Genomic DNA, 57,671 nt, shown 5'->3' on the forward strand with positions numbered 1-57,671 from the left:
AAGTGGTCAAAATAATCCGGGAGGTGCTACTGTTATTCGTCACGTTAATCCTACGGGTGGAACAGGAATGGCTTCTGACAATCGTCGTTTGGTAGGCTTACTGGTTTCTTACGACCAGAATCCAATGGGCGAAGTATACAAAATCTATGAGGGGAGAAATGTGATAGGACGTGCTGCTACTTCAGATATTCCTATTCCAGGAGATAGCAATATGTCATCCCAGCATTTATTGATACTTTACAGAGAGGCTGAAGGTATTTTCTGGGCTGCTGATCAGAATTCATCAAATGGTACATATATTAATGGAACATTTGTAGGTGACCGTGTACAGTTGTATACGAATGATGTTATTGTTTTGGGAGCTACCAAAATGATTTTCTTGGCTATTCCTCAATAAAAAGCAAATTAGGCAATGAAAGAAGAAAATATATATAACTATTGTCACATTGCAGGGCGTACCGACATTGGCTGCAAACGTCAGGCAAATGAAGACAGTATGGGCAACTTCGAAACGATCAATGGCCTTGCTGCTGTTGTATGTGACGGTATGGGAGGGCACGTCGGAGGAGCTACGGCATCCCGCTTAGCTGTAGAAGCGATTCATGGTTTTCTTGACGGACAGTATTATGAAGATCCTCGTGAAGCCATTGGAGAAGCTATTGATGCTGCCAATAAGGCTATACTTCATCAGGCAATGATACAACCTGAGTTGCAGGGAATGGGGTCTACATGTGTATTGTTGTTGGTCCGTGACTCTAAAGTTTATATAGGTCATGTGGGAGATAGTCGTGTTTACCTAATACGTAACAGATGTATAAAACAACTAACCAAGGATCACTCTTATGTACAGATGTTGGTGGATATGGGACAACTGACTAATGAGCAGGCAGAACATCACCCACGGAAAAACGAAATAACAAATGCTTTAGGCATTGCCAATATGAAACCGGCTACAGTACTGCCTGATGCGATTTTACCCGAAGCTGGAGATTGTTTTTTGCTTTGTTCGGATGGATTGAGCGGAATGATATCAGATAGGGAGATAGAACGCATCGTCAGCAGACAATCTGAAATGGGGTCACAGGAACGTGTGGACTATTTAGTACAACGAGCAAGGGACAATGGGGGATTGGACAATATAACGGTAGAGATTGTAGAGTTTTCTATTACTCCTGGTTCGCCTTCTAAACCTCAAAGAAGAAAAATAGGAATGATCATATTAACTGTCATTTTGCTGATATGTATTGGCGCCAGTGGAGGTTATTATTTTTGGAATAAGCATTTTAAGTCGGAATCTATTACTATATATAAATCCTTTATGCGAAGGGATACAATTATTATGTTGCCTGAAATTAAGTTCCAGAAAGGTGAAGATATTTTAGAAATAAATTATAAGCAAGGACATACGGAGATCCTTATGGGCAAAGAAAAAGAAAAGGTGATAGAAATAAACCGTGCTCTGTCAAGTGATTCATTAAAGTATGATGAGGATATTGATGTGGCATATGGTAACCGTCTTTTAGTGTTTCGACAAGAGTTTAAAAAACGAACAATTGCGTTTTTCTTTGGCAGACTCTGTGAAGATATTCAAATTTGTTGTTCCTGTGGTAAAAGATATGACATTGACACAGCCGAAGCAAACTCATCAAGAATCTACTCCCTCTGTTGTAAATGATGCAAGTAATACCGCAAATGGTAGTATTGTTGCTATTGTGGCAGCTACTGGAAAAGTGGATTCTCTTACATATAGAGTTGATGCTCAGTTTGTTCCTAAAAGAAAAGCCTTTTCTTTTATTGAAGGTGAGAATGCGTGTTTTTTAGTTGAAGGACAATCACAGCCTTCAAAACTCAATCGTCATTTTCAGATAACTGACATAGAATATGATGCAACTTATTTCAAGAAAACAAAAAAGGAAACAGGATTTGATATCTCTTTTACAGAGAAAGAACCACCTAAAAAAATAGATATTGTAATAAAAGGAAAAGAGAAAGAAGGAGAGAACTCTACTGATGTATTACTTAATATAATTATTAGTCTTAATATTAATAAGGAAGGAAAATAGTTATGCCTGAATATGAATTGATAAAAGTAATAGGTCAAGGAGGCATGGGCAGCGTCTATGAAGGGAGAAGTGGCGATGGGAAACGTGTAGCAATAAAGATGATGAATAGTAAAGCTACTATGAACCCGGAGTTTAAAGAACTTTTCTATATTGAAGCTGCTGCATTGAAAAAGATGCGGCATCCTTCAGTGGTAGGCATTGTTGACAATCCTTTTTCGGATGAGCATGGAAATATGTACTTGCCTATGGAATATGTAGACGGAGAGACCATCGAACACCATGTGGAAATGGCAGGACCTTATACGGAATTTACTGCAAAGGACTTGATGGGGAAAATTCTGGATGCAATGGCTTATATACATAGGATGGGATGCATTCATCGTGATATTAAGCCTTCTAATATAATGGTACGTCCCGATGGTAGTATCTGCATTATAGATTTCGGGATTGCTAAAGATATGAAAACCAGCACAGGCAAAACAATCGGACGTATTATCGGGACCGACGGATACATGAGTCCGGAACAGGCTAAAGGAGATAGCATAGATTATCGCACAGACATTTATTCCTTAGGTTGTTTGTTACATTATATGCTCACTGGTTCTCATGCCATCAAAAAGCGGTCAAATGATTATGATACTATTTGCTCTATTTTGAATGATGAATTTCCACGTGCAAAGACTTTTAATCCGCATTTATCTGATCAAACTCAAGAAGCGATATTGAAGGCTGTAGATAAAAATATGCTTCGTCGTTTTCAAACGGTGATGGAATTTAAATCAGGACTATTTAGAGAAACGGTGGTAGACCCGAATAGAGTAAAAGTTTCTGTTGGGCGGAGAGAGTGTGACATAACCATTCCTAGTGATTATATCAGCGGTCACCATCTGGAAATAGAATATAGGGAGGAAAGATGTACAGGTTCGATACATCGCTATCTCCTATTTACAGATAGTAGTACAAATGGCACCAGTGTAGATGGCAAATACTTACGTCATGGGAGCATTAAAATACCATTTTCTTTTGAGAATCCGTCCCCATTGCCGAATGTCTGGCTGGCAGGGAGAAGCGAATATCTTTTAGATTGGGACGAAGTCATACAGAAACTTCGGGATAAAGGAGGAAGAACTGTCATAATGGAAGAAGTGGTAGGAGATATCCTGCCTCCTACTCCTCCAACTCCATCTGTCAAGGAAGATAAACTTGGGATAGGATATGGAATTTTGTCTGTGGTATGTCCAATTGTAGGATGGGTACTTTGGGCACAGTGGAAGAAAGAGACGCCTCGACGAGCAAGAGCGGCTGCTATATGTGGTTGGATAGGGTTTGTAGTCGGATTTATAATTAATATCTTAAGTAGTATATGAAAACAATAACAATAGGAAGAAGTAGTCACTGTGATATTGTAATTGCAGATGAGAGAGTGAGCCGCGTCCATGCTGAAATTACTTTGGTTGATAATAAGTATGTATATAAAGATGTCAGTAAAAACGGGAGTAATATTGGTGGGCGTATTATTCTTAATGAAAAAGTCGTGATTGCTCCTGGTGCTACTGTGTTACTGTCCAACCATATACCTCTGCCATGGGCGCAAATTTATGCCTTGTTACCTATTAGAGGCGCTCATCCTTATGAACAAGAAACTAAAGTCGGCTCAAATACCTTAATAGTCGAACATATTCCTGTATCTTCTTCACAGGAATATAGATCGTATAAAAAAGATGAATTGGAAATTGGCTGGGGAATATTAGCTTTTTTTATTCCGTTAGCAGGCTGGATTATGTATTTCTGTTGGAAAGGGGAAACTCCTCACCGAGCATCTCAAGCTGCGACTTGGGCTTGGGTAGGTTTTGGATTGGGAGTTTTTATTAACATTCTTTCGTTAACTTAAAAAAAGAATAAAATGATTGGTAAGGAGGTTCTTAATTATACCATTGTCTCTTTGATAGGAAAAGGAGGGATGGGTAGTGTGTATTTAGCAGAACACAAATACATTAAACAACAAAAGGTAGCCATCAAGGTGATCAATAGTGACATGGTTAATGATTTTACCCGTCAACGTCTGAAAGAAGAAGCGGAACATTTGGCAAGTCTTAATCATCAGAACATTGTTCGTTTCCATGATTACCATATTGACGAATTGGGTAGTATCTACCTGATTATGGAATATGCTGATGGCATTAGTCTGGACAAATATATACAGACCGTTTCTGGTTTGATCGTGGAAGATAAGATTTGTCCGTTATTCGAGCCTATATTAGATGCAGTGGAATATGCTCATGAACATAATATTATCCATCGGGATATAAAGCCTGCGAATATTATTATAACCAAAGAAGGCATTCCCAAAATTTTGGATTTTGGTATTGCTACTATTATCAATCGGGAATCTGTGGAGAAGGATGATATGGTGATGGGAACACCTTCCTATATGAGTCCGGAGCAGGTGAGAGGTGATCATTTAGATTCTAGATCGGATATATATTCGCTTGGCGTAATGTTGCATCAAATGCTGACGGGGAATGCTCCTTATGATACCACCACACTTACTGAATATGATATTAATAAGAAAGTAGTTGAAGAGCCATTACCACGGATGCGGACCTATTATAAATATGTATCGGATAAAGTACAGAAGATTGTAGATAAAGCTACTGCTAAGGAACCGGGAGAACGCTATCAGACATGTGACGATTTTAAAAAGGCATTGCATCGGGTCATTTATCCTCCTAAGATTCCCAAATGGGTATGGACGAGTGTGGCTGCTATTGTCTTGCTGATGATAGGAGGTGGAGTTTATTTTTGGGATTATAATCGTACGAAAGTGTATTATTATAAAGATTATGTCGAACAATGGGGAGTTCCTCAGGGAATCGGAGAATTGAGTAGCAGGGAGATGAGTCATGTGAACAGGCTGTATCGTTTTGAATATAAAAAACATAAACTACAGCGTATGTCTCATGTGAACAGCAAGGAGAATATTATCGAGGATGGTGAATCGGAGCGTAATGAAAGACCGCTTGATATGTTATTGTATTATACGGATAAGGGGAATATAAGCCGTGCGAAAGTGTTGGATAGAAGTGGGAAAGTATTGTATGTGAAGTCATATAATGATAAATTGAATACTGTAATATTTCAATATGATGATGAATATGGAACGGAAAAGACTTTGGGAGCTCAAACTATAGGATATGTGCGTGCATTGGAGGATAATGGAGTTGAAAAAGGAAAAATATCCAGATGGTTGCTTGAGTATGATGAAAATGGATATGTGTCAACAATTCGCTATGCAGGTTTCCAAAATGTATTAGTTGGTGATGCGCATAATATTTATGGGCGTAAATATGTGCGTGATGAGAAAGGTCGTGTTTTGAGCGAACACTATTTGTCATTTGATGGTACTCCGAAAGCTACAAAATGGGGATTAGGGATGAAGAAATTTTATTATGATGAGAACGATAATTGGGTAAAAGCAGAGTATTTGACTGTAGATGGTAAACCTGCTTATGATGACGCTGATGGTATTGGTGTGTATGTGATGGAGTATGATAAATACGGAAATGTGGTATATGCCCTTCATCAAGATGCTGACGGGAAATTGATGTTGCCTAAAAAGAATGGAGTTGCTGGGATTAAATATATATACGATCAGCATGGATTCCCTATCGAAGCTTCTTATCTGGATATAGATAGAAAGGCATGTTTTATACCTAATGACGGATTTTCAAAGGTCGTTCGTAAATTTGATGATAATGGCTATATTATAAATCAAACTTTTTATGATGTTGATGGAAATCAATGTTTGTCTAATGACGGAAACTCATCTGCTAAATATATCAATGATAATAGAGGAAATGTTCAGGAAATGTGGTTTTATGGACTTGATGGAAAACTAAATGAAATAAACGAAGGTTATGCCGGAGTAAAGCTCAACTATGATTCAATTGGTAATATAATAGAGTATGTCACATATGGTATAGACCAAAAGCCTTGTTTGAAATCGGATGGAACGGCTGGGTATAAGGCTGAGTATAATGACATGAATCTGATCACTAAGTTAGTAAACATAGGAGTTGATTTATCGCCATGTAAAGATAATAATGGAATTGTTATTGCAGCAAGAGATTATGATAAAAGAGGAAATCAAATCAAAGTTTCTTTTTATGATGCTGGAGGAAAGACTTTAGTTTTGAGTAATGAAAATATTGCAGGGTGGAATTCTGTATATGATGATAATGGGAATGAAACAGAACGTAGTTTCTTTGATGATAAAAACAATCTTACCGTATGTGCTGGAAGTTGTGCAAAATGGATATCAAAGTTTGACGAACAAGGTAATGAGACCAACTTGCGTTATTATAATTTAAGTGGAAAGTTGATGATGGTAAATGGTTCTGCTGGAGCTAATTATAAACGAGATAAACGAGGTAATATACTGGAGAAAATAGAAATTGGTACTGATGAACAGTTGGCTTCGGGAAAACTAATAGCAAGATATAAATATGATAAATTTGATAATCAAATAGAGTTCTCCGTTTATGACAGAAACAATAAACCAGCGTTAAATTCTTTAGATTATCATAAATATGTCTGTATCTATAATAGTAGAAATCAGCGGATTGAAATTGAGTACTATGGAAAAGATGGGGAGCTGACTTCCTATAATAATGATAAATATGCGATCCAAAAGGATGAATATGATGAACGAGGTTATATTGTTCGTACTTCTTATTATGGAAAAGATAAACAATTAGTGGTTTCAAACGAAGGCTGGGCAAGTTCTACTCGTGAGTATGATGTTTTAGGTAATGTCTTAAAGCAGTCTTTCTTCGGTATAGATGGGAAGCCTACTGATCCGAAAGTGATGGTACCAGAAGGTCTGTGTAGATATGACAGATGGGGAAATAGGATATATTTGGCCGCTGGAGATGGGAAGGGACATTTAATTATTAATCCGAAAACAGGTTGGAGTATCCAGAAAAGCGAATATAATTCTCGTGGAAAATTATTATTGGAAGCTTATTTTGATGAGAATGAGAAGCCTTTGATAAGCCGTATGGATGGATACCACAAAGCTGTTATCAGTTATACTTCTTCAGGTAATGAGAAGGAAAAATGTTATTATGATATAATGAATAAACCTATGCTTTGTCCTGATGGTTACTTCAAAGAAGTGTATGAGTATAATGATAATCAACAGGCTATTAGCCTATCCTATTTGGGAGTAAATGGCAAGTCTATTGATTGTAAGGATGGCTATAGCAAAATCGAATTGACTTATAATAAAGATGGTGAGATGGAATCTCGGAAATACACGAATGCATCTGGACGGATTCTGCTGACACAAAAATGGAACGGAAAAGAGTGGGTAAATTCATCACCCGAACCAATTTCCCGAAATTGGCAGCAAGATGTACGTAAATTTAATGCAGAACTTCCTATTGATTTTGGAGAGAATACTAAACATTTAGTTGCATCGTCATTTTTAGTTACTGGTAGCAATTCGTGCGAGCTCAGTTTTAAAACTCCGAAATCAAAATATGAAATGACGGAAGCGGAAGTAAATGAGTATTTTGCTAGTATAAAATTGGTCGTTACTAAGATAAAATCAGAAAGTTTGCCCTCTAGTGTGGTCATAACGGGAATACTGTTTGATAGTAAGGGAAGGCAATTGCGTTCTATAAGGAAGTAATTTGTTTTTATAATAACTTGTGTAATTTTTAATATGTATGAAAAAGATAATATTGTTGTTCGTTGCTTTATTAAGCTTAAGCATGGATTCTTTAGCACAGGAGTTTACTGAAATTCAAAAGAAGTTGCGCTCAGACATTATGCTATTTTTGAAGGAAGAAGGGTATATGCCGGAATTGAATACTAACGGTAATATTCAATTCAAAAAAGAAGGTGACAAGTATTTCATATCGATTGATAAAAGGGATACTTCTCCCATGTATTTAACTGTGGGGTTATCTTATATTTATAATGACACATATTCTGTCGATAAAGTGTCCAAAGCATTGAAAGAACTAAATGCATATAAAGCTGTAAAGGTGGTTTGTTTTGAAGATAGCTATGCCTACCATGCTGAAATGTATTTGGTTAATGCAGAACATTTCAAATACACTTTTTATAAATTAATGGATCAGCTCAGTACGCTTAAAAAGGAATTGGCGGATTATTGTTCTTCTTCATCAGGAGTAGTGCGAAGTTCGTCCGGCACGTCGGAATCGCTTTTACCTATATATGGGATTGATTTTAATACAACTGAATCGGCTGTGAAAGCAATGAATTATACAGAAAAGAAAAAAGAGGACGATGGCAGTTGTCGGTATGTAATTAATTCATGTTGGGTATATACTAAAGATGGGAAGGTTCGAAAAATAATAATAGGTAGCTATCATCAACTGCCACCTAATTTTCAGCAGTTAGGATTTGATAGAAGTAGATCATACAATCAGTGGGTTGAATTTCTTAAAAGTATAGGATTTCAAATTGTGCAACAATACGATGCTCCTACAATAGAAAAGGGAAAAGGAACCTATAAGAATTATTTTAAAGCGGATTTTCGAGCAAAGAATCCGGATAGTGATTATACTGTTTATTTTAATTTTAGCGGATTTGATGTTCCTAATGCGGACACACCAATGACTAGGCCTTTTATGTCAATTGAACCGATATGATAATAACTTTGATGATCATGATTGTCTTTTTATGTTAGTTAGTGCTGGTAAGTAGTTTGCTTGTTTATAAAATGTAGAGAAATAATTTTATAAAATTTTGGTGTGTTTGAAATGAAATAATTATGAAAATAGGAAATATCGCAGCCCGTCGAACAGTAATAATTATAATCTTTTTATTATGTTCGGTTGATCTGACTTTAGGAGGAGAATTGACTCCTAAACAGAATGTTTTTCAGAATGAATTGATTAATTTCTTGAAAGAAGAAGGATTCTTTTCCAATCAAAAGGATGGATCAAATGTCATTTATTTTAAAAAAGAAGGAGTGCTGCACTGGATTACTATTTCAGATGAGGAACCGTTTTTTATAACATTTAGTCGACGTGGATTTTCTTTAGTGGGACCAGATGCTTATAAAAAGGAATTAATGTTGGAAATTTGTAATGAAATTAATGCAACTCATAAATGTGTAAAAATGTATTGTGAAGAAAATACTGCTGTTCTTCAAATAGAACAATATGTGTCTAGCATGAAGGAATATATGCAAGTATTTTATTCAAATCTAAAAGCTTTAGAATCAGCCAATGATGTTTTTGAGAAGCTTTATGATGATAAAAAGCCTGTGGTCATGTCAGTATCTCAGCCGGTTGTAAGTACGATACGAAAGAATTTTGATAGTGTGTTTTTTCCCGTTTTGGGTGTGTATTTGGGAAAAACAACGACGATTGAGTTGCGGAATAAAGGACAAAATCCAATAGATGAACAAGGGATTACATATAATATTGAAGGAGTAATCTTTAAGGATACTGATGGAGATGCTATTATTGATTATATGTATATTACGAGGTCTACTATTATGCCACAACAATGGATAAAAGCTTTTAAATTTGAATGGGAGTTACCTTATAATTCGTGGTTATTGCGATTAAAAAGAGCTGATTTAAAGCCAAATGTTTTAGAAAAACCTAAAATTATAGGGTTTGAAGGACGTAAAGTGCTGAAAGCAAAGATAAAGGCAATTTCTAATAACAATCTTTTGGAGTTTACATTTGATTTTGATAAGGGGAATCCGAAGGGAAATAAATCGGTTTCAATTTTTAGAGATAATTCTTTATATAGTATTTCTGTAAAGACCAAATAGTTAAGACTGAAAATGTCTTATTTTATTGAGAAACTTTATATTATAATTTGGAAGTAAAATATGTATATGAAAATGAAACTTGAATTCATGCTATTGGCGGGGGTATTATTTTTAATCTCATGCCAAAACTTGCATAATTATGAATGTGATTATTTTAGTATTAGAATTCCTGATTCTTGGAAATTTGAGATAGAACAACTTCCAGTCAGTTCCTCAAGGACAGCTTATATCATTATCACATTCCAATAGGGAGGACATAATAGATGTGATGGCAATGGTTATGTGCATGAATCAACAAATAAATCCTACTTTACTATTGGATCAACAAGTTATTAAAGCAAAAATTCCCCTTTTTAATAAAGCTTTGTTCAAAAATGGAATTGAAGAATCTTCTTTTATAGGCAGAGAAGTCATGAAGGTCTCATTCGAAAACGATCTATATGGCAGATGTTACGAGGGTAATGCGTATGCTTTTTGTGAAAATAATGTTACGTTTTTATTTATTGAACTATGGTTAAAAGGAAATAGTTCTGAGTTTCTTTCAATGTGGAATACATTAGAAATAAAAACATGTGACCATATAGAAAAAGAATATACAAACATTAGAGAAGAGGCTAGTCAATACCTTAGTTCGATTAAGGATCTTGTCAAAGGTGATAAAGTTGATGATAACCTCTATGCGCAAGACATTATTTTAGCTGATAATGAGAATCGTCTGATTTACTCTTATAAGATTTCGAATGTGAGAAGAAGTGATTTTAAAGAAGAAGAACTTAGCAAAATGCGAGAAGTAGGAAAGAATCCACTATTGAAAACATAAAAGCATATAGGAACAATGTAGAATTCATAACTAAGTGTATGGATCCTAATTTTAGCTTCCAATATATTTATTATGATATTGATGGACAATTTCTCTATGATTTTGTATTATTACCTAAGGATTATGATTAATACTTTTTTATGGAAACATTTAGCCCCAAAGACAAAGTAGTTGATATTATTAAAGAATATCCTACAACAAGAATTTTATTTGATGAGGTAAGTCATTTTGATGACACAGCTTCAGTAGAAGATTTTTGCTTTAAAAACTCTATTGATATTTTTTCCTTTTGGAATAAATTGTCAAAAGAAATGAGGATACAAACGGAAGATAAACTACGGCTTGATTCTATTGCTGAGCAACAAATGAGAGAGGAGAAAATATTGGCTGATAGAGATCTGGAAAGATATAAGCGGACACATAGGAATCTTTTCTGTGAAGAAACAAAATATATGCCTAAACGTCGAAATGTTTTTGTTTCTTTTTTATCATCATTTTAAATCTACTTTGTTCTGTTATTAATTTTTTCCCTAAATGGGCATGGGGTACCTATGCCTGCACTGATTCTTCACAGTTATTAGTTTATTATTTCTGTGGCATAGGTAATATAGTTGTCGTAGTAGGAATGCTATTGTTGTTTGCTTGGAAGAGAATTGGTTTTTGGATATTGTTAACCGCTTGTATACTAGCTTCTTTTGCATCTATTGCAATGGAGTCTATTCCTTTCCAACTAATAGGATTGCTAATTTGTTACTTAGTTTTGAAACTGAAACGTGATGGTATTTCTTGTTGGGATAATTTGGAATAATATTCATAAATTTTATCCAAAAGAAGGAAAAAGAATAAAATAAACAAGAACTAAAGTTACATCCTATTCATAAAAATACTATATTTATTGCAGCTAGAGAGCACTTTAAGTAATGCTTAAGACAGAAAACGAAAAGTAGTATATATGCTATATATTTTCTATTATTAATTACTTAAACACATTTTTTATGGAAGCCAAAAAATCAAAAAAGGCTGCAATTGAGAATCAAAGAGGTTCTTGGTTGTTGATGGGTTTGGTTGTTGTGCTTGCTTTCATGTTCGTATCGTTCGAATGGACACAGCATGATGTAAGAGTTGCGGCAGTATCATCTGATGATGAATCCATCTTTGTAACGGAGCTCGTTCCAATCACATTCCCTGAAGAGAAACTGGAACCGCCTCCTCCACCGGAAACTAAAGTAACAGAATTGTTCGAAATAGTAGATGATACCGAAGAGGTGACGGATAACGTTTCAGTAGTACCAGACAATGTGAATGAACCTTACAAGGTTGTTTGGGTACCGCCAGTAGTGGAAACTAAAGAAGTTGAGGAAGATGTTATTCACGTAAGTGTAGAAATCATGCCTGAATTTCCTGGTGGTTCAGCTGAATTGCTGAAGTATTTGAGTAGTCATATCAAATACCCGACAATGTCTCAGGAGATGGGCTCACAAGGACGCGTAATTGTTCAGTTTGTTGTAGACAAAGACGGATCGATTACTAATCCGACAGTTGTACGAGGGGTAGATGCTTACCTGGATAAAGAAGCTATCCGTGTGATAAGTGGAATGCCAAAGTGGAAGCCCGGAGTGCAGAACGGTAAGAAAGTTCGAGTAAAATATACTGTACCTGTAGTATTCAGACTGCAGTAGTTACTTGAAATAAATGATTAAAAGGGTCGGTCCACCGCGGGAGCCGACCCTTTTTTCAATAAAATAATATATCTTTGCGTCACGAACAAAAAAATGAAAGACTGGTTTATGAATCTTCTGTATTACCTAAAAAGACCTTTTATCTGGCTCTCCCGTTTCCGCTACCGTTGTGGATATGGTGTGCACTCTCCTTTTGCTTTCAGTCTGATCACGGACGTGATTTATGAGAAGATGCCTTATTATGCATACGACCTGCTGAAGGTGGAACAGAAAAAGCGAATCACAACACAGGGGTGGGAGAAAGGAATACCAAGAATCAACCGTCTGTTGTTCCGCCTGGTGAATAAAGTGCAACCGGCCACTATCATAGAAGTAGGAAAGCCCTCGGCAGCCTCTTTATATTTACAGTCAGCCAAACCTTCTGCCGGGTATCTTTTTGCTTCTGACTTATCAGAGCTCTTTCTGGATGCCGATACTCCGGTAGACTTTCTGTATCTGAATGACTATCGGAATCCGGCTTTGCTGGAAGAAGTTTTTAACATCTGTTCCCGTCGGACTACTCCGAATAGTTTGTTTGTCGTTCATGGGATCTGCTATTCAAAGGCAATGAAAAATCTTTGGAAACAGTTACAGAATGATGAGCGGGTGGGAATCACTTTTGACTTGTATGATGCAGGCTTGCTTTTTTTTGATACAACAAAGATTAAACAGCATTATATCGTCAACTTCTGATCACCTTTATACGTTAATCTTATATATAGTAATGATGAAAAATAGACGTTTATGAAAAAAAGCCTTGTATATACAAAGACCGGTGACAAAGGAACTACCAGTCTTGTTGGCGGAAGCCGCGTTCCGAAGACCCATATTCGTTTGGAAGCATACGGAACAATTGACGAACTTAATTCCCATCTGGGATGGCTGAATACGTATTTGCTGGATGAGGCAGACCGGGATTTTATCCTGAGTATACAGCATAAGCTATTCTCTATCGGTTCACATCTGGCAACTGACCAGGAAAAAACACAACTGAAAGCCGCCAGTATCCTTACTCCGGAAGATGTGGAACGCATCGAGCGCGAGATTGATAAGCTGGATGAACAACTGCCCGAACTTTGTGCCTTTATCATACCTGGAGGTAGCCGTGGAGCGGCTGTTTGTCATGTGTGCCGTACGATTTGTCGAAGAGCCGAACGTCGCATTCTGACTCTGTCCGAAACTTGTACAATTTCTCCCGAAGTGTTAGCTTTTGTCAACAGATTATCAGATTATTTGTTTGTTTTATCCCGAAAAATTAATTTTGATGAACAAAATAGTGAAATATTCTGGGATAATAGTTGGAAATGATAGATTTTATTATACTTTTGCCGAAAAATAGAAAATAAGTATTCACTTTTTAATACTCAAGATTATGTATTGGACATTGGAATTAGCATCGAAACTGGAAGATGCTCCCTGGCCGGCGACCAAGGACGAATTGATTGATTACGCTATGCGTTCGGGTGCTCCTCTTGAAGTGATAGAGAATCTGCAAGAGATGGAAGATGAAGGCGAAATCTATGAGAGTATCGAAGATATTTGGCCGGATTATCCTAGTAAAGAAGATTTCTTTTTTAACGAGGAAGAGTATTGATTTAGAAAAAGAAACCGAACATATAAAAATACCCGATAGCTTTCACACGGCTATCGGGTATTTTTTATTCTCATACAATATTAAAAGACCGGCATCTGCCAGATGAATCCTACCGAAATCCGGTTGGTACTGTAATTCTCTTGTCCCAGCACTTTGGCACGGGAGGTGAAGTCATAAGAACGTCCTACATAGGTCACGAAGAAATGCAGGTTGGTTTCCATCGGATAAAATTCGATACCTGCCAGATACCCCCAGGAGGTACGGTAGTTACCTTTTTCTATCCCTTCGGAGGCTTTGGTTACGGAAGCCGTTTCATACATTCCTTTCACGAAGGCATTCCATTTCGGGAGGAAACGGTAGTTACACTTGGCTACTACGGATAAATAACCTGTATCAAACGCATTGTGTCCGCCCGGGCGACCGACGATGCCGGTGATAATCCCTTTACGGTCAATCTCTTCTTTTGAGTACATGAAGTCGACAAAGGCGTTCCACTTTCCGAGATTCAGTTCATTTCCTACAGCATAGTAATACATATTATGATCTTTGGCTTCGTTCATCACAGAGGCCGACCAGCGGGTTTTAAATACATTATTAAAAATTGCCAATCCAGTTTAAGGTATAGACCAGCGGCATTTTTCCGGATTTCAGATCGGGGAGATTACCCTCCGCATCCTCTGTGATTCCGTAAGTGTTGTCGAAAGAGCTATTGCGGCTGTTCAATATCTGCAGATTAAGTTGCTGATCGGGAGTAATGTTATAACTTGCATTCAGACCGGTCAGGAAGTTACTCATGTAATCGATCATATCACAATATTGATAGACATCGATCGGGTTGAGGTCAAACTCGAAGCCGCCATAGTTGGCACTTTGTTTACCGGCAAACAGGTTGAACTTATCGTTGAGCTTGATACCGATGCCTGCCCAGTCGATGGAGGTCGGGAGGTTGTCTATCATATTGTTTCCGTCGTTCGAGCGGTTGAGACGCTGGCGGTAACGGTAAGAAAGCCAGTTGTTGATATTTCCTTTCGCTTCGATGCGGAGTTGGTGCATATTGAAGTCACCTTCCTGAAATCCATTCTGGAAATGAGCGTCAAAACTTCCTTGCATATTCAGATATAAGTTGAACTTATCCGTTTTCTTTTTTACGTCTGTCAGTTCCTCGAAAAGAGGAGTGTTTGGGGAGAACTTTTGGGCATACATTGCCTGTATGCTACCCGCAAGGAGTAGCATAAACATTAATTTTTTCATAAGTAGGTCCGGTTTTTAGTATTCGTTAAAGTATTCCTGAATTTGTTTCCAGTCCGTGGTTTTGGTCAGCGCAAGCATCAATAGTACACGTGACTTTTGTGGATTCAATTCTTGAGAGGCTACAAACTGATACTTGGCGTCATCCACTTCCGCATCAAGAGTGGTAGGACCAGTCGGTACGCGGGAAGAACGAACGACTACAATGCCTTTTCTGCGGGCGTCTATCAATGACGGAAATATGTTTTTATGGATATTACCGTTTCCGACTCCTGCATGAATGATTCCTTTATATCCGTTGTTGAGCAACGGAGTCATCATATCGGCTTCAATATTGGAATAGCTGTATACGATGCCGACTTTGGGCAATGAAGTCAGTTTGGTGACATCAAATACGGATTGGGTGGTATGTTTCTTCAGTGTGATCTGATTATAACATACTTTACCGTTCAGTACATATCCCAATGCGCCGGAGTTGGGAGCCTGGAAAGTCTGTACATCGACCGTGTTCATTTTAACTACGCTTTCTGCACCTAGAATCAGACCGTTCATGGCAACCAGTACACCTTTGTCTTTTGATTCTTTAGCTGCAGCGGTAACTACTGCATTATAAAGATTCAGCGGACCGTCGGCACTTAATGCTGTAGAGGGGCGCATGGCACCTACCAATACAACAGGCTTGTCACTTTTGACAGTCAGATTCAGAAAGTAAGCAGTTTCTTCCATCGTATCCGTTCCATGAGTGATCACGATTCCGTCGATATCCGGTCGTTTCAATAACTCGTTGATTTTCTTGGCAAGTGTCAGCCAGACTTCGTCATTCATGTCCTGTGAACCGATTCTCACAATCTGTTCGCCGGTTACATTGGCGATATCTTTGATTTCGGGGACTGCATCCAGCAATGCACCGATAGCAACTTGTCCTGCCGTATAGCTGGTGCCCGTAGCCGAGCTTCCTGTTCCGGCAATGGTTCCTCCGGTAGCAAGGATGTGGATATTCGGTTTTGCGGCAAATGCCATTGTTGCGGATAATAGTAGTGTTACTACTACCAGGCCTAATTTCTTAATTTGTTTCATAACTGAAATGAGTTTAGGTTAATAATATATTAGAATATTTGAATAAAGAGCAGTCCTAAAACAATAGCGACTACGGTAGATACCAGTCCGGGCATCATAAACGAATGATTCAACACATATTTACCGATTTTTGTTGTCCCGGTGCGGTCGAAATTAATGGCGGCTACGACAGTCGGGTAATTCGGGATAAAGAAATATCCGTTCACTGCGGGGAATAAGGCAATCAGCATATACGGAGAAATACCTAACGCGATGCCCAGCGGCATCAATGCCCGCACCGTGGCCGCCTGGCTATACAACAGGATAGACATGACGAACAGCGCAATACCGAACAGCCATGGCATCTGCCGCACGATTCCTTCGATGGAAAGAGTGAGCTGTGCCATATTGCCCTGAAGGAAAGTATCACCCATCCACGCAATACCGAAGATGGCGATAACAGCCTGCATCCCGGCAGGGAATACAGAACCCTGCGTTGCTTTGATTCCATCCGTCTTGGTTACTATAAGGATGATAGCGGCTGCCGACAACATTACGATCTCGATAATGGAGGACATACCGAGCGTGACGATTTCTCCATCGATGAGGAAACTGGGACGCATACCTTCAAAAGATCCGAAAAGGACGATAAAAGCAGTTGCCAATATAAAGATGAGTACGGAAAGCATGGCGGAACGTTTGTTCTTGACATCTTTAATCTCTATCTTCTTGTCATTGAAAAGACCTTCTTTCAAGCGTTTCTGATATTCGGGATCCTCTATCAGTTCCTTGCCGACTTTCATGGAGAATAAAGCGCCGACCAATACTCCGATGATAGTGGCGGGAATCGTAATTTTAAGAATATCGAATAATGTAATGTCGAAACCTGCCAGTAACCCGAGCAAAGCTACCGTTGCAGCAGAGATGGGACTGGCTGTAATAGCCTGTTGCGAAGCAATCACAGCAATACCCAGCGGACGTTCCGGACGAATCTTTGTTTCGGTAGCTACCTCAGCAATCACGGGCAATACGGAATAAGCTACATGCCCGGTTCCGGCAATAAAGGTGAACAGATAAGTCACCAATGGGCTGAGCAACGTGACGTGCGAAGGATTTTTGCGTAGCAAATGTTCTGCCAGTTTCACCATATAGTCCAGTCCGCCGGCTGCTTGCATACAGGAGGCAGCGGAAATAACGGCGGCAATCATCAACATAACGTCGATAGGTGGTGCGGTGGGTTGTAAACCAAAAACAAACGTGAGTATTCCCAATCCTACTCCTCCCATGACACCGAGTCCGATGCCTCCCAAACGTGCGCCAATAATAATGGCTGTCAGAACAAATGCTAATTGTAATATCATTGGTTGTTGTTTTATAAGTTCCTAACAAAGATAAAGGATTTATCTTCGTTTTTTCTCTGTTTCTAAGATAAACAACAAAAAAGTTATTGAATAGTTTTTGCATATTTATTAAAACAATAACATCTCTGACTGGTTATTATATCAACTAACGAATGTGTTATTGTTATAAAACAACCGATATGGAACAGAAATTATCAAAAAAAACTCGTACAGAGAGCGACTTGATAGGTAGTCGTGAAGTGCCGGAAAGTGCATTGTATGGAGTACAGACACTCCGTGGTATTGAAAACTTTCGCATCAGCAAGTTTCATTTGAATGAGTATCCCCTGTTTATTCAGGCATTGGCCATCACTAAAATGGGAGCTGCCGTTGCCAACCGTGAACTGGATTTACTGACTGAGGAACAGACGGATGCCATACTGAAGGCTTGTAAAGAAATACTGGAAGGAAAACATCATGACCAGTTCCCTGTAGATATGATTCAGGGAGGGGCCGGAACCACTACCAACATGAATGCCAATGAAGTGATTGCCAACCGTGCACTGGAACTGATGGGACACGCACGCGGAGAGTACCAATACTGCTCGCCCAACGATCACGTCAATCGTTCGCAATCTACCAATGACGCGTATCCTACAGCCATTCACATTGGTCTGTATTATACCCATCTTAAATTGGTGAAACACTTTGCAACACTGATCGAGGCTTTCCGAAAGAAAGGAGCGGAGTTTGCACACATTATTAAGATGGGACGTACCCAACTGGAAGATGCCGTACCAATGACACTTGGACAAACTTTTAATGGATTCGCCAGCATTCTGGAACACGAACTGAAGAATCTCGATTTTGCCGCACAGGATTTTCTGACGGTCAACATGGGGGCGACAGCCATCGGAACCGGAATTACCGCCGAACCGGAATATGCGGAAAAGTGCATTGCTGCCCTGCGCAAGATTACCGGACTGGATATCAAACTGGCAGATGACCTGATAGGCGCTACTTCGGATACTTCCTGCATGGTAGGATATTCTTCGGCCATGCGGCGTGTAGCTGTCAAGATGAACAAGATCTGTAATGATCTGAGGCTATTGGCTTCCGGTCCTCGTTGCGGACTGGGAGAAATCAATCTGCCTGCCATGCAGCCGGGGTCTTCCATTATGCCGGGAAAGGTGAACCCTGTTATTCCCGAAGTCATGAATCAGGTTTCTTATAAAGTGATAGGAAACGACCTTTGTGTAGCTATGAGTGGAGAGGCTGCACAGATGGAACTGAATGCGATGGAACCTGTCATGGCACAATGCTGTTTTGAATCTGCGGATTTGTTGATGAACGGTTTTGATACATTGCGTACCTTATGTATTGATGGCATCACAGCCAATGAAGAAAAATGCCGTCGGGATGTACACAACAGTATCGGAGTAGTGACCGCACTGAATCCCGTAATTGGCTATAAACATTCTACAAAGATAGCGAAGGAGGCTCTGGAAACGGGTAAAGGAGTGTATGAGCTGGTGCTGGAACATAACATTCTTTCCAAAGAAGACCTGGATACGATCTTGAAACCGGAAAATATGATTAAACCGGTGAAACTGGATATTCATCCGAATCATTGATTCATAGGGGTAAAATGAGAGGCCAGCCTGTTAATATAGGCTGGTCTCTGTGTTTTGTATCATTAGTGTATTTTATATATTTAATCTTGGATTCTTTTTCATCTACTCGTAAAAAAAACGAAATAAATAAAGGAAATAAATTGATAATGTCTGTTTTTTAGTATATTCGTAAAAAGTAGTGTACATACAAAGCAAAACTAAAAGAATACAAATTAAAAACAGCGATTATGAAAAACAGACCTTTTGAGAATTTTGACTTTACAGACTTCTGGGATGATGATGAATATGCTATGAATGAATATATTGGCGCGCCTCCTACAGAAGAGATGATAGAAGAAACAGAACGTGAACTGGGATACAAACTCCCCGAATCTTATATTTGGCTGATGAAGCAGCATAACGGTGGAATACCTTTCAATGTTTGTTTTCCTTGCGACGAGCCTACCAGTTGGGCGGACGATCATGTGGCTATCACCGGCATTATGGGAGTTGATAAGGATAAGATATATTCTCTTTGCGGACAGCTCGGCAGCCGTTTCATGATTGAAGAATGGGGGTATCCGGATATCGGAGTGGCCATCTGCGACTGTCCTTCTGCGGGACATGATATGATTTTTCTTGATTATCGGGAGTGTGGTCCGCAGGGTGAACCGAAAGTCGTTCATGTCGATCAGGAAGATGATTATTATGTTACTTTCCTTGCCGATAACTTTGAAAAATTTATTCGGGGACTTGTTAACGAAGATGTCTTTGATACATCGGAAGAAGATGAAAGAATGGAGCTGGAAAAAGTTCGGAACGCAGCTTTCTCACCGCTCTTGTCCGATTTGTGCGCAAAGTGTGATCATCCCGTGGATACGGAACGGTGGATTCGGAAGATATCGGAAGAAATAGTAATCGATAAGGGATTCTTTGCGCTTCATGCCGACGAACGTTCTTATCTGCTTTACGATATCCAGTTGTGGCTTTACACCAATGCTTATCCCGATACGACGGAAGAAGATTACCTGTCTGCCTATAAAAAGATAATAGCGCTGGACGGTGAGTTCAGTACGGGAGGATATGCTTCGGACTTTGTTACCGATTGGCTGACACGACGCAAGGAGAGCGGTATGGTTACGTGTAATGACGGTATTCTTTCGATGGCAGCGGGAACTAAGGAGGCCTTGCTGGCAAATCGGGATAAGAGGTGATTCGCATATTATTTTTCCGGTAATCCATTATTTTTTGTAACTTCATAAAATATTTCTTCGTCTTGATTGTCTGCTAGAGTAGAGAGCTCTTTCAGATAACAAGAATAATTAATTAAAAATCGGAATATAATGGTTACAAAAGATTGTGATAAAGGATGTAGGGGAAAACATAGTCGTAAGTTTCCTTTTTTCAGGAATCCATTTGTTTTTGTAGTTCTTTGGTTGGTTTTGGCAGTAGCCATAGGAGCCATCATCATGTTATTGTGGAATTGGCTGATGCCGGTTATCTTTGGTTTGCCTGTGCTCAGCTTATGGCAGGCATTGGGATTGTTTGTCCTGACTCGTATTCTTTTTGGGAGCTTCGGCTTTGGTCGTAGAGGAATGCCAGGACGGGGTGGGAATCCGGTTCATGAAAAATGGATGCATATGACTCCTGAACAGCGCAGAGAATTTATAAAGAAAAGGAAACATATGGGCTTCGGTCCGTGGGACAGAGAACGTTTCTTTGACAGGGAGGATTTTGGCAGGAATACGGATGCAGACTTTGGTAAGAGTGCTGATGTAACTCAAGGAAAGGATGTCCATATAGCCCCCTCAGTAAAAAATGAATAGGCAAAAGGGGCACGAAGGCGATGTGGAGCGGCTGATAGTAGAACATCAGCCGCAATTGAAAGCCTTTATCCATCGAAGGGTTTCCAGTAAGGAAGATGCGGAGGATATATTACAAGACGTATTTTATCAGTTGGTGAAGGCTGTCAATAACACAATGAATCCAATTGAGCAGGTGACGGCATGGCTTTATAGAGTGACGAGAAATACGATTATCAACAAAGGAAAAAAGAAAAGTGAGGAAGAGTGGCCTGTTTCTCAGTATGAAGAGGAAGAGAGTGTTTTGAGTGACTTTTCAACGGTACTTTTTGCCGATGATGAACTGGCACCTTCGCCCGAAACGGAATATATGCGTTCGTTAGTGTGGCAGGAACTGAAAGTGGCACTTGCCGAATTGCCTTCTGAACAGCGGGAAGTTTTTGAACTGATGGAACTGGAAGGATTTTCGGTGAAAGAAGTGTCGGAATTGATCAGTGTCCCTGCCAATACGGTGCTTTCCCGTAAACATTATGCTGTTAAATTCCTGCGTAAACGTTTGGAAGGTTTGTATAATGATATTCTTACTTACTGACCATTCTTATTTAACTAACTATTCTCTTCCTTTTGTCTGCCGTCCGGCAGATGCTCAGACAGATGTGTGTATGGAAATATCTGTATCGGTGTCTCTTCGGAGATGTCGGCAGGAGAAGGTCTGTGCCTGTTCGGACGGCAGCTGTTTATAGAATAACTTTAAAATGAAAAGAAAAATGAAATATAGTATTTTATTGGTTTTGTTGTTGATCGTCTCTTTGAATGCTTCGGCTCAGATGTTCAGTGGGCGAGTGCTGGATGATCAGAAAATTCCTGTGCAATATGCTACAGTTGCGTTGTTGTCTGTAGCGGATTCTTCGCTGATTAGCGGAACTGTCACGGACGAGCAGGGGATTTTTAAAATAGAGGTTTCTGAGAGTAAGCCTTATCTGTTGGCTGTGTCTTATGTGGGATATAAAAGGAGTATTCAGAGGCTTATGCCCTCTATCATCGGTGATATCGTGATAATTCCTGACGACAGGATGTTGGATGAAGTGGTCGTCACACAGCATCTTCCTTTGTATCGGTTGGACAACGGTGGGTTAACGACAAAAGTTGAAAATACCATTCTGAGTAAAGCAGGTACTGCGATGAATGTAGCCGAACTCCTGCCGGGAGTTTTGAAAAGGCCGGATGGTACGTTGGAAGTTTTGGGAAAGGGAACTCCGCTGATTTATATCAATAACAGGGAAGTTCGTCATTTGGATGAGCTTGACCGGCTGAGTGCTGAGAATATAAAGCAGGTAGAGCTGATCACGAATCCTAGCGCGGAATATGGAGCAGCGGTAGGAGCTGTGTTAAAACTGAAAACGGTCGGAAAGAAAATCGATGGCTTCGGCATAGGATTGCGCTCAGTAGCGGATTATTCATATAAGATAGGTAATAACGACCAACTGAATGTGGAATATCGGCAGAATGGGCTGGACTTATTCGGAACTTTCCAGTATCGTCTGCAACATTTGAAGGAAACAGGGGAGACAGTACAAATGACGGATGTAGATACTTTGTGGAAACAAAGGACTCATTCTACAGATTTGGGAAAGAATATCAGTTACTTCGGGCAGTTTGGATTCAACTATGAGATTAATAAAAATCACTCCTTTGGCGCGACTTATGAGTTGACATCTGCTCCGCGCGATAAAATGAGTAATGATAACCGGACAGAAGTATATGCCGATCATGAACTATATGATGTGTGGAATACCAATGCGTTTTCAATTGAGAAAACATATCCGACGCATCATTCTAATTTCTACTATCATGGTGATATAAATAGTCTGGAGATTGACTTGAATGCTGATGTATTGGTGGGGAAAAATAAGGAAGAAGAGAACATCAAAGAACTGAGTCTGAACTATGACGATCTCTCTATGACGACCTTTAGCGAAACCAGCAATAAACTATATGCGGGTAAACTGGTTTTGGCATATCCGTTGTTCAAAGGAAGGATTTCGGGAGGAAGTGAATATAGCTATATACACCGTATAAGTGATTTCTCGGGTTTTGGAAATCAGATACTCGGAACCAGTGATAAAATCAGGGAGAGGAATCTTGCTTTCTTTTTGAATTGTACTTGGAGTTTGGGTGGAATTGATGCTTCTGCCGGCCTTCGGTATGAAGATGTAAAGTCCGATTTTTATGAAAACAGTATTTATCAGTCCGACGAGAGCAAACATTATCGTAATCTGTTTCCTTCGTTATCTTTAAAAGGCTCGGTGGGAAAAGTGCATTGGGGATTGGGTTATCACATTCAAGTGGCCCGTCCTTACTATGAGCAGCTGAAAAATGAAATCCATTATGGGAATCGGTTTACTTATCTGGGCGGAACTCCCAATTTGCAACCGACCTATATACATACCGCTGAAATGCGGGCGGCTTACAGGGATTTGCAGCTTTCCGTAGGATACAATCGTTATAATGATGATATTCTGTTTTCCATCGAACAAGCGACTTCCGATCCGAAGATTACTCTTATTAAGTTCCGCAATGTTGAACACAGGGATGAAATGACAGCTTCTTTGGTGTATTCTCCCGGCATTGGTTGTTGGCGACCGGAATGGGTTGCTTCTGTTCAGTCTCAATGGTTCAACATCGGATATCTGGATGGGACGAAGAATATGAATGGGATAACAGTAGGGATTCGCTGGAATAACTCATTTCAGTTGCCAATGGGATATATTTTTCGGTTAAATGGAACTTATACAGGCAAAGGAGTATATCAGAACAGTTTTACACGGCCTGTAAGTTGCTTCGGGGTAAGTATCTATAAGTCATTCTTTAACGGGCGGCTGGATTGTACAGTAGAGGGCAATGATTTGTTTCATACGGTAAGAGATGCGACTACCCAGTATGACAACAAGGTTAAGATATACCGTGAAACTCAACGGAACACACAGGAGGTTAAGCTGACGGTACATTATAAGTTTAATCTTCAGAAAAGTAAATATAAAGGTACAGGAGCCGGACTGGATGAACAACAACGACTCTGAAACGAACAAAGAGCAATAATTTGTGTTTATTTATTATAAATATATATCTTTGTCCCGAATTATAAACACGTAGATTTATGAAAAAGATTTTTGGTGCTTTAATGATTGCCGTATGTATCGGTATGGCGATGCCTGCCCAGGCACAATTACATTTTGGTGTAAAGGGTGGTTTAAACTTGTCTAAAGCAAGCTTTTCTGATGTGAAAGAAAACTTTAAAAAGGATAATTTTACAGGTTTCTTTATCGGTCCGATGGCGGAATTCAATATCCCGGTTGTGGGATTAGGAGTCGATGCGTCTTTGCTTTTTGCTCAAAGAGGTATAAAAATCTCTGATGGAGGTGAAGAAGCTACTGTCAAGCAGAATGGCTTGGATATTCCGGTCAATTTGAAATATAACATCGGCCTGGGAAGTCTGGTAGGTCTTTATGTGGCTGCCGGTCCTGATTTTTACTTTGATTTTGCCGGTAATAAGACAATAGACGGAGTAAGAACCGATAAAAAGAAAGCTGAAGTCGGTATCAATGTCGGCGCAGGTGTGAAGTTTCTGAATCATCTGCAAGTAGGAGCTAATTATAATATTCCGTTGGGCAAGACTGCCAGCTTTGAAGACATTGAAGGCTCATACAAAACCAAGACTTGGCAAGTATCCGTTGCTTATATATTCTAAGCTATCCGTTACTTTTTATCATAAAAAGAAAGAGCTTCCGATAGAGGAGGCTCTTTTTTTTATTCTAAGGTATTTTGTTTAAGATACTGGTCTGTAAACTTGAATCTATTTTATTAAATTCCGGTGTACAGACTATTTTTCTTATCAGTGTTCCCTTCCCTCTTTTAAATCCCCATTTTTTTATTGTACTTTTGTGCTTGCAATGAAAAAGTATGTAGATGTCATATTACCATTACCGCTTCCGAAGTACTTTACCTATTCCCTGCCGGATGAATGTGCGGAAGAAGTTGAAATCGGATGCCGTGTGATAGTTCCTTTCGGACGGAAGAAGTTTTATACAGCTATCGTTCGTAATGTTCATTATTGTGCTCCGACGGAGTATGAGGTGAAGGATATATCTGCATTGCTGGATGCTTCTCCTATTTTATTGTCCACTCAATTTAAGTTTTGGGAGTGGCTGGCAGATTACTATCTCTGTACACAAGGAGACGTTTATAAAGCGGCACTTCCTTCCGGTTTGAAGTTGGAGAGTGAAACGATTGTAGAATATAATCCCGATTTTGAGGCAGATGCACCGTTGTCGGAAAGAGAGCAGCGTATTCTTGATTTGCTTTCAGTAGATTCTCAGCAATGTGTCACGAAACTGGAGAAGGAGAGTGGCATGAAAAATATCCTCACAGTCATCAAATCTCTGCTGGATAAAGAAGCTATCTTTGTGAAAGAGGAATTACGTCGTACTTACAAGCCAAAAACGGAGGCGAGAGTGCGATTGACCGGTTCTGCTGATGAAAAGCGGCTTCATATCTTATTTGATATCCTGTCCCGTGCTCCGAAGCAGTTGGCGTTGTTGATGAAATATGTCGAGTGTTCGGGAATCCTTGGAAGAGAAACACCGAAAGAAGTTTCGAAAAAAGAGCTGTTGCAACGTGCAGGAGTGTCTCCTTCTATTCTGAATGGCTTGGTGGAGAAAAAGATATTTGAGATTTACTTCCATGAAGTCGGCCGGCTGAACCAGGAAGTGAAGGAGGTCGTAGAGTTGAATGCCTTGAACGAGTTTCAGCAGCGGGCGCACGATGAGATCGTGCAATCCTTTCAGGAGAAAAATGTCTGCCTGCTTCATGGAGTCACATCCAGTGGAAAGACGGAAGTATACATTCATCTGATAGAAGAAACGATTCGTCAGGGGAAACAAGTATTGTATCTCTTGCCTGAAATAGCATTGACTACTCAAATCACAGAACGCCTGCAACGGGTATTCGGTTCTCGTTTGGGGATTTATCATTCCAAGTTTCCGGATGCCGAACGGGTAGAGATATGGCGGAAGCAACTGGGAGAAAAAGGATATGATATCATCCTTGGAGTCCGTTCTTCCGTATTTCTTCCTTTCCGTGATCTGGGGCTGGTGATTGTAGACGAAGAGCATGAGAACACCTATAAGCAACAAGACCCTGCTCCCCGCTATCATGCACGGAATGCGGCTATCGTACTGGCTGCCATGTATGGAGCAAAAACGCTTCTCGGCACTGCTACCCCCTCCATAGAAACATGGCAGAACGCAAGGAACGGAAAATATGGATTTGTACAACTGAAAGAACGATATAAAGAAATTCAGCTGCCGGAGATTATTCCGGTGGATATCAAAGAACTGCATCGCAAGAGGCGGATGGTCGGACAGTTCTCGCCGTTGCTGATACAATATATGAAAGAAGCACTGGAACAGAAAGAACAAGTCATTCTTTTCCAGAACCGTCGCGGATTTGCACCGATGATAGAATGCCGTACTTGCGGCTGGGTGCCGAAATGTAAGAACTGCGATGTGAGTCTGACTTATCATAAAGGTATCAACCAACTGACCTGCCACTATTGCGGATATACCTATCAACTGCCGAAGTCCTGTCCCGCCTGTGAAGGAACAGAACTGGTCAACCGCGGTTTTGGTACGGAAAAGATTGAAGATGACATCAAAGTCCTTTTTCCGGAAGCGGCTGTCGCCCGAATGGATTTGGACACTACCCGTACCCGAGCTGCCTACGAGAAGATTATTGCCGACTTTGAACAGGGAAAGACGGATATACTTATCGGTACGCAAATGGTATCGAAAGGTCTGGACTTTGATCACGTAAGTATAGTGGGTATCTTAAATGCGGACACCATGCTTAATTATCCGGATTTCCGTTCTTACGAACGTGCTTTCCAACTGATGGCACAAGTAGCGGGACGAGCCGGGCGTAAGAATAAACGCGGGCGGGTGGTACTGCAAACGAAAAGCATTGATCACCCCATTATCCATCAGGTTATCGGTAATAACTATGAAGAAATGGTAGACGGTCAGCTCGCCGAACGGCAAATGTTTCATTATCCCCCTTACTATCGGTTGGTGTATGTATATCTGAAAAACCATAATGAAGCTTTGCTGGACCAGATGGCTGCGGTCATGGCAGATAAACTAAGAACCGTGTTCGGAAACCGGGTATTGGGACCGGACAAACCTCCCGTTGCCCGTATCCAGACATTATTCATCAAAAAGATAGTGTTGAAGATCGAACAGAATGCCCCGATGGGACGTGCGCGGGAATTGCTACAACGTATCCAGAAAGAGATGCTGGAAGATGAGCGCTATAAATCCTTGATTGTCTATTATGATGTAGACCCGATGTAGCACTTGATACAGACCTAATATTTTCCTTATAATAACCTTTATAAATTAACTAACCATGAAACGACTTACGATTTATTGCTTAACATGTCTTATTGGTGTGAGTCCTCTTTTTGCCCAGCAAGGAGTGACGCAGTGTGGAACCCCTACGGGGCAACCGAAATTTCCAATTGAAACTTATCAGGAACTGCCCGATCCTTCTTCCCCCTCTGATAAAGACTGGGCAGCAGTTACCATCCCTCAGATTTCCTGGGGAACTATTGACACCCGCTATGCGAAGCATCGGCTTCCCCAGCTGAAAAAGCAGCAGCTTACCACTTTAAAAGGCTGGCGTGGCGAACGTGTAAACGCGCAGGCTGTTGTCTGGACCGGCACTGAGGTGAAAGATCTGAACTTCAGCTTTACCGATTTTAAAGATAAAAAAGGGAATAGCCTTTCGGATGAGGCGTTTAAAGCCGGTTTCATCCGTTATGTAATGACCGATGAACTGAATAAAGATGGCAGAGGCGCGTGCGGTCACCGTCAAGCAGTGGATTACGATTCGTTGTTGGTAGCCGACCCGATTGATACGAACTTGAAATCAATGTCTGTTCCGGCACGTACCGTTCAGCCTATCTGGGTGCAATGCTGGATTCCTCAATCGGCTACTCCCGGAACCTACAAGGGTGCTTTGCTGGTAAAAGACGGTTCCCGTCTGTTGCAGCAGCTTAATCTCGAAATCCTCGTTTCTTCCCGTGAACTTCCTGCACCGTCCGAATGGGCTTATCATCTGGATTTGTGGCAGAGCCCGTTTGCCGTAGCCCGTTATTATCAGGTTCCCTTGTGGAGCCAGGAGCATCTGGACGCTATGCGCCCGCTGATGAAAATGCTGGCAGATGCCGGTCAAAAGATTATCACAGCCACTTTGACACATAAACCCTGGAACGGTCAGACTGAAGATTATTTCGAGACGATGGTTACATGGATGAAACGTGCCGACGGTACTTGGGCTTTCGACTATACGGTTTTTGATCGCTGGGTAGAGTTTATGATGAGTGTCGGTATCGATCAGCAGATTAACTGTTACTCTATGGTTCCCTGGGAATTATCTTTCCAGTATTTTGATCAGGCAACAAATTCATTGAAGTTTGTAAAGACAGCACCGGGAGAACCTGCTTATGAAGAAATGTGGGTTGCGATGCTTACTTCTTTTTCCAAGCATCTGAGAGAAAAAGGATGGTTTGATATTTGTGCGATTGCGATGGATGAGCGTCCGATGGATGTAATGCAGAAAACGTTGAAAGTAATCCGTAAGGCAGATCCGGAGTTTAAAGTTTCACTGGCCGGTAATTATCATGCTGAGATAGAGCCGGACTTGTACGATTATTGCATTGTTATCGGACAGAACTTCCCGGAAGAAGTGCGTCTCCGCCGTGCGGCCGAGAATAAACGTACCACCTATTATACTTGTTGTACGGAAGCACATCCCAATACATTCACTTTTTCCGACCCTGCTGAGGCTGCATGGGTGAGTTTCTATTCTTCGAAGAAGCATCTGGACGGCTATCTGCGTTGGGCATACAATAGCTGGCCTTTGGAGCCGTTGCTCGATTCACGTTTCCGCACGTGGGCGGCAGGAGATACTTATCTCGTGTATCCGGGAGCCCGTAGCTGTATCCGCTTCGAACGTCTGATCGAAGGTATTCAGGCACATGAGAAAATAACGATTCTTCGTCAGGAATTTGAGAAGAAGGGAAATAAAGCCGGATTAAAGAAGATAGAGAAAATGCTGGCCCCGTTCAATTTGGGTAATATGCCGGAAATACCGGCAGCCGTTACCGTAAACCGGGCCAATCAGATACTTAATTCGTTTTGATAATAGAAACGAATGAAGCCTGTCAATTATTAAACGTAAATTATGAAGAAAATATTATTTGTCTGCCTCGGAAATATCTGCCGTAGCTCTACGGCGGAAGGAGTAATGCTTCACCTGATCAAAGAAGCCGGACTGGAAGAAGAATTTGTGATTGATTCCGCCGGAATCCTGTCTTATCATCAAGGCGAATTGCCGGATAGCCGGATGCGTGCACACGCTGCCCGTCGTGGTTATCAACTGGTTCATCGCTCCCGTCCGGTGCGGACAGAGGACTTTTATAATTTTGATCTGATTATTGGCATGGACGACCGTAACATAGATGATCTGAAAGAAAAAGCTCCTTCTACGGAAGAGTGGAAAAAGATTCATCGCATGACGGAGTACTGTACCCGCATTCTCGCCGACCATGTCCCCGACCCCTACTATGGAGGGGCCGAAGGATTTGAATATGTGCTGGATGTACTCGAAGACGCTTGTGCCGGTCTGCTTACTTCTTTAACTCAGGATAACTGATCCGTGTGTGATAAGCGATTTTCAGCTTTTCTTTGAATACCGTCTTGATGGTCGCAATGTCCTTGAAAGTGATAGGGCACTCTTTGAAATAACCTTCAGCAACTTGGGAGTCAATGATCTTGTCGACCAAGTTGCTGATAGTTTCTTCCGTATATTCCGGCAGACTGCGTGACGCCGCTTCGACAGCATCCGCCATCATCAGAATAGCTGTCTCCTTTGAGAAAGGATTAGGACCCGGATAGGTGAACAGTTCTTCATTCGGTTCCTCGTCGGGGTGCTCGTTCTTCCATGAGATATAGAAGAACTTCGTTTTCCCCCGTCCATGATGGGTGCTGATAAAGTCTTTGATAACTTTCGGCAGATTATGCTTGTCCGCCAGTTTCAATCCGTCTGTCACATGACTGATCACGACCTGGGCACTTTGCTCATAATTCAGATTCTTATGAGGATTGACGCCTCCCGACTGATTCTCCGTAAAGAAAGCGGGATTCTCCATCTTGCCGATATCATGATATAAAGCTCCGGTACGTACTAATTGACTTTTCGCTCCAATACGGATCGCTGCTTCTGCCGCCAGATTGGCTACCTGCATAGAGTGCTGGAAAGTTCCGGGCACTGTTTCGGACATCTGTCGGAGAAGATCACTGTTGATATTGGAAAGTTCGACCAAAGTCACATTAGAGGTAAAGCCGAACGTCTTTTCCAGCAGAAACAGCAACGGATATGTAAACAGCAGCAGAATACCATTAATAAAGAAATAGGTATACATCCGTGCATTCAACTTAGAGAAGTCATTGGCAAGTCCATTCTCGGTCATTAGCTCGAATGCGAAGTAAATAGCCGCATAAGTCAGTATCACCAATAAGGCCGTGCGGAAGAGCTGTGACCTCTGCGAAAGTTCCCTTAAACTGAAAATGGCAACTAATCCGGCAGCCAACTGCGTCAGAATGAACTCATGCGGAAAACGCAGGGATATAGAGCAGATTAATATCGTAATGACATGCGTCAGGAAGGCAGTTCGTGAATCGAGGAAAACCCGTATGATGATGGGCAGCATCGCATACGGAATCATATATACATTAAATATATTATGTGATACCATGAAAGCTGTTACCACACTATAAAATACAATCAGTGTAAACAGTAACGACAGGCTGCCTTTGCGCTCATAATAATCTTTTCGGAACAGGTCGAGATAGAGCATAAAGCAAAGCATCAGCATACCGACAAACAAAATCTGCCCGCCAAGAATCAAGCGGCTCTGATCAATGGATTCACTTCGCTTGATGGACTCTTTGCGTAATGATTCCAGAATATTGTACGTTTCCGGGCTGATGATTTCTCCACGGTCTATAATTTTCTGCCCGCTGACGACTAATCCGTTGGCCCAGGAATAGTTGTTCAGCATTTCCTCTTTGGCGGTCTGTGTCCGTTGTTGGTCGAATGTGAGATTGGGAGTGATGTATTCGTTTAATGAACATTGTCTCAGAATCTCACGGTTGAAGTGGGTCGTATCTGCGGATAGCAAGTACTCATAAGCTTTTTTGACCGTATATATATGATCGGTAGGCTTGGAGTTGGCGAGTTTATCGTCGATGATCATGATTGCCGAAGTACTGTCCTTGTGGAGTTCTTGTATGTTTTCTGTCGAAACGATGCCCTCTCCGTATATTTCTTTTAATGTCCGTTCGATGTATCGCAGATAATCTACGGAAGGAAGTATACCTTTCAGGTGAGTATGGTAATTCTCTTTCAGCTTGGCGATTGCGTCTTTCTCTACTTGTTTGTCAAGCAGATAATAAGGTTGGAAGGAAGCCAGCAGACTATCCTGTTCCCGGTTCACCACTGCGTCGTCTTTATAGATCGGAAAGTCAAAAGTGGCTATCAACTGCCCGTACTTCCAGGGCTTGTTTATGTCAAACTGATAGTTGAATTTTCCGTCACGTGGCAGGAAATAGACAATCAGTGTCACTGTCGCTACAAACAGCAATGATTTATATAATATATCTCTTCTTGAGAACCTCTTTTTCTTCTTCATATGTTCCATACGCATTGAAATTTTTGCGAAAAGTACAAAAAAAAACAATAGTGTGGAAAAAAAGGTTTAATTTTGCCACGATTTACCTATACTAACCCAAATTATGGCAGAAAGAAAAGTAAGAGTTCGTTTTGCTCCGAGTCCTACGGGAGCATTGCACATCGGTGGTGTGCGTACAGCTTTGTATAATTATCTATTTGCGCGTCAACACGGCGGAGACCTCATTTTCCGTATTGAAGATACTGACTCCAACCGGTTCGTGCCGGGAGCGGAAGAGTATATACTTGAGTCATTCAAGTGGTTGGGTATCCACTTTGACGAAGGAGTGAGCTTCGGTGGAGAACACGGTCCGTACCGTCAGTCCGAACGTCGCGAAATCTATAAGAAATACGTGCAGATTTTGTTGGATAATGACAAGGCATACATCGCTTTTGATACTCCTGAGGAACTGGATGCTAAGCGTGCGGAAATTGCTAACTTCCAATATGATGCATCTACCCGCGGGATGATGCGCAATTCTCTGACAATGTCGAAAGAAGAAGTGGACGCATTGATTGCTGAAGGAAAGCAATATGTGGTCCGCTTTAAGATTGAGCCGAACGAGGATGTTCACGTGAATGACTTGATTCGTGGCGAAGTCGTTATTAATTCATCTATTCTGGATGACAAGGTGCTCTATAAATCGGCTGACGAACTGCCTACTTATCATCTCGCGAACATTGTGGATGACCATTTGATGGAAGTGTCTCACGTAATCCGTGGCGAAGAATGGTTGCCTTCGGCACCGCTGCACGTACTGTTGTACCGTGCATTCGGCTGGGAAGACACGATGCCGGAATTTGCCCACCTGCCTTTGCTGCTGAAGCCGGAAGGAAACGGTAAACTAAGTAAGCGTGACGGTGACCGTTTGGGATTCCCTGTATTCCCGTTGGAATGGTGTCCGGAATCGGGGGAAGTGTCTTCCGGATATCGTGAATCGGGTTATTTGCCCGAAGCGGTGATTAACTTCCTGGCTTTGTTGGGATGGAATCCGGGCAACGATCAGGAAGTGATGTCTATGGACGAGATGATAAAACTGTTCGACATTCATCGTTGCAGCAAGTCCGGAGCTAAGTTCGATTACAAAAAAGGTATTTGGTTCAATCATCAGTATATCCAGCTTAAACCGAATGAAGAAATTGCCGAACTGTTTTTGCCTGTGCTGAAAGAGCATGGGGTAGAGGCTCCTTTCGAGAAGGTCGTTACGGTAGTCGGCATGATGAAAGACCGTGTAAGTTTTATCAAGGAACTGTGGGATGTATGTAGCTTCTTCTTTGTGGCTCCTGCTGAATATGATGAAAAGACAGTGAAGAAACGCTGGAAAGAAGACTCGGCAAAATGTATGACTGAGTTGGCGGAAGTAATTGCCGGCATCGAGGATTTCAGCATTGAAGGCCAGGAGAGAGTAGTGATGGACTGGATTGCTGAAAAAGGTTACCATACAGGTAATATAATGAATGCCTTCCGTCTGACACTGGTGGGCGAAGGTAAAGGTCCGCATATGTTCGATATTTCCTGGGTATTGGGTAAGGAAGAGACATTGGCTCGTATGAAGCGTGCCGTAGAGGTACTTAAATAATTAGGATTTGTAAATTATGCTTTACAATCTGGCAATAGTTGTTTATGACCTTTTGGTTCATTTTGCTGCTCCGTTCAGCCGTAAGCCCCGAAAAATGATGAAAGGGCATTGGGTGGTGTATGAACTTCTACGACAGCAAGTGGAGAAAGGGGAGCAGTATATTTGGTTTCACGCTGCTTCGCTTGGCGAGTTTGAACAAGGGCGTCCATTAATAGAAATGATCAGGGAAAAATATCCTGATTATAAGATATTGCTCACATTTTTCTCTCCGTCCGGTTACGAAGTGCGCAAGCATTACCGGGGAGCGGACATTGTCTGCTATCTGCCGTTTGATAAACCGCGGAATGTGAAGAAGTTCCTGGATATTGCAACCCCGTGCATGGCATTCTTTATCAAGTACGAATTTTGGAAGAATTACCTGGATGAGCTTCATAAGCGTCGTATCCCGGTGTATAGTGTTTCTTCCATTTTCCGTCGCGATCAGATATTCTTTAAATGGTATGGTGGGACTTATCGTAATGTGCTGAAGGATTTCGATCATTTGTTTGTGCAGAATGAGGCTTCCAAACGCTATTTGTCGAAGATTGGCATTAGTCGTGTGACAGTGGTGGGAGATACCCGTTTCGACCGTGTGTTGCAGATTCGGGAAGAGGCCAAAGATCTCCCATTGGTGAAAATGTTTAAAGGAGACAATGCTTTTACGTTTGTAGCCGGCAGTTCTTGGGGACCGGATGAAGATTTATTTCTGGAGTACTTCAACACCCATCCGGAAATGAAGTTGATTATCGCTCCGCATGTGATTGATGAAAATCATCTGGTGGAGATTATCAGTAAACTGAAACGTCCTTATGTACGCTATACTCGTGCTGATGAAAAGAATGTACTGAAAGTTGATTGCTTGATTATCGATTGCTTCGGACTGTTATCTTCTATTTACCGCTATGGAGAAGTGGCTTATATCGGAGGTGGTTTTGGCGTCGGTATTCATAATACACTGGAAGCTGCTGTATATGGCATTCCTGTTATCTTCGGACCGAAATATCAGAAGTTTATGGAAGCAATCCGGTTGCTCGAAGCTAAAGGCGCATACTCTATTAAAGACTATAACGAGTTGAAAACCTTGTTGGACCGTTTCCGGACAGATGACGTTTTCATGCGTGAGACCGGCGCGAATGCCGGTTATTATGTGACCAGTAATGCCGGAGCTACGGAGAAGATTATGCACATGATTAACTTTTAGAGATGGATAAAGTTGCTTCAAGTCTTCAGAATAAATAATTTGAAATAGATAAATGGAGCGGCTTCATTAATGAACTGAAGTTTGATATAAAGAATATAGATCCCCTTATTTTAGAACTCCTGTTGTGGACGAAGCTAAAATAGGGGGATCTTTTTATGAATCTATTTTTTCTTTATTTATACCATTGGGAATACATCAGGTAATTGTGAGCGATTTTTTGGTTTAGTTCCTTTGCCTGTTCCGGGTCTACCTTCTTGATAAATTTAGCCGGTACCCCTCCCCAGATACTTCCGGGTTCGATCACTGTATTGCTCAAGACCAAAGAACCGGCGGCAACGATGGCCCCTTCGCCTATTACGGCATGATCCAGTATAGTAGATCCCATCCCGATAAGTGCATAATCTTTGACGGTTGCTCCGTGAATCGTCACATTATGTCCTACGGAAACGTGATCACCAATTTCGATGGTTGACTTCTCATATAAAGTATGTAGCACGCTTCCATCCTGAATATTGACTCCATTACCTATCCGTATGGAATTAACGTCACCGCGCAATACTGTACAAAACCAGATGCTACAGTCATTTCCTATTTTTACATCTCCTATGATGGTTGCATTATCTGCGAGAAAACAGTTCTCTCCAATTTCGGGGGTAAAGCCCCGCACTGATTTGATTAAAGCCATAAATTATATTGTTTCTAATGATGTTTTTTATTGAATATGATTGGGGATTGTTCGACACCCGGGTCTCGTGATGTCTGACACCCGGATCTCAGACTGCCTGACACCCGGGTGTTAAGCAGCCTGACACCCGGGTGTCGGACAAAAGCTGTTTTAAATAGCTTTTGTTGCTTCTAGCAGCCACTTCTTTTCTTCTTCGTTCAGACTTGGAGAAAGTTTTTCGTAAACGGTTTGATGGTAGTCATTGAACCACTTGACTTCTTCTGCCGTCAGCATTTCTTTGATGATGCCTTTTTTGCAAATCGGGCATAGGGTGATCGTCTCAAATTTGAAATATTCTCCGAACATGCCTTCCTTATCTTTGCAGACCAATGTCAGATTCTCGGTGCGTATCCCGTGGCTGCCTGCCTTATAAACACCAGGTTCATTGGATGTAACCATACCGGGTTGCAGCACAATGGGATTTTCGTTCATACGGATACTTTGCGGACCTTCGTGTACGCTCAGAAAATGTCCTACGCCATGTCCGGTACCATGAAGGAAGTTCATGCCATGACTCCAGATAGGCATACGGGCCAATACATCGAGTTGGGCGCCGCGTGTTCCGGCCGGGAATTTAGCCATTGCCAATGCAATATGGCCTTTTAATATTAAGGTATAGTCTGTTTTTTCTTCCTCCGTCAGTTCGCCTAATGCAATGGTACGGGTGATGTCAGTTGTTCCATCCAGATACTGCGCTCCCGAATCTAACAGCAAGAAACCTTTAGACTGAAGCGTGACATCACTCTCCTCCGTTGCGGAATAGTGTACGATTGCTCCATGCTCTTTATATCCGGCGATTGTGTCAAAACTTTCTCCCATATACAAAGGTTGGGCTGCTCTGAACTCATGCAGCTTCCGGTCTACGCTCAGTTCGGTCTCTTTGCCCGAAAGCACTGATGCTTCCAGCCATTTGAGAAACTTGACAAGCGCCACGCCATCCCGCTGCATTGCGTGATGGATGCCGGCAATCTCCTGCTCATTGCGAATGGCTTTCAGTAATGTCACAGGAGATTCTCCACGAACGACCTTGCATGCAGGATTGATAGCCGAATAAATCGCATAGTTCGTTTTCTTTGGGTCGATAAGTATGTTTTCTCCTGTAAAAGAATTCAGGAAAGATTCAGCTTCGTCATATTTTCTCAGGCTGACTTGCTGCTCTTGCAAGTATTCATTTACCTCTTGGGTAATCTTTTCCGGCGAAATGAAGTAGACTACTTCATCTTGAGTAACCAGTAGATAACTTACTATAACCGGATTGCAATGCACATCACTTCCTCTCAGATTGAGAGTCCATGCTATTTCGTCCAGACTGGATAAAAATAAAGCAAAGATGCCTTTCTTTTTCAGCTCGGTACGAATGGCGGCAACTTTTTCTCCACAACTTTTTCCTGCATATTTAACATCGTAGATAAAAGCCGGAGCATCAGGCATGGATGGACGGTCCTTCCAAATGTTTTTCAGTGGATCGCCAAACAGATTGACCTGTAACTGATAGGGGGCAAGATCTTCTTTCATTTGTTCCACCTGTTGCACGGAAAACATTTTCCCATCAATACTCACAGATTCTCCCGGCTTTAGATTCTGACAGAGGAACTTTGTGATACTAGGAGTTTCCGGCAGCATCTCTTTATATAATGTAATGCCGCTGCCTTCCAGTTCCTTTTCCGCTTGCAGGAAATAACGGGAATCTGTCCATAGTCCGGCTTTATCCATTAAGATGACGGCTGTTCCGGCGGAACCCGTGAAACCGGAAATCCATTCACGGGACATCCAATAAGGAGCTACATACTCACTCAGGTGAGGATCGGTGCTGGGAATGATGAACGCTTTGATATTGTTAGGGCGGAATGTCATCCGTAGTGCGTGTATACGCTCTTTTATGCTCTGCTTCATACCTTATTATGTTATTTATAGACATATTTATGAGTCTCAAAGGTACTAACTTTTCGCGGTTAATGATTTGTTTATGAATAGTTTTTGAGAAATATTTGCCGAAAGTTTTGTGAATAAAGAAAGTATGTGTAATTTTGCGGCGCAATTTGACTGCGGAAATTTTTAACCAATAACATATTAATAATAACAAAATGATTGTAGTACCTGTAAAAGAAGGCGAAAACATTGAAAAAGCGCTGAAGAAGTTTAAAAGAAAATTTGAGAAAACTGGCATCGTGAAAGAATTAAGAAGCAGACAGCAATTTGATAAACCGTCTGTAACTAAAAGACTTAAGAAAGAACGTGCAGTTTATGTACAACAACTTCAGCAAGTAGAAGATTAATAATTCGTAATTTCCTTTGAATTATTGAATTCTTTTCATACATTCGTTGCACGATTTTAGATGTAGCGATATTATGTTAATTAAATCTTTTCTTGATTACCTCCGGTATGAGCGGAATTATTCCGAAAAAACCGTTCTGGCGTATGGCGAGGATATAAAGCAACTACAGGAGTTTGCTCAGGAAGAGTACGGAAAGTTTGATCCGTTGGAAGTGGAAGGTGAACTGATTCGTGAATGGATTGTTTCATTAATGGACAGGGGATATACTTCAACTTCTGTAAATCGAAAGCTAAGTTCGCTCCGGTCGTTCTATAAGTATCTTTTAAGGCAAGGAGAGGTGACCGTAGATCCGTTACGAAAAATAACAGGACCTAAGAATAAGAAACCGTTACCTGTCTTTCTGAAAGAGAACGAAATGGATAAGTTGCTGGATGATACGGATTTTGGCGAAGGATTTAAAGGTTGTCGTGATCGGTTGATTATTGAAATGTTTTATGCTACAGGCATGAGACTATCGGAATTGATAGGTCTGGATGATAAGGATGTGGATTTTTCTGCTTCTCTTTTGAAAGTAACCGGGAAAAGAAACAAGCAACGGCTAATACCGTTCGGTGATGAACTGAAAGAGTTGATGCTTGAATATATTAATGTAAGAAACGAAGCGATTCCGGAAAGGTCGAAGGCTTTCTTTATTAAAGAGGATGGCGGACGGCTTTATAAGAATCTAGTCTATAATTTAGTGAAACGGAACCTGTCAAAGGTGGCGACGTTGAAAAAAAGAAGTCCTCACGTGCTGAGGCATACTTTTGCTACCACAATGCTGAATAATGATGCAGAATTGGGTGCGGTAAAAGAACTTTTGGGTCACGAGAGTATTGCAACTACCGAGATCTATGCGCATGCCACATTTGAAGAACTTAAAAAAGTGTATAAACAAGCTCATCCAAGAGCTTAAAAAAAGGAGGTAAGTATGGATATTAGAATTCAATCAATTCACTTTGATGCGTCAGAGCAATTGCAGGCATTTATTCAGAAGAAAGTGTCTAAGTTGGAAAAATATTACGAAGATATAAAGAAAGTAGAGGTGTCATTAAAGGTAGTTAAGCCGGAAGCTGCTGAAAATAAAGAGGCAGGCATAAAGATTCTTATTCCTAATGGTGAGTTTTATGCAAGTAAAGTGTGCGATACATTCGAGGAAGCAGTTGATTTGGATGTGGAAGCACTTGAAAAACAACTGGTGAAATACAAGGAAAAACAGCGTAGCAAATAAAAAAATCGCAAATATTTTGCGGGAAAGAAATAAATAACTAAATTTGCAGCCGTTTCGCTCGCGTTAGAACGTGACGGTTGCATTTTTTAGCTAGAATGCCTCTTTAGCTCAGTTGGCCAGAGCACGTGATTTGTAATCTCGGGGTCGTTGGTTCGAATCCGACAAGAGGCTCCAAGGATGAATGAGGATCATCCGATTTTAGCGAAAGGGATGACGGCAGTCAATTCGGTTCGCATGGCGGGGAAGAATTAGAAGAAGAACTGAGAATAAAACATCTATGTTCAGAGTATTGTTCGCTATTTGATTTTAATTCTTTGTTTGAAATATTAAGGGCAAATACCAGAGTGGCCAAATGGGGCAGACTGTAAATCTGCTGTCTTTCGACTTCGGTGGTTCGAATCCATCTTTGCCCACAATCAGAGTGACAACTTTGGCAAGAATGCGGAAGTAGCTCAGTTGATAGAGCATTAGCCTTCCAAGCTGAGGGTCGCGGGTTTGAGCCCCGTCTTCCGCTCTTTTTTTCTTGCTGTTATAGCTCAGCGGTAGAGCACTTCCTTGGTAAGGAAGAGGTCCCGGGTTCAAGTCCCGGTAACAGCTCATAAAGATGTAAATGCTGATTATTAATCAAATAAATAACAAGTAAAGCTATGGCTAAAGAGAAATTTGAACGTACCAAACCGCACGTAAACATTGGTACAATCGGTCACGTAGACCACGGTAAGACAACGTTGACAGCTGCTATCACTACTGTGTTGGCAAAAAAAGGTCTTTCTGAATTGCGTTCTTTCGATTCTATCGACAACGCTCCTGAAGAAAAAGAAAGAGGTATTACTATCAATACTTCACACGTTGAGTACGAAACAGCTAACCGTCACTACGCACACGTTGACTGTCCGGGACACGCCGACTACGTAAAGAACATGGTAACTGGTGCTGCTCAGATGGACGGTGCTATCATCGTTTGTGCTGCAACTGATGGTCCGATGCCTCAGACTCGCGAACATATCCTGTTGGCTCGTCAGGTAAACGTTCCTCGTCTGGTTGTATTCTTGAACAAGTGCGATATGGTAGACGACGAAGAAATGTTGGAACTCGTTGAAATGGAAATGAGAGAACTTCTTTCATTCTATGATTTCGATGGTGACAATACTCCTATCATCCAGGGTTCTGCTCTTGGCGCATTGAACGGTGTTGAAAAATGGGAAGACAAAGTTATGGAACTGATGGATGCAGTTGATAACTGGATTCCACTTCCTCCGCGCGATGTTGATAAACCATTCTTGATGCCGGTTGAAGACGTGTTCTCTATCACAGGTCGTGGTACTGTAGCAACAGGTCGTATCGAATCTGGTATCATCCACGTAGGTGATGAAGTTGAAATCCTTGGTTTAGGTGAAGATAAGAAATCAGTTGTAACTGGTGTTGAAATGTTCCGTAAACTGTTGGATCAGGGTGAAGCTGGTGACAACGTAGGTTTGTTGCTCCGTGGTGTTGACAAGAACGAAATCAAACGTGGTATGGTTCTTTGTAAACCGGGTCAGATTAAACCGCACTCTCGCTTCAAAGCTGAGGTTTATATCCTGAAGAAAGAAGAAGGTGGTCGTCACACTCCGTTCCACAACAAATACCGTCCTCAGTTCTACTTGCGTACTATGGACTGTACAGGTGAAATCACTTTGCCGGAAGGAACAGAAATGGTAATGCCGGGTGATAACGTAACTATCACTGTAGAGTTGATCTACCCAGTAGCATTGAACCCAGGTCTTCGTTTCGCTATCCGCGAAGGTGGACGTACAGTAGGTGCTGGTCAGATTACTGAAATTATCGACTAATACACAATAATTAATCAGTTCCCGGTTTTACTATCGGGAACTGATTATGTACAAACGGGAGTAGCTCAGTTGGTAGAGCACCGGTCTCCAAAACCGGGTGTCGGGAGTTCGAGCCTCTCCTCCCGTGCTAATATTATTGAAATGAAAAAGGTAATAGCTTATATTAAAGAATCTTACGACGAACTTGTTCATAAAGTATCGTGGCCTACGTATTCCGAACTTGCTAACAGTGCAGTAGTTGTTTTATATGCTTCCCTGCTTATTGCATTGGTAGTATGGGGTATGGATGTCTGTTTCCAGAACTTCATGGAAAAAATTGTTTATCCACATTAAAAAATTAGGAATTGAAAATGGCTGAGATTGAAAAGAAATGGTACGTTCTGCGTGCTATTAGCGGAAAAGAAGCTAAGGTAAAGGAATATCTTGAAGCTGACCTTAAAAACAGCGACCTTGGTGAATATGTATCTCAGGTATTGATTCCAACTGAAAAAGTGTATCAGGTTCGCAATGGTAAAAAAATTGTGAAAGAGAGAAGTTATCTCCCTGGTTACGTTTTGGTGGAGGCTGCTTTGGTTGGTGAGGTCGCTCATCATCTGCGCAATACTCCGAATGTGATAGGCTTTTTAGGCGGCTCCGAGAAACCGGTGCCTCTCAGACAATCAGAAGTGAATCGTATACTTGGTACAGTAGACGAACTACAGGAAACGGGTGAAGAACTCAATATTCCGTATGTAGTGGGTGAGACTGTAAAAGTTACTTTTGGTCCTTTCAGCGGATTCAGTGGTATCATTGAAGAAGTGAATAGTGAAAAGAAGAAACTAAAGGTCATGGTGAAGATATTCGGGCGCAAAACGCCGCTTGAATTAGGCTTTATGCAAGTGGAAAAAGAATAACGCGGAATTGTTACGCTGTTGTTGTTCTTCGTTTAATGTTTATATATAAATCAATAAAAAAATGGCTAAAGAAGTTGCTGGACTAATCAAGTTACAGATTAAAGGAGGCGCTGCAAATCCATCACCCCCAGTTGGACCTGCTTTGGGTTCCAAGGGTATTAATATCATGGAATTTTGCAAGCAATTCAATGCCAGAACCCAAGACAAGGCAGGTAAGATTTTGCCTGTTATCATTACTTACTACGCAGATAAGTCTTTCGATTTTGTAATCAAGACTCCTCCCGTTGCTATTCAATTGCTTGAAGTAGCTAAGGTAAAGAGTGGTTCTGCTGAGCCTAACCGTAAGAAAGTTGCCGAGCTTACTTGGGAACAGATTCGTACGATTGCTCAGGACAAAATGGTTGACTTAAACTGTTTTACTGTGGATGCTGCCATGAGAATGGTTGCTGGTACAGCTAGAAGTATGGGTATCGCTGTAAAAGGGGAGTTCCCGGTTAATAACTAATAAACTTCAATTGTAATGGGTAAACTGACAAAAAATCAAAAGTTAGCTGCAGAAAAAATTGAAGCAGGGAAAGCATACTCACTGAAAGAAGCTGCATCTTTAGTAAAAGAAATTACTTTCACTAAATTTGATGCCTCACTGGATATTGACGTACGTTTAGGTGTAGACCCACGTAAAGCTAACCAGATGGTGAGAGGTGTTGTTTCACTTCCTCATGGTACTGGTAAAGAAGTACGTGTTTTGGTACTCTGTACACCGGATGCTGAAGCTGCTGCAAAAGAAGCTGGTGCTGACTATGTTGGTCTTGACGAATATATTGAAAAGATCAAAGGTGGATGGACTGATATTGATGTAATCATCACTATGCCATCTATCATGGGTAAAATTGGTGCACTCGGTCGTGTACTCGGTCCTCGTGGATTGATGCCTAACCCGAAGAGTGGTACTGTAACTATGGATGTTGCTAAAGCTGTAAAAGAAGTAAAACAAGGTAAGATTGACTTTAAAGTTGATAAGAGCGGTATTGTTCATACTTCTATCGGTAAGGTATCATTCAGTCCTGATCAGATTCGCGACAACGCGAAAGAGTTCATCTCTACTCTGAACAAACTGAAACCGACCGCAGCAAAGGGTACATATATTAAGAGTATTTATCTTTCTAGTACAATGAGTGCGGGTATCAAAATCGACCCGAAATCAGTGGATGAAATCTAATAAAACAGAGAAATAATGAGAAAGGAAGATAAAAATTCGATTATAGAGCAAATTGCTGCTACAGTAAAGGAATATGGCCACTTCTATTTGGTAGACGTTACAGCGATGAACGCTACTGCTACAAGTGCATTGAGAAGAGATTGTTTCAAGTCTGACATCAAATTGATGGTAGTTAAGAATACATTGCTTCACAAAGCTCTTGAAAGCCTGGAAGAAGACTTTTCTCCTCTTTACGGTTCTTTGAAAGGTACAACTGCTGTTATGTTTTGCAATACTGCAAACGTACCTGCTAAACTGATCAAGGACAAAGCTAAAGACGGAATTCCCGGACTGAAAGCTGCATATGCAGAAGAAAGCTTCTATGTTGGTGCAGACCAATTGGATGCTCTCGTTGCTATCAAGAGTAAGAACGAAGTTATCGCCGATATCGTTGCATTGTTGCAATCTCCGGCCAAGAATGTTATTTCTGCTCTTCAATCAGGTGGTAACACCCTTCACGGAGTTCTCAAAACTCTTGGTGAGAGACCCGAATAATTTTCAAAAAACAACAAAGTATTTAAACAATTAAAATCATACAAAAAATGGCAGATTTGAAAGCTTTTGCAGAACAATTAGTTAACTTGACAGTAAAAGAAGTTAATGAACTTGCAACTATCCTTAAAGAAGAATACGGTATTGAACCTGCTGCTGCAGCTGTTGCTGTTGCTGCTGGTCCTGCAGCTGGTGCTGCTGCTGTAGAAGAAAAAACTTCTTTCGACGTAGTATTGAAGAGCGCTGGTGCAGCTAAACTTCAGGTTGTTAAGGCCGTTAAGGAAGCTTGTGGTCTTGGCTTGAAAGAAGCTAAGGACATGGTAGACGGTGCTCCTAGTGTAGTAAAAGAAGGTTTGGCTAAAGACGAAGCAGAATCATTGAAGAAAACATTGGAAGAAGCTGGAGCTGAAGTTGAACTTAAATAACATTAGCCTGGTAATCAGGTAATTCGGTTAGGAATCCTTCGCAAGAGGATTCTTAACCTTTTTGTGTATATATTTCAAATTAAGTTCTCCAAATTCATTCACAGATGTCTTCAAATACTGTAAATCAAAGAGTTAATTTTGCTTCGACTAAGAATCCGCTTGAATATCCGGATTTCCTGGAAGTACAATTGAAGTCATTCCAAGACTTTCTACAATTAGATACCCCACCTGAAAAGCGCAAGAATGAGGGTTTGTATAAAGTATTTGCTGAAAACTTCCCTATTGCCGATACAAGAAACAATTTTGTTCTTGAGTTTTTGGATTATTATATTGATCCGCCGCGCTATACCATCGATGATTGTATAGAGCGTGGGCTCACATATAGTGTTCCTTTGAAAGCGAAACTTAAGCTATACTGTACCGACCCCGATCACGAGGATTTTGATACAGTTATTCAGGACGTATTCCTCGGCCCGATCCCTTACATGACTGATAAGGCTACTTTCGTCATTAACGGTGCCGAACGTGTAGTTGTGTCACAGCTTCACCGTTCTCCGGGTGTGTTCTTCGGTCAGAGTGTACATGCCAATGGTACGAAACTTTACTCGGCTCGTATTATTCCGTTTAAAGGTTCGTGGATTGAGTTTGCTACCGACATCAATAATGTGATGTACGCATACATCGACCGTAAGAAGAAATTGCCGGTAACTACTTTGTTACGCGCGATTGGTTTCGAGAACGATAAGGATATTCTTGAGATTTTCAACCTTGCAGAAGATGTTAAGGTAAACAAAACAAATCTGAAGAGAGTTCTGGGTCGTAAGTTAGCTGCACGTGTTTTGAAAACATGGATTGAAGATTTCGTTGATGAAGATACCGGTGAAGTGGTTTCTATCGAACGTAACGAGGTTATTATCGACCGTGAAACCGTACTGGAGGAAGTACATATTGATGAAATTCTGGAATCGGGAGTTCAAAACATCCTTTTGCATAAGGACGAGCCGAATCAATCTGATTTCTCTATTATATATAATACTCTGCAGAAGGACCCGAGTAACTCGGAAAAAGAAGCTGTGTTGTATATCTATCGTCAATTGCGTAACGCCGATCCGGCCGATGATGCAAGTGCACGTGAAGTTATCAACAACTTGTTCTTCTCAGAAAAACGATATGACCTTGGTGATGTAGGTCGTTACAGAATCAACAAGAAACTGAATCTGACGACTGATATGGACGTGCGTGTCCTCACGAAGGAAGATATCATTGAAATCATCAAATATCTGATTGAGTTGATTAATTCAAAAGCAGATGTGGATGATATTGACCACTTGAGCAACCGTCGTGTACGTACAGTAGGTGAACAGCTTTCTAACCAGTTTGCTGTTGGTCTGGCTCGTATGTCTCGTACGATTCGTGAACGTATGAACGTTCGTGACAATGAAGTATTTACTCCGATTGATTTGATCAATGCGAAGACTATTTCTTCTGTGATCAATTCTTTCTTTGGAACAAATGCTTTGTCACAGTTCATGGACCAGACAAACCCGTTGGCTGAAATTACGCACAAGCGCCGTATGTCTGCCCTAGGTCCTGGTGGTCTTTCTCGTGAACGTGCCGGATTTGAGGTTCGTGACGTTCACTATACACACTACGGTCGTCTTTGTCCGATTGAGACTCCTGAAGGTCCGAATATCGGTTTGATTTCTTCCTTGTGTGTATTCGCTAAAATTAATGAGCTGGGATTCATTGAAACTCCGTACCGTAAGGTGGAAAACGGAAAAGTGGATCTTTCCGATAATGGTCTGGTTTATCTGACTGCTGAAGAAGAAGAAGAAAAGATTATTGCACAGGGTAATGCTCCGTTGAATGATGACGGTACATTTGTTCGCAATAAAGTTAAATCTCGTCAGGACGCTGACTTCCCGGTTGTAGAACCGTCTGAAGTAGATTTGATGGACGTTTCTCCTCAGCAGATTGCATCGATTGCTGCTTCACTGATTCCGTTCCTGGAACATGATGATGCTAACCGTGCATTGATGGGATCAAACATGATGCGCCAGGCAGTTCCTTTGTTGAGAAGTGAAGCTCCGATTGTAGGTACAGGTATCGAACGACAGTTAGTGAGAGACTCTCGCACGCAGATTACTGCAGAAGGCGATGGTGTTGTTGACTTCGTTGATGCTACTACGATCCGTATTTTGTATGACCGTACAGAGGACGAAGAATTTGTAAGCTTCGAGCCTGCTTTGAAAGAATATAGAATTCCGAAGTTCCGTAAGACGAACCAGAACATGACTATTGACTTGCGTCCGATTTGTGACAAAGGTCAGCGCGTGAAGAAGGGTGACATCCTGACTGAAGGTTATTCTACCGAAAAGGGTGAATTAGCTTTGGGTAAAAACCTGTTGGTTGCTTATATGCCATGGAAGGGATATAACTATGAGGATGCTATCGTATTGAACGAACGCGTGGTTCGCGAGGACTTGTTGACTTCTGTTCACGTAGAAGAATACTCTTTGGAAGTTCGTGAAACGAAGCGCGGTATGGAAGAATTGACTTCTGATATTCCGAATGTAAGTGAGGAAGCTACTAAAGACCTGGATGAAAATGGTATCGTAAGAATCGGTGCGCGTATCGAACCGGGTGATATCATGATCGGTAAGATTACTCCGAAAGGTGAATCTGATCCTTCTCCGGAAGAAAAACTACTTCGTGCTATCTTCGGTGATAAGGCAGGTGATGTGAAAGATGCTTCTTTAAAAGCTTCTCCTTCTTTGAAAGGTGTTGTTATTGATAAGAAACTTTTCTCACGTGTAATCAAGAACCGTAGCTCTAAACTGGCGGATAAAGCATTGTTGCCGAAGATTGACGATGAGTTTGAATCAAAGGTTGCAGACTTGAAGCGTATTCTGGTTAAGAAACTGATGACTTTGACTGAAGGCAAGGTTTCTCAGGGTGTGAAAGACTACTTAGGAGCAGAAGTTATTGCTAAGGGATCTAAGTTCAGTGCTTCTGATTTTGATTCACTTGACTTTACTTCTATTCAGCTGAGTAACTGGACTAGTGATGACCATACTAATGGTATGGTTCGTGATCTGGTTATGAACTTTATCAAGAAATACAAAGAGCTGGATGCTGAATTGAAGCGTAAGAAGTTTGCTATCACTATCGGTGATGAACTTCCGGCTGGTATCATTCAGATGGCTAAAGTATATATTGCTAAGAAACGTAAGATTGGTGTAGGTGATAAGATGGCAGGTCGTCACGGTAACAAGGGTATCGTGTCACGTGTTGTGCGTCAGGAAGATATGCCGTTCTTGGCAGATGGTACTCCGGTTGACATTGTACTGAATCCGTTGGGTGTGCCTTCTCGTATGAACATTGGTCAGATTTTTGAAGCTGTATTAGGTCGTGCCGGAAAAACTTTGGGCGTGAAATTTGCAACTCCTATTTTTGACGGTGCTACGATGGACGACTTGGATCAGTGGACAGACAAAGCGGGATTGCCACGTTACTGTAAAACTTATCTTTGTGATGGTGGTACAGGTGAGCAATTTGACCAGGCAGCAACCGTAGGTGTGACTTATATGCTGAAGCTGGGGCACATGGTTGAAGACAAGATGCACGCTCGTTCTATCGGTCCGTACTCATTGATTACTCAGCAACCTCTTGGTGGTAAAGCACAGTTCGGTGGTCAGCGTTTCGGAGAAATGGAGGTTTGGGCACTCGAAGGCTTCGGTGCTGCTCATATCCTGCAGGAAATCTTGACTATTAAGTCTGACGACGTAGTAGGACGTTCTAAGGCTTATGAAGCAATTGTGAAAGGTGAACCGATGCCGCAACCCGGTATTCCGGAATCCTTGAACGTATTGTTACACGAGTTGAGAGGTTTAGGTTTGAGTATCAACCTAGAATAAAATAATGAAAGAATGCAGGATGTCAATAGGCCGATGAAGGTCTGTTGACATTCGCATCTTCTTCAATTTCCAATGATTCAATTATCAAATCTCAATTATATAGAGTATGGCTTTTAGAAAAGAAAATAAGACGAAAAGCAATTTCTCGAAGATCTCAATTGGTCTGGCTTCTCCGGAAGAAATCCTAGAGAATTCGAGTGGTGAAGTTTTGAAGCCTGAAACCATAAATTACCGTACGTACAAACCCGAACGCGATGGTTTGTTCTGCGAGCGCATTTTTGGTCCTATTAAGGATTACGAATGCCATTGCGGTAAATATAAGCGTATCCGTTATAAAGGTATCGTCTGCGACCGTTGTGGTGTAGAAGTTACAGAAAAGAAAGTACGCCGTGAACGTATGGGACATATACAGTTGGTGGTGCCGGTGGCACACATCTGGTATTTCCGTTCGCTTCCAAATAAGATCGGTTATTTGCTCGGACTGCCGACAAAGAAGCTGGATTCGATTATATATTACGAACGTTATGTTGTTATTCAGCCGGGTGTAAAGGCTGAAGATGGCATTGCCGAATATGATTTACTTTCTGAAGAAGAATATCTGGATATTCTGGATACACTTCCGAAGGACAATCAATATCTGGAGGATAATGATCCGAATAAGTTCATCGCTAAGATGGGAGCTGAAGCAATCTATGATTTGCTGGCTCGTTTGGATCTGGATGCTCTGTCTTATGAATTGCGTCACCGTGCAGGCAATGATGCTTCACAGCAACGTAAGAATGAGGCATTGAAACGTCTGCAGGTTGTAGAATCGTTCCGTGCATCACGTGGACGTAACAAGCCGGAATGGATGATTGTACGTATCGTACCGGTTATTCCGCCCGAACTCCGTCCATTGGTTCCATTGGATGGTGGTCGTTTTGCTACTTCTGACTTGAATGACCTTTATCGTCGTGTTATCATTCGTAACAACCGTCTGAAGAGATTGATCGAAATCAAAGCTCCGGAAGTAATCTTGCGTAATGAGAAACGTATGCTTCAGGAATCTGTAGACTCATTGTTCGATAATTCACGTAAATCAAGTGCAGTGAAGACGGATGCTAACCGTCCGTTGAAATCACTGTCTGATAGCTTGAAAGGTAAACAAGGACGTTTCCGTCAGAACTTGCTGGGTAAACGTGTTGACTACTCTGCACGTTCGGTAATTGTTGTTGGTCCGGAACTGAAGATGGGTGAGTGCGGTATTCCTAAATTGATGGCTGCCGAACTTTATAAGCCGTTTATTATCCGTAAGCTCATTGAACGTGGTATCGTTAAGACAGTGAAATCTGCAAAGAAGATTGTAGATCGTAAGGAAGCGGTGATCTGGGATATTCTGGAACACGTAATGAAAGGACATCCTGTACTGTTGAACCGTGCTCCGACATTGCACCGTTTGGGTATCCAGGCATTCCAGCCGAAGATGATCGAAGGTAAAGCTATCCAGTTGCACCCGTTGGCATGTACGGCATTCAACGCCGACTTCGACGGTGACCAGATGGCTGTTCACTTGCCTTTGAGTAACGAAGCAATTCTTGAAGCTCAGATGTTGATGCTTCAGTCACATAATATCCTGAATCCGGCAAATGGTGCGCCTATTACTGTGCCTGCACAGGATATGGTTCTTGGTTTGTATTACATTACCAAGTTGCGTGCCGGTGCTAAGGGAGAAGGACTTACATTCTACGGACCGGAAGAAGCATTAATCGCTTATAATGAAGGTAAGGTAGATATTCATGCTCCGGTAAAGGTGATCGTGAAAGACGTTGATGAAAATGGTAACATTGTTGACGTTATGCGTGAAACTTCTGTAGGACGTGTGATTGTTAATGAAATTGTTCCTCCTGAAGCAGGTTATATCAATACGATTATTTCTAAGAAATCTCTTCGTGATATCATTAGTGATGTAATCAAGGTTTGTGGTGTGGCTAAAGCTGCAGACTTCTTGGATGGAATCAAGAACTTAGGTTACCAAATGGCCTTTAAGGGTGGTTTGTCATTCAACTTGGGTGATATTATTATCCCGAAAGAAAAAGAGACATTGGTACAAAAAGGTTACGACGAAGTTGAACAAGTCGTAAACAACTATAATATGGGTTTCATTACCAACAACGAACGTTATAATCAGGTAATTGATATCTGGACACATGTGAACTCTGAGTTGTCTAACATCTTGATGAAAACTATTTCTTCGGATGACCAAGGATTTAACTCTGTATACATGATGCTGGATTCGGGTGCCCGTGGTTCTAAAGAACAGATTCGTCAGTTGTCCGGTATGCGTGGTTTGATGGCTAAGCCCCAGAAAGCTGGTGCTGAAGGTGGTCAGATTATTGAAAACCCGATCTTGTCAAACTTTAAAGAGGGACTTTCTGTGTTGGAGTACTTTATCTCTACTCACGGTGCCCGTAAAGGTTTGGCGGATACCGCTTTGAAGACTGCCGATGCCGGATATTTGACTCGTCGTCTGGTAGACGTTTCTCACGACGTGATCATCACGGAAGAAGACTGCGGTACACTTCGTGGATTGGTTTGTACAGACTTGAAGAATAATGATGAAGTAATTGCTACCCTGTATGAACGCATCTTAGGGCGTGTTTCTGTACATGATATTATTCATCCTACTACAGGCGAATTGCTTGTTGCCGGTGGTGAAGAAATCACAGAAGAAGTTGCTAAGAAGATTCAGGATTCTCCGATTGAAAGCGTTGAAATCCGTTCTGTATTGACTTGTGAAGCGAAGAAGGGGGTTTGTGCTAAGTGTTACGGACGTAACCTGGCAACAAGCCGCATGGTTCAGAAGGGTGAGGCTGTTGGTGTAATTGCTGCTCAGTCAATCGGTGAGCCGGGTACACAGTTGACATTGCGTACATTCCACGCCGGTGGTACTGCTGCGAATATTGCGGCAAATGCAAGTATTGTGGCTAAGAACAGTGCTCGTCTGGAATTTGAAGAACTTCGTACGGTAGATATCGTAGACGAAATGGGTGAAGCTGCAAAAGTAGTGGTAGGCCGTTTGGCTGAAGTTCGTTTTGTGGACGTAAATACTGGTATCGTTCTTTCTACGCACAATGTACCTTATGGTTCTACATTATATGTATCGGATGGTGATCTGGTTGAAAAGGGTAAGTTAATTGCTAAATGGGACCCGTTCAATGCCGTTATTATAACTGAAGCAACTGGTAAGATTGAATTCGAAGGTGTAATTGAGAATGTTACTTATAAGGTGGAATCGGATGAAGCAACTGGTCTTCGTGAAATCATCATTATTGAATCTAAGGATAAAACGAAAGTTCCTTCGGCTCATATCCTGACAGAAGACGGTGATCTGATTCGTACTTATAACTTACCGGTAGGTGGTCACGTGATTATTGAAAATGGTCAGAAAGTGAAAGCCGGTGAAGTAATCGTGAAGATTCCGCGTGCTGTAGGTAAGGCGGGTGACATCACGGGTGGTCTTCCTCGTGTTACTGAGTTGTTTGAAGCACGTAATCCGTCTAATCCTGCTGTCGTTTCTGAAATTGACGGTGAGGTTACAATGGGTAAGATCAAGCGTGGTAACCGTGAAATCATCGTAACTTCGAAAACAGGTGAAGTGAAGAAGTATCTTGTTGCATTGTCCAAACAGATTCTGGTTCAGGAGAACGACTATGTGCGTGCTGGTACTCCATTATCTGATGGTGCTACTACTCCGGCTGATATCCTGGCAATTAAAGGTCCTACGGCTGTACAGGAATATATTGTGAATGAAGTTCAGGATGTATACCGTCTGCAGGGTGTGAAGATCAATGATAAGCATTTTGAGATTATCGTTCGCCAGATGATGCGTAAGGTTCAGATCGATGAGCCGGGTGATACTCGCTTCTTGGAACAACAGGTAGTGGATAAGCTTGAGTTTATGGAGGAAAACGATCGTATCTGGGGTAAGAAAGTGGTTGTTGATGCAGGTGATTCTCAGAATATGCAGCCGGGACAGATTGTGACTGCCCGTAAGTTGCGTGATGAGAACAGTATGCTGAAGCGCCGTGACTTGAAACCTGTTGAGGTACGTGATGCTGTAGCTGCAACTTCTACTCAGATTCTTCAGGGTATTACGCGTGCTGCACTGCAGACTTCAAGCTTTATGTCAGCTGCATCCTTCCAGGAAACAACGAAGGTGTTGAATGAGGCTGCTATCAATGGCAAGACAGATAAACTTGAAGGAATGAAGGAAAACGTAATTTGCGGTCACTTAATTCCGGCAGGTACAGGTCAGCGTGAATTTGAAAAGATTATCGTTGGTTCAAAAGAAGAGTATGATCGTATCTTGGCGAACAAGAAGACAGTACTTGATTACAATGAAGTAGAATAATACAATTCAATTGACTATATGAAAAAGGAGCGATTGCTGTAGCAGGCAGTTGCTCCTTTTTTTTGTTTCTTTTACCTGACTGTATCATTCTTATCTCGATAAAATTTTGTTATTTTGCAAAAAAACATTTTATCTTATTTAATATGGAAGAACAAAATAACAACCAGTTACAGATCGAGTTGAAAGAAGAAGTAGCGCAAGGAACTTATGCGAATCTTGCAATCATTACTCATTCAAGCTCTGAGTTTATTCTAGACTTTGTACGGGTTATGCCAGGAGTGCCGAAAGCAGGAGTGCAATCTCGTATTATAGTAGCTCCAGAACACGCAAAACGCTTGTTGCGGGCATTGGAGGATAACATAGCAAAGTATGAACGTGCTTTTGGACCTATTCGTATTTCTGAAGAGTCACCGATGCCTCCGCTAAGTGTTGTAAAAGGCGAAGCATGAGGTTGATATAAAAACATTAAAAAAGAAAAAAAAGTTGTAGCGCATTGAATATTCAAATATTATTCGTATTTTTGCAGCCCAAAATGTATAGTTACGAAATTAATATAACAATAATATAAATCAAAAAACAATTAAAATGCCTACAATTCAGCAATTAGTAAGAAAAGGACGCGAAGTGCTGGTGGAGAAAAGTAAATCTCCAGCCTTGGATTCATGTCCTCAAAGACGTGGCGTTTGCGTGAGAGTATATACTACTACTCCGAAGAAGCCGAACTCTGCAATGCGTAAAGTAGCTCGTGTACGTTTGACTAACCAAAAAGAGGTTAACTCATACATTCCGGGAGAAGGACACAACTTGCAGGAACACTCAATCGTTTTGGTACGTGGCGGTCGTGTAAAAGACCTTCCTGGTGTACGTTACCACATTGTACGTGGTACACTTGATACTGCAGGTGTTGCTGGTCGTACTCAAAGACGTTCTAAATACGGAGCTAAGCGTCCGAAACCAGGACAAGCTGCGCCGGCTAAGAAAAAATAAGGATTAAAACCTAATTAGAATTAAAGTAATAACTTACGTTTTAGTTTGTTGGAAATGCTAAAGGTTGAGTAAATTCTCCGGTGGGAGAGTTGAAGAAGTCAAGAAGTAGACAACCAAGAACAAAAACATTATTTTTCAAACAAATGAGAAAAGCAAAACCAAAAAAACGCGTAATCCTTCCGGATCCCGTTTTTAATGACCAAAAGGTTTCTAAGTTTGTAAACCATTTGATGTATGATGGTAAAAAGAATGCGTCTTATGAAATCTTTTATGCCGCTCTGGAAACAGTGAAAGCAAAACTTCCTAACGAAGAAAAATCAGCTCTCGAAATCTGGAAAAAGGCTTTGGATAATGTAACTCCGCAAGTAGAAGTAAAATCTCGTCGTGTAGGTGGTGCTACCTTCCAGGTTCCTACTGAAATCCGTCCTGATCGTAAAGAATCGGTTTCAATGAAAAACTTGATTCTGTTTGCTCGCAAAAGAGGTGGTAAATCTATGGCAGACAAATTGGCTGCTGAAATCATGGATGCCTTTAACGAACAAGGTGGTGCATACAAACGTAAAGAAGATATGCATAGAATGGCTGAAGCTAACCGTGCATTTGCCCATTTCAGATTCTAATACTATAAGAATATAACCGATTTAGATTAAAAACTTAAAGTAAAGGAATAAGAAAATGGCAAAGACAGATTTACATTTGACTCGTAATATCGGTATCATGGCTCACATTGATGCCGGAAAAACAACAACTTCTGAACGTATCCTGTTCTACACTGGATTGACTCACAAAATTGGTGAGGTACACGATGGTGCTGCAACAATGGACTGGATGGAACAGGAGCAAGAACGTGGTATTACTATTACATCTGCTGCAACAACAACAAGATGGAAATATGCTGGTGATACTTATAAAATCAACTTGATTGACACTCCGGGACACGTTGACTTTACTGCTGAAGTAGAACGTTCGTTACGTATTCTGGATGGTGCTGTGGCTGCTTACTGTGCAGTAGGTGGTGTAGAACCTCAATCAGAAACTGTATGGCGTCAAGCTGATAAGTATAATGTGCCACGTATTGCGTACGTAAACAAAATGGACCGTTCGGGTGCTGACTTCTTTGAGGTTGTACGCCAGATGAAAGCTGTTTTGGGTGCTAATCCTTGTCCAATCGTTGTTCCTATTGGCGCTGAGGAAACCTTCAAAGGTCTAGTAGACTTGATTAAAATGAAAGCTATCTATTGGCATGATGAAACAATGGGAGCTGACTATACAGTTGAAGAAATACCGGCAGATCTCGTTGATGAAGCAAATGAATGGAGAGATAAAATGCTTGAAAAGGTAGCTGAGTTTGACGATGCTTTGATGGAGAAATATTTCGACGATCCTTCTACTATTACAGAAGAAGAAGTGTTGAGAGCTCTTCGCAATGCAACAGTTCAGATGGCAGTTGTACCAATGTTGTGTGGCTCTTCATTTAAGAATAAGGGTGTTCAGACATTGTTGGACTATGTTTGTGCTTTCTTGCCTTCTCCATTGGATACTGAGAATGTGATTGGTACAAATCCGAATACAGGTGCAGAAGAAGATCGTAAACCGAGTGATGATGAGAAAACATCAGCTTTGGCATTTAAGATTGCTACTGACCCTTATGTAGGTCGTTTGACTTTCTTCCGTGTATATTCGGGTAAGATTGAAGCTGGTTCTTATATCTATAATTCTCGCTCTGGTAAGAAAGAACGTGTTTCTCGTCTGTTCCAGATGCATTCAAACAAGCAGAATCCGGTTGAAGTAATCGGTGCTGGTGATATTGGTGCAGGTGTAGGTTTTAAAGATATTCATACTGGTGATACGCTTTGTGATGAAACAGCTCCGATCGTATTAGAGTCTATGGACTTCCCAGAACCGGTAATCGGTATTGCAGTTGAGCCTAAAACTCAGAAAGACATGGATAAATTGTCTAACGGTTTGGCTAAGCTCGCTGAAGAAGATCCGACATTTACAGTTAAGACTGATGAGCAAACAGGACAGACTGTAATCTCTGGTATGGGTGAGTTGCACTTGGATATCATTATTGACCGTTTGAAACGTGAATTTAAAGTAGAATGTAACCAAGGTAAACCTCAGGTTAATTATAAGGAAGCTATCACTAAGACAGTTGATCTTCGTGAAGTTTATAAGAAACAGTCTGGTGGTCGTGGTAAGTTTGCAGATATTATCGTTAAGATCGGTCCTGTTGATGAAGATTTCAAAGAAGGCGGATTGCAGTTTATCGATGAAGTGAAGGGTGGTAATATTCCTAAAGAATTTATTCCTTCAGTTCAGAAAGGTTTCACAAGCGCAATGAAGAACGGTGTGTTGGCCGGATATCCGTTGGATTCAATGAAAGTAACTTTGATTGATGGTTCATTCCACCCGGTTGACTCTGACCAGTTGTCTTTCGAAATCTGTGCTATTCAGGCATATAAGAATGCATGTGCTAAAGCAGGTCCGGTATTGATGGAGCCTATCATGAAACTGGAGGTTGTTACTCCGGAAGAAAACATGGGTGATGTGATCGGTGACTTGAATAAGCGTCGTGGCCAGGTTGAAGGTATGGAATCTAGCCGTTCCGGTGCTCGTATCGTGAAAGCAATGGTGCCACTGGCTGAAATGTTTGGTTATGTAACAGCGTTACGTACTATTACATCAGGTCGCGCAACTTCATCAATGGTATATTCTCATCACGCTCAAGTTTCTAACTCTATTGCTAAGGCAGTATTGGAAGAAGTTAAAGGACGTGCTGATTTACTCTAGAAGAATATCAAAAGCAGCAGGCTAGCGAATGACTCTTAGCCTGCCGCTTTATCTTATTTATAAATATATTAATTTAAAACCATAATGAGTCAGAAAATTAGAATTAAATTGAAATCTTACGACCACAACTTGGTTGACAAGTCAGCTGAGAAGATTGTAAGAACCGTAAAGGCTACGGGTGCTATTGTTAGTGGTCCAATTCCTCTGCCTACGCACAAGCGTATCTTTACAGTAAACCGCTCGACTTTCGTTAACAAGAAGTCACGTGAACAGTTTGAACTCTCTTCTTATAAGAGATTGATCGACATCTATAGCTCAACTGCTAAGACAGTAGATGCTCTTATGAAGCTTGAGTTGCCGAGTGGTGTGGAAGTAGAAATTAAAGTTTGATAATTAAAAATTAGTGAAATGCCAGGATTATTAGGAAAAAAAATCGGAATGACATCCGTTTTCAGTGCTGATGGTAAGAATGTACCATGCACTGTTATCGAAGCAGGTCCTTGTGTTGTTACTCAGGTTAAAACTGTCGAAAAAGATGGCTATGCAGCTGTTCAGTTGGGTTTCCAGGACAAAAAGGAAAAACATACAACTAAACCGTTGATGGGTCACTTTAAGAGAGCTGGAGTAACACCGAAGAGACACTTGGCCGAGTTCAAAGAATTTGAGACAGAGTTGAATCTGGGTGATACTATTACTGTAGAGATGTTTAATGACGCTACTTTCGTAGATGTTGTCGGAACCTCTAAAGGTAAAGGCTTCCAGGGTGTAGTTAAGAGACATGGTTTCGGTGGTGTAGGTCAAGCTACTCACGGTCAGCATAACCGTGCTCGTAAGCCGGGTTCTATCGGTGCTTGTTCTTATCCAGCTAAAGTATTCAAAGGAATGCGCATGGGCGGACAGCTCGGTGGTGACAGAGTTACTGTTCAAAACTTGCAGGTATTAAAAGTAATCGCGGATCATAACCTTCTTTTGATCAAAGGTTCTATCCCGGGTTGCAAAGGTTCAATCGTAATAATTGAGAAATAATGGAAGTTAACGTATATAACATTAAAGGTGAAGACACTGGGAGAAAGGTTACGTTAAACGAATCTATCTTCGGAATTGAGCCCAACGACCACGCTATCTATTTGGATGTAAAGCAATTTATGGCCAACCAGCGTCAGGGTACTCATAAGTCAAAAGAAAGAAGTGAAATCAGTGGCTCTACTCGTAAGATCGGTCGCCAGAAAGGTGGTGGTGGAGCACGTCGTGGTGATATGAATTCACCGGTGCTCGTTGGTGGTGCTCGTGTTTTTGGTCCGAAGCCAAGAGACTACTTCTTCAAGTTGAATAAAAAAGTTAAGACATTGGCTCGTAAGTCAGCATTGTCTTATAAGGTTCAGAACAACGCACTTATTGTTGTTGAAGACTTCGTTTTTGAAGCTCCTAAGACAAAAGATTTCGTTGCTATGACAAAAAATCTTAAAGTTTCCGATAAAAAGCTACTTGTAATTTTACCGGAAGCAAATAAAAACGTATATTTGTCAGCTCGTAACATAGAGGGTGCAAACGTGCAGACTGTCTCAGGATTAAATACTTACAGAGTATTGAATGCTGGGGTTGTTGTGCTTACAGAAAACTCTCTGAAGGCTATTGACAATATCTTAATTTAAAAAGGAGGCTTAAATAAT

The 57,671-nt window shown here is 41.2% G+C and carries 49 protein-coding genes, 5 tRNA genes and 2 pseudogenes (2 of these 56 running past the window's edge); 50 read left to right on the forward strand and 6 right to left on the reverse strand.

Going from position 1 to position 57,671, the window contains the following annotated elements:
• The 14 genes from HMPREF9007_RS10695 to HMPREF9007_RS10640 form a co-directional block, all read left to right on the forward strand.
• Window positions 1-397, forward strand: partial view of an FHA domain-containing protein gene (locus HMPREF9007_RS10695; RefSeq protein WP_008761997.1) — the 3' portion only. 179 nt of this gene lie to the left of the window's left edge; only the last 397 of its 576 coding nucleotides appear in the window; the start codon falls outside the window, past its left edge; its stop codon occupies window positions 395-397.
• 15 nt (window positions 398-412) lie between these two features.
• The gene (locus tag HMPREF9007_RS26310; protein ID WP_165000527.1) at window positions 413-1,675 is read left to right on the forward strand and encodes a Stp1/IreP family PP2C-type Ser/Thr phosphatase; all 1,263 of its coding nucleotides are present in this window, start codon (window positions 413-415) and stop codon (window positions 1,673-1,675) included.
• Window positions 1,617-2,063 (forward strand): hypothetical protein, encoded by a 447-nt coding sequence (locus tag HMPREF9007_RS27200; RefSeq protein WP_032850448.1) that lies wholly within the window; start codon window positions 1,617-1,619, stop codon window positions 2,061-2,063. Before HMPREF9007_RS26310 ends, HMPREF9007_RS27200 begins: the two co-directional genes overlap by 59 nt.
• A 2-nt stretch (window positions 2,064-2,065) precedes the next feature.
• Window positions 2,066-3,430: an FHA domain-containing serine/threonine-protein kinase gene (locus HMPREF9007_RS10690; RefSeq protein WP_008761998.1), complete on the forward strand. Its 1,365-nt coding sequence runs from the start codon at window positions 2,066-2,068 to the stop codon at window positions 3,428-3,430.
• On the forward strand, window positions 3,427-3,954 hold the full coding sequence (locus tag HMPREF9007_RS10685; RefSeq protein ID WP_008761999.1) for an FHA domain-containing protein: 528 nt from the start codon (window positions 3,427-3,429) through the stop codon (window positions 3,952-3,954). The genes HMPREF9007_RS10690 and HMPREF9007_RS10685 overlap by 4 nt, the downstream gene beginning before the upstream one ends.
• A 12-nt stretch (window positions 3,955-3,966) precedes the next feature.
• Complete coding sequence (locus tag HMPREF9007_RS10680) at window positions 3,967-7,758, forward strand: serine/threonine-protein kinase (protein ID WP_008762000.1); 3,792 nt, start codon at window positions 3,967-3,969, stop codon at window positions 7,756-7,758.
• A 37-nt stretch (window positions 7,759-7,795) separates the two neighbouring features.
• Window positions 7,796-8,746, forward strand: a complete 951-nt coding sequence (locus HMPREF9007_RS10675; RefSeq protein WP_008762001.1) for a hypothetical protein — start codon at window positions 7,796-7,798, stop codon at window positions 8,744-8,746.
• A gap of 122 nt (window positions 8,747-8,868) precedes the next feature.
• Window positions 8,869-9,885, forward strand: a complete 1,017-nt coding sequence (locus HMPREF9007_RS27775) for a hypothetical protein (RefSeq protein ID WP_225651354.1) — start codon at window positions 8,869-8,871, stop codon at window positions 9,883-9,885.
• A 286-nt stretch (window positions 9,886-10,171) separates the two neighbouring features.
• Window positions 10,172-10,705 (forward strand): sulfite reductase, encoded by a 534-nt coding sequence (locus HMPREF9007_RS10665; RefSeq protein WP_224200497.1) that lies wholly within the window; start codon window positions 10,172-10,174, stop codon window positions 10,703-10,705.
• Window positions 10,706-10,845: 140 nt separating this feature from the next.
• Window positions 10,846-11,205, forward strand: a complete 360-nt coding sequence (locus HMPREF9007_RS10660; RefSeq protein WP_008762004.1) for a hypothetical protein — start codon at window positions 10,846-10,848, stop codon at window positions 11,203-11,205.
• A gap of 495 nt (window positions 11,206-11,700) precedes the next feature.
• The gene (locus HMPREF9007_RS10655) at window positions 11,701-12,384 is read left to right on the forward strand and encodes an energy transducer TonB (RefSeq protein WP_008762005.1); all 684 of its coding nucleotides are present in this window, start codon (window positions 11,701-11,703) and stop codon (window positions 12,382-12,384) included.
• Between the two features lie 108 nt (window positions 12,385-12,492).
• On the forward strand, window positions 12,493-13,116 hold the full coding sequence (locus tag HMPREF9007_RS10650; RefSeq protein WP_022470196.1) for a hypothetical protein: 624 nt from the start codon (window positions 12,493-12,495) through the stop codon (window positions 13,114-13,116).
• A 51-nt stretch (window positions 13,117-13,167) separates the two neighbouring features.
• Complete coding sequence (locus tag HMPREF9007_RS10645; RefSeq protein WP_008762007.1) at window positions 13,168-13,731, forward strand: cob(I)yrinic acid a,c-diamide adenosyltransferase; 564 nt, start codon at window positions 13,168-13,170, stop codon at window positions 13,729-13,731.
• A gap of 64 nt (window positions 13,732-13,795) precedes the next feature.
• The gene (locus HMPREF9007_RS10640) at window positions 13,796-14,017 is read left to right on the forward strand and encodes a DUF2795 domain-containing protein (RefSeq protein WP_002558131.1); all 222 of its coding nucleotides are present in this window, start codon (window positions 13,796-13,798) and stop codon (window positions 14,015-14,017) included.
• Between the two features lie 80 nt (window positions 14,018-14,097).
• Here HMPREF9007_RS10640 and HMPREF9007_RS10635 read toward each other — a convergent pair.
• The 3 genes and pseudogenes from HMPREF9007_RS10635 to HMPREF9007_RS10625 form a co-directional block, all read right to left on the reverse strand.
• Window positions 14,098-15,268: pseudogene (locus tag HMPREF9007_RS10635) on the reverse strand (porin).
• A 15-nt stretch (window positions 15,269-15,283) separates the two neighbouring features.
• Window positions 15,284-16,342, reverse strand: a complete 1,059-nt coding sequence (gene ansB, locus HMPREF9007_RS10630; RefSeq protein ID WP_008762008.1) for an L-asparaginase 2 — start codon at window positions 16,340-16,342, stop codon at window positions 15,284-15,286.
• 29 nt (window positions 16,343-16,371) lie between these two features.
• Window positions 16,372-17,682 carry an anaerobic C4-dicarboxylate transporter gene (locus HMPREF9007_RS10625; protein WP_008762009.1) on the reverse strand — a complete coding sequence of 437 codons (1,311 nt, stop codon included), beginning with the start codon at window positions 17,680-17,682 and terminating at the stop codon, window positions 16,372-16,374.
• Window positions 17,683-17,861: 179 nt separating this feature from the next.
• Here HMPREF9007_RS10625 and HMPREF9007_RS10620 point away from each other — a divergent pair, with 179 nt between their 5' ends.
• The 9 genes from HMPREF9007_RS10620 (at window position 17,862) to HMPREF9007_RS10580 (ending at window position 29,848) form a co-directional block, all read left to right on the forward strand.
• The gene (locus HMPREF9007_RS10620) at window positions 17,862-19,295 is read left to right on the forward strand and encodes an aspartate ammonia-lyase (protein ID WP_008762010.1); all 1,434 of its coding nucleotides are present in this window, start codon (window positions 17,862-17,864) and stop codon (window positions 19,293-19,295) included.
• A 227-nt stretch (window positions 19,296-19,522) separates the two neighbouring features.
• Complete coding sequence (locus HMPREF9007_RS10615; RefSeq protein ID WP_008762011.1) at window positions 19,523-20,488, forward strand: SMI1/KNR4 family protein; 966 nt, start codon at window positions 19,523-19,525, stop codon at window positions 20,486-20,488.
• A gap of 129 nt (window positions 20,489-20,617) precedes the next feature.
• On the forward strand, window positions 20,618-21,100 hold the full coding sequence (locus HMPREF9007_RS10610; RefSeq protein ID WP_008762012.1) for a hypothetical protein: 483 nt from the start codon (window positions 20,618-20,620) through the stop codon (window positions 21,098-21,100).
• Window positions 21,093-21,668: a sigma-70 family RNA polymerase sigma factor gene (locus HMPREF9007_RS10605; RefSeq protein WP_008762013.1), complete on the forward strand. Its 576-nt coding sequence runs from the start codon at window positions 21,093-21,095 to the stop codon at window positions 21,666-21,668. Before HMPREF9007_RS10610 ends, HMPREF9007_RS10605 begins: the two co-directional genes overlap by 8 nt.
• A gap of 175 nt (window positions 21,669-21,843) precedes the next feature.
• Window positions 21,844-24,156 (forward strand): outer membrane beta-barrel family protein, encoded by a 2,313-nt coding sequence (locus HMPREF9007_RS10600; RefSeq protein WP_016268841.1) that lies wholly within the window; start codon window positions 21,844-21,846, stop codon window positions 24,154-24,156.
• A 77-nt stretch (window positions 24,157-24,233) separates the two neighbouring features.
• Window positions 24,234-24,824 (forward strand): porin family protein, encoded by a 591-nt coding sequence (locus HMPREF9007_RS10595; protein WP_008762015.1) that lies wholly within the window; start codon window positions 24,234-24,236, stop codon window positions 24,822-24,824.
• 202 nt (window positions 24,825-25,026) lie between these two features.
• Window positions 25,027-27,483 (forward strand): primosomal protein N', encoded by a 2,457-nt coding sequence (gene priA, locus HMPREF9007_RS10590; RefSeq protein ID WP_008762016.1) that lies wholly within the window; start codon window positions 25,027-25,029, stop codon window positions 27,481-27,483.
• Between the two features lie 55 nt (window positions 27,484-27,538).
• Window positions 27,539-29,335 carry a DUF4091 domain-containing protein gene (locus tag HMPREF9007_RS10585; RefSeq protein ID WP_008762017.1) on the forward strand — a complete coding sequence of 599 codons (1,797 nt, stop codon included), beginning with the start codon at window positions 27,539-27,541 and terminating at the stop codon, window positions 29,333-29,335.
• 42 nt (window positions 29,336-29,377) lie between these two features.
• On the forward strand, window positions 29,378-29,848 hold the full coding sequence (locus HMPREF9007_RS10580) for a low molecular weight protein-tyrosine-phosphatase (protein WP_008762018.1): 471 nt from the start codon (window positions 29,378-29,380) through the stop codon (window positions 29,846-29,848).
• Here the strand turns inward: HMPREF9007_RS10580 and HMPREF9007_RS10575 are convergent.
• Window positions 29,823-31,895 (reverse strand): HDIG domain-containing metalloprotein, encoded by a 2,073-nt coding sequence (locus HMPREF9007_RS10575; RefSeq protein WP_008762019.1) that lies wholly within the window; start codon window positions 31,893-31,895, stop codon window positions 29,823-29,825. The genes HMPREF9007_RS10580 and HMPREF9007_RS10575 overlap by 26 nt on opposite strands.
• Window positions 31,896-31,989: 94 nt before the next feature.
• Between HMPREF9007_RS10575 and gltX the strand changes: the two genes are divergently transcribed.
• Both gltX and HMPREF9007_RS10565 read left to right on the forward strand, forming a co-directional pair.
• Window positions 31,990-33,504 (forward strand): glutamate--tRNA ligase, encoded by a 1,515-nt coding sequence (gene gltX / locus HMPREF9007_RS10570; protein WP_008762020.1) that lies wholly within the window; start codon window positions 31,990-31,992, stop codon window positions 33,502-33,504.
• Between the two features lie 16 nt (window positions 33,505-33,520).
• Complete coding sequence (locus HMPREF9007_RS10565; RefSeq protein WP_008762021.1) at window positions 33,521-34,744, forward strand: glycosyltransferase N-terminal domain-containing protein; 1,224 nt, start codon at window positions 33,521-33,523, stop codon at window positions 34,742-34,744.
• Window positions 34,745-34,916: 172 nt separating this feature from the next.
• Here HMPREF9007_RS10565 and HMPREF9007_RS10560 read toward each other — a convergent pair whose 3' ends face one another.
• Window positions 34,917-35,429 carry a gamma carbonic anhydrase family protein gene (locus tag HMPREF9007_RS10560; protein ID WP_008762022.1) on the reverse strand — a complete coding sequence of 171 codons (513 nt, stop codon included), beginning with the start codon at window positions 35,427-35,429 and terminating at the stop codon, window positions 34,917-34,919.
• Window positions 35,430-35,579: 150 nt separating this feature from the next.
• Window positions 35,580-37,361, reverse strand: a complete 1,782-nt coding sequence (locus HMPREF9007_RS10555; RefSeq protein WP_008762023.1) for an aminopeptidase P family protein — start codon at window positions 37,359-37,361, stop codon at window positions 35,580-35,582.
• 191 nt (window positions 37,362-37,552) lie between these two features.
• Between HMPREF9007_RS10555 and rpsU the strand changes: the two genes are divergently transcribed.
• The 25 genes and pseudogenes from rpsU to rplW form a co-directional block, all read left to right on the forward strand.
• Window positions 37,553-37,744 (forward strand): 30S ribosomal protein S21, encoded by a 192-nt coding sequence (rpsU, locus tag HMPREF9007_RS10550; protein ID WP_002558090.1) that lies wholly within the window; start codon window positions 37,553-37,555, stop codon window positions 37,742-37,744.
• Window positions 37,745-37,817: 73 nt separating this feature from the next.
• Window positions 37,818-38,699 carry a tyrosine recombinase XerC gene (gene xerC, locus HMPREF9007_RS10545; RefSeq protein WP_008762024.1) on the forward strand — a complete coding sequence of 294 codons (882 nt, stop codon included), beginning with the start codon at window positions 37,818-37,820 and terminating at the stop codon, window positions 38,697-38,699.
• Window positions 38,700-38,714: 15 nt separating this feature from the next.
• Complete coding sequence (gene raiA, locus HMPREF9007_RS10540) at window positions 38,715-39,014, forward strand: ribosome-associated translation inhibitor RaiA (protein ID WP_008762025.1); 300 nt, start codon at window positions 38,715-38,717, stop codon at window positions 39,012-39,014.
• Window positions 39,015-39,111: 97 nt separating this feature from the next.
• Window positions 39,112-39,188: transfer RNA gene (locus HMPREF9007_RS10535), tRNA-Thr, on the forward strand.
• Window positions 39,189-39,344: 156 nt separating this feature from the next.
• A tRNA-Tyr gene (locus HMPREF9007_RS10530) sits at window positions 39,345-39,427 on the forward strand.
• A gap of 28 nt (window positions 39,428-39,455) precedes the next feature.
• Window positions 39,456-39,528: transfer RNA gene (locus HMPREF9007_RS10525), tRNA-Gly, on the forward strand.
• Window positions 39,529-39,539: 11 nt separating this feature from the next.
• Window positions 39,540-39,611: transfer RNA gene (locus HMPREF9007_RS10520), tRNA-Thr, on the forward strand.
• A gap of 50 nt (window positions 39,612-39,661) precedes the next feature.
• Window positions 39,662-40,846: an elongation factor Tu gene (gene tuf / locus HMPREF9007_RS10515; protein WP_008762026.1), complete on the forward strand. Its 1,185-nt coding sequence runs from the start codon at window positions 39,662-39,664 to the stop codon at window positions 40,844-40,846.
• A gap of 54 nt (window positions 40,847-40,900) precedes the next feature.
• Window positions 40,901-40,973 (forward strand) — tRNA-Trp (locus HMPREF9007_RS10510).
• A gap of 14 nt (window positions 40,974-40,987) precedes the next feature.
• Window positions 40,988-41,179, forward strand: a complete 192-nt coding sequence (gene secE / locus HMPREF9007_RS10505) for a preprotein translocase subunit SecE (protein WP_004296363.1) — start codon at window positions 40,988-40,990, stop codon at window positions 41,177-41,179.
• Window positions 41,180-41,196: 17 nt separating this feature from the next.
• The gene (nusG, locus tag HMPREF9007_RS10500) at window positions 41,197-41,739 is read left to right on the forward strand and encodes a transcription termination/antitermination protein NusG (protein ID WP_004296362.1); all 543 of its coding nucleotides are present in this window, start codon (window positions 41,197-41,199) and stop codon (window positions 41,737-41,739) included.
• 61 nt (window positions 41,740-41,800) lie between these two features.
• On the forward strand, window positions 41,801-42,244 hold the full coding sequence (gene rplK, locus HMPREF9007_RS10495; RefSeq protein ID WP_008762027.1) for a 50S ribosomal protein L11: 444 nt from the start codon (window positions 41,801-41,803) through the stop codon (window positions 42,242-42,244).
• Between the two features lie 15 nt (window positions 42,245-42,259).
• Window positions 42,260-42,958, forward strand: coding sequence for a 50S ribosomal protein L1 (gene rplA, locus HMPREF9007_RS10490; protein ID WP_004310894.1), 699 nt, complete (start codon window positions 42,260-42,262; stop codon window positions 42,956-42,958).
• Window positions 42,959-42,973: 15 nt separating this feature from the next.
• Window positions 42,974-43,492, forward strand: coding sequence for a 50S ribosomal protein L10 (gene rplJ, locus HMPREF9007_RS10485; protein ID WP_008762028.1), 519 nt, complete (start codon window positions 42,974-42,976; stop codon window positions 43,490-43,492).
• A 47-nt stretch (window positions 43,493-43,539) separates the two neighbouring features.
• Window positions 43,540-43,914 carry a 50S ribosomal protein L7/L12 gene (rplL, locus tag HMPREF9007_RS10480; RefSeq protein WP_002558082.1) on the forward strand — a complete coding sequence of 125 codons (375 nt, stop codon included), beginning with the start codon at window positions 43,540-43,542 and terminating at the stop codon, window positions 43,912-43,914.
• Between the two features lie 104 nt (window positions 43,915-44,018).
• Window positions 44,019-47,831, forward strand: coding sequence for a DNA-directed RNA polymerase subunit beta (rpoB, locus tag HMPREF9007_RS10475; RefSeq protein WP_008762029.1), 3,813 nt, complete (start codon window positions 44,019-44,021; stop codon window positions 47,829-47,831).
• A 106-nt stretch (window positions 47,832-47,937) separates the two neighbouring features.
• Window positions 47,938-52,221: a DNA-directed RNA polymerase subunit beta' gene (gene rpoC, locus HMPREF9007_RS10470; protein WP_008762030.1), complete on the forward strand. Its 4,284-nt coding sequence runs from the start codon at window positions 47,938-47,940 to the stop codon at window positions 52,219-52,221.
• 143 nt (window positions 52,222-52,364) lie between these two features.
• Window positions 52,365-52,670 (forward strand): DUF3467 domain-containing protein, encoded by a 306-nt coding sequence (locus tag HMPREF9007_RS10465; protein WP_008762031.1) that lies wholly within the window; start codon window positions 52,365-52,367, stop codon window positions 52,668-52,670.
• Window positions 52,671-52,806: 136 nt separating this feature from the next.
• Entirely contained in the window at window positions 52,807-53,208 is a 402-nt protein-coding gene (gene rpsL / locus HMPREF9007_RS10460; protein WP_005675419.1) for a 30S ribosomal protein S12, read from the forward strand.
• A 143-nt stretch (window positions 53,209-53,351) separates the two neighbouring features.
• The gene (gene rpsG / locus HMPREF9007_RS10455; protein WP_008762032.1) at window positions 53,352-53,828 is read left to right on the forward strand and encodes a 30S ribosomal protein S7; all 477 of its coding nucleotides are present in this window, start codon (window positions 53,352-53,354) and stop codon (window positions 53,826-53,828) included.
• A 55-nt stretch (window positions 53,829-53,883) separates the two neighbouring features.
• Window positions 53,884-56,001, forward strand: coding sequence for an elongation factor G (gene fusA, locus HMPREF9007_RS10450; RefSeq protein ID WP_008762033.1), 2,118 nt, complete (start codon window positions 53,884-53,886; stop codon window positions 55,999-56,001).
• 84 nt (window positions 56,002-56,085) lie between these two features.
• Entirely contained in the window at window positions 56,086-56,391 is a 306-nt protein-coding gene (rpsJ, locus tag HMPREF9007_RS10445; RefSeq protein ID WP_002558075.1) for a 30S ribosomal protein S10, read from the forward strand.
• 18 nt (window positions 56,392-56,409) lie between these two features.
• Entirely contained in the window at window positions 56,410-57,027 is a 618-nt protein-coding gene (gene rplC, locus HMPREF9007_RS10440; RefSeq protein ID WP_008762034.1) for a 50S ribosomal protein L3, read from the forward strand.
• Window positions 57,027-57,653, forward strand: coding sequence for a 50S ribosomal protein L4 (gene rplD, locus HMPREF9007_RS10435; protein ID WP_008762035.1), 627 nt, complete (start codon window positions 57,027-57,029; stop codon window positions 57,651-57,653). The genes rplC and rplD overlap by 1 nt, the downstream gene beginning before the upstream one ends.
• A 16-nt stretch (window positions 57,654-57,669) precedes the next feature.
• Window positions 57,670-57,671 (forward strand): annotated as a pseudogene (gene rplW / locus HMPREF9007_RS10430) (50S ribosomal protein L23) (it continues 288 nt past the right edge of the window).

It is taken from the genome of Bacteroides sp. 1_1_14 (genome assembly GCF_000162515.1).
Taxonomy (GTDB): Bacteria; Bacteroidota; Bacteroidia; order Bacteroidales; family Bacteroidaceae; genus Bacteroides; species Bacteroides thetaiotaomicron.

Coding starts and splice junctions, on each gene's coding strand:
- HMPREF9007_RS26310 (WP_165000527.1), top strand. CDS start 413: ATGAAAGAAGAAAATATATATAACTATTGTCACATTGCAGGGCGTACC.
- HMPREF9007_RS27200 (WP_032850448.1), top strand. CDS start 1,617: ATGACATTGACACAGCCGAAGCAAACTCATCAAGAATCTACTCCCTCT.
- HMPREF9007_RS10690 (WP_008761998.1), top strand. CDS start 2,066: ATGCCTGAATATGAATTGATAAAAGTAATAGGTCAAGGAGGCATGGGC.
- HMPREF9007_RS10685 (WP_008761999.1), top strand. CDS start 3,427: ATGAAAACAATAACAATAGGAAGAAGTAGTCACTGTGATATTGTAATT.
- HMPREF9007_RS10680 (WP_008762000.1), top strand. CDS start 3,967: ATGATTGGTAAGGAGGTTCTTAATTATACCATTGTCTCTTTGATAGGA.
- HMPREF9007_RS10675 (WP_008762001.1), top strand. CDS start 7,796: ATGAAAAAGATAATATTGTTGTTCGTTGCTTTATTAAGCTTAAGCATG.
- HMPREF9007_RS27775 (WP_225651354.1), top strand. CDS start 8,869: ATGAAAATAGGAAATATCGCAGCCCGTCGAACAGTAATAATTATAATC.
- HMPREF9007_RS10665 (WP_224200497.1), top strand. CDS start 10,172: ATGAATCAACAAATAAATCCTACTTTACTATTGGATCAACAAGTTATT.
- HMPREF9007_RS10660 (WP_008762004.1), top strand. CDS start 10,846: ATGGAAACATTTAGCCCCAAAGACAAAGTAGTTGATATTATTAAAGAA.
- HMPREF9007_RS10655 (WP_008762005.1), top strand. CDS start 11,701: ATGGAAGCCAAAAAATCAAAAAAGGCTGCAATTGAGAATCAAAGAGGT.
- HMPREF9007_RS10650 (WP_022470196.1), top strand. CDS start 12,493: ATGAATCTTCTGTATTACCTAAAAAGACCTTTTATCTGGCTCTCCCGT.
- HMPREF9007_RS10645 (WP_008762007.1), top strand. CDS start 13,168: ATGAAAAAAAGCCTTGTATATACAAAGACCGGTGACAAAGGAACTACC.
- HMPREF9007_RS10640 (WP_002558131.1), top strand. CDS start 13,796: ATGTATTGGACATTGGAATTAGCATCGAAACTGGAAGATGCTCCCTGG.
- ansB (WP_008762008.1), bottom strand. CDS start 16,342: ATGAAACAAATTAAGAAATTAGGCCTGGTAGTAGTAACACTACTATTA.
- HMPREF9007_RS10625 (WP_008762009.1), bottom strand. CDS start 17,682: ATGATATTACAATTAGCATTTGTTCTGACAGCCATTATTATTGGCGCA.
- HMPREF9007_RS10620 (WP_008762010.1), top strand. CDS start 17,862: ATGGAACAGAAATTATCAAAAAAAACTCGTACAGAGAGCGACTTGATA.
- HMPREF9007_RS10615 (WP_008762011.1), top strand. CDS start 19,523: ATGAAAAACAGACCTTTTGAGAATTTTGACTTTACAGACTTCTGGGAT.
- HMPREF9007_RS10610 (WP_008762012.1), top strand. CDS start 20,618: ATGGTTACAAAAGATTGTGATAAAGGATGTAGGGGAAAACATAGTCGT.
- HMPREF9007_RS10605 (WP_008762013.1), top strand. CDS start 21,093: ATGAATAGGCAAAAGGGGCACGAAGGCGATGTGGAGCGGCTGATAGTA.
- HMPREF9007_RS10600 (WP_016268841.1), top strand. CDS start 21,844: ATGAAATATAGTATTTTATTGGTTTTGTTGTTGATCGTCTCTTTGAAT.
- HMPREF9007_RS10595 (WP_008762015.1), top strand. CDS start 24,234: ATGAAAAAGATTTTTGGTGCTTTAATGATTGCCGTATGTATCGGTATG.
- priA (WP_008762016.1), top strand. CDS start 25,027: ATGAAAAAGTATGTAGATGTCATATTACCATTACCGCTTCCGAAGTAC.
- HMPREF9007_RS10585 (WP_008762017.1), top strand. CDS start 27,539: ATGAAACGACTTACGATTTATTGCTTAACATGTCTTATTGGTGTGAGT.
- HMPREF9007_RS10580 (WP_008762018.1), top strand. CDS start 29,378: ATGAAGAAAATATTATTTGTCTGCCTCGGAAATATCTGCCGTAGCTCT.
- HMPREF9007_RS10575 (WP_008762019.1), bottom strand. CDS start 31,895: ATGGAACATATGAAGAAGAAAAAGAGGTTCTCAAGAAGAGATATATTA.
- gltX (WP_008762020.1), top strand. CDS start 31,990: ATGGCAGAAAGAAAAGTAAGAGTTCGTTTTGCTCCGAGTCCTACGGGA.
- HMPREF9007_RS10565 (WP_008762021.1), top strand. CDS start 33,521: ATGCTTTACAATCTGGCAATAGTTGTTTATGACCTTTTGGTTCATTTT.
- HMPREF9007_RS10560 (WP_008762022.1), bottom strand. CDS start 35,429: ATGGCTTTAATCAAATCAGTGCGGGGCTTTACCCCCGAAATTGGAGAG.
- HMPREF9007_RS10555 (WP_008762023.1), bottom strand. CDS start 37,361: ATGAAGCAGAGCATAAAAGAGCGTATACACGCACTACGGATGACATTC.
- rpsU (WP_002558090.1), top strand. CDS start 37,553: ATGATTGTAGTACCTGTAAAAGAAGGCGAAAACATTGAAAAAGCGCTG.
- xerC (WP_008762024.1), top strand. CDS start 37,818: ATGTTAATTAAATCTTTTCTTGATTACCTCCGGTATGAGCGGAATTAT.
- raiA (WP_008762025.1), top strand. CDS start 38,715: ATGGATATTAGAATTCAATCAATTCACTTTGATGCGTCAGAGCAATTG.
- tuf (WP_008762026.1), top strand. CDS start 39,662: ATGGCTAAAGAGAAATTTGAACGTACCAAACCGCACGTAAACATTGGT.
- secE (WP_004296363.1), top strand. CDS start 40,988: ATGAAAAAGGTAATAGCTTATATTAAAGAATCTTACGACGAACTTGTT.
- nusG (WP_004296362.1), top strand. CDS start 41,197: ATGGCTGAGATTGAAAAGAAATGGTACGTTCTGCGTGCTATTAGCGGA.
- rplK (WP_008762027.1), top strand. CDS start 41,801: ATGGCTAAAGAAGTTGCTGGACTAATCAAGTTACAGATTAAAGGAGGC.
- rplA (WP_004310894.1), top strand. CDS start 42,260: ATGGGTAAACTGACAAAAAATCAAAAGTTAGCTGCAGAAAAAATTGAA.
- rplJ (WP_008762028.1), top strand. CDS start 42,974: ATGAGAAAGGAAGATAAAAATTCGATTATAGAGCAAATTGCTGCTACA.
- rplL (WP_002558082.1), top strand. CDS start 43,540: ATGGCAGATTTGAAAGCTTTTGCAGAACAATTAGTTAACTTGACAGTA.
- rpoB (WP_008762029.1), top strand. CDS start 44,019: ATGTCTTCAAATACTGTAAATCAAAGAGTTAATTTTGCTTCGACTAAG.
- rpoC (WP_008762030.1), top strand. CDS start 47,938: ATGGCTTTTAGAAAAGAAAATAAGACGAAAAGCAATTTCTCGAAGATC.
- HMPREF9007_RS10465 (WP_008762031.1), top strand. CDS start 52,365: ATGGAAGAACAAAATAACAACCAGTTACAGATCGAGTTGAAAGAAGAA.
- rpsL (WP_005675419.1), top strand. CDS start 52,807: ATGCCTACAATTCAGCAATTAGTAAGAAAAGGACGCGAAGTGCTGGTG.
- rpsG (WP_008762032.1), top strand. CDS start 53,352: ATGAGAAAAGCAAAACCAAAAAAACGCGTAATCCTTCCGGATCCCGTT.
- fusA (WP_008762033.1), top strand. CDS start 53,884: ATGGCAAAGACAGATTTACATTTGACTCGTAATATCGGTATCATGGCT.
- rpsJ (WP_002558075.1), top strand. CDS start 56,086: ATGAGTCAGAAAATTAGAATTAAATTGAAATCTTACGACCACAACTTG.
- rplC (WP_008762034.1), top strand. CDS start 56,410: ATGCCAGGATTATTAGGAAAAAAAATCGGAATGACATCCGTTTTCAGT.
- rplD (WP_008762035.1), top strand. CDS start 57,027: ATGGAAGTTAACGTATATAACATTAAAGGTGAAGACACTGGGAGAAAG.